This window comes from Halomonas sp. ISL-56, from assembly GCF_018612805.1.
Classification (GTDB): Bacteria; Pseudomonadota; Gammaproteobacteria; order Pseudomonadales; family Halomonadaceae; genus Vreelandella.
In genome coordinates this window covers 229,043-274,248 of sequence record NZ_JAGGRO010000012.1, presented here as the reverse complement: position 1 = coordinate 274,248, position 45,206 = coordinate 229,043, and the positions used below count along the sequence as shown (strand labels likewise).

Annotated in this window: 42 protein-coding genes and 1 pseudogene (1 of these 43 cut by a window edge); 24 read left to right on the top strand and 19 right to left on the bottom strand. The window is 56.7% G+C overall.

Annotation, left to right across the window (positions count from 1 at the left end; translation table 11 throughout):
* The 5 genes from tssI to J7J49_RS11955 form a co-directional block, all read right to left on the bottom strand.
* Positions 1–1,239 (bottom strand): type VI secretion system tip protein TssI/VgrG (gene tssI, locus J7J49_RS11975; protein WP_215092857.1); only part of this gene is annotated, 1,239 nt, incomplete at its 3' end.
* A gap of 207 nt (positions 1,240–1,446) precedes the next feature.
* Complete coding sequence (locus J7J49_RS11970; protein ID WP_215092855.1) at positions 1,447–2,190, bottom strand: sulfite exporter TauE/SafE family protein; 744 nt, start codon at positions 2,188–2,190, stop codon at positions 1,447–1,449.
* A gap of 98 nt (positions 2,191–2,288) precedes the next feature.
* Complete coding sequence (gene iolB / locus J7J49_RS11965; RefSeq protein ID WP_215092854.1) at positions 2,289–3,092, bottom strand: 5-deoxy-glucuronate isomerase; 804 nt, start codon at positions 3,090–3,092, stop codon at positions 2,289–2,291.
* A 74-nt stretch (positions 3,093–3,166) separates the two neighbouring features.
* Positions 3,167–4,162 carry an inositol 2-dehydrogenase gene (iolG, locus tag J7J49_RS11960; protein ID WP_215092852.1) on the bottom strand — a complete coding sequence of 332 codons (996 nt, stop codon included), beginning with the start codon at positions 4,160–4,162 and terminating at the stop codon, positions 3,167–3,169.
* 42 nt (positions 4,163–4,204) lie between these two features.
* The gene (locus J7J49_RS11955; protein ID WP_215092851.1) at positions 4,205–5,086 is read right to left on the bottom strand and encodes a MurR/RpiR family transcriptional regulator; all 882 of its coding nucleotides are present in this window, start codon (positions 5,084–5,086) and stop codon (positions 4,205–4,207) included.
* A 246-nt stretch (positions 5,087–5,332) separates the two neighbouring features.
* Between J7J49_RS11955 and J7J49_RS11950 the strand changes: the two genes are divergently transcribed.
* The 9 genes from J7J49_RS11950 to J7J49_RS11910 all read left to right on the top strand — a co-directional run bounded on the left by J7J49_RS11950 (position 5,333) and on the right by J7J49_RS11910 (position 16,721).
* Positions 5,333–6,283: a sugar ABC transporter substrate-binding protein gene (locus tag J7J49_RS11950; RefSeq protein WP_215092849.1), complete on the top strand. Its 951-nt coding sequence runs from the start codon at positions 5,333–5,335 to the stop codon at positions 6,281–6,283.
* 54 nt (positions 6,284–6,337) lie between these two features.
* Positions 6,338–7,468 (top strand): ABC transporter permease, encoded by a 1,131-nt coding sequence (locus J7J49_RS11945; RefSeq protein WP_064235443.1) that lies wholly within the window; start codon positions 6,338–6,340, stop codon positions 7,466–7,468.
* Between the two features lies 1 nt (position 7,469).
* The gene (locus J7J49_RS11940) at positions 7,470–8,357 is read left to right on the top strand and encodes an ATP-binding cassette domain-containing protein (RefSeq protein WP_251048268.1); all 888 of its coding nucleotides are present in this window, start codon (positions 7,470–7,472) and stop codon (positions 8,355–8,357) included.
* Positions 8,358–8,366: 9 nt separating this feature from the next.
* The gene (locus J7J49_RS11935; protein ID WP_215092847.1) at positions 8,367–9,164 is read left to right on the top strand and encodes a TIM barrel protein; all 798 of its coding nucleotides are present in this window, start codon (positions 8,367–8,369) and stop codon (positions 9,162–9,164) included.
* 80 nt (positions 9,165–9,244) lie between these two features.
* Positions 9,245–11,203: a bifunctional 5-dehydro-2-deoxygluconokinase/5-dehydro-2-deoxyphosphogluconate aldolase gene (locus tag J7J49_RS11930; RefSeq protein WP_215092845.1), complete on the top strand. Its 1,959-nt coding sequence runs from the start codon at positions 9,245–9,247 to the stop codon at positions 11,201–11,203.
* Between the two features lies 1 nt (position 11,204).
* A complete protein-coding gene (gene iolD / locus J7J49_RS11925) occupies positions 11,205–13,052 on the top strand; it encodes a 3D-(3,5/4)-trihydroxycyclohexane-1,2-dione acylhydrolase (decyclizing) (protein ID WP_215092843.1) in 1,848 nt (615 codons plus the stop codon).
* A 31-nt stretch (positions 13,053–13,083) separates the two neighbouring features.
* Positions 13,084–13,986, top strand: coding sequence for a myo-inosose-2 dehydratase (gene iolE, locus J7J49_RS11920; protein ID WP_215092841.1), 903 nt, complete (start codon positions 13,084–13,086; stop codon positions 13,984–13,986).
* A 36-nt stretch (positions 13,987–14,022) separates the two neighbouring features.
* Positions 14,023–15,525, top strand: a complete 1,503-nt coding sequence (locus tag J7J49_RS11915) for a CoA-acylating methylmalonate-semialdehyde dehydrogenase (protein WP_215092839.1) — start codon at positions 14,023–14,025, stop codon at positions 15,523–15,525.
* Between the two features lie 74 nt (positions 15,526–15,599).
* Positions 15,600–16,721 (top strand): Gfo/Idh/MocA family protein, encoded by a 1,122-nt coding sequence (locus J7J49_RS11910; RefSeq protein WP_215092837.1) that lies wholly within the window; start codon positions 15,600–15,602, stop codon positions 16,719–16,721.
* A gap of 68 nt (positions 16,722–16,789) precedes the next feature.
* Here the strand turns inward: J7J49_RS11910 and mgtE are convergent, their stop codons facing one another.
* From mgtE to J7J49_RS11895, 3 genes are all read right to left on the bottom strand, one after another.
* Positions 16,790–18,145 (bottom strand): magnesium transporter, encoded by a 1,356-nt coding sequence (mgtE, locus tag J7J49_RS11905; protein WP_215092835.1) that lies wholly within the window; start codon positions 18,143–18,145, stop codon positions 16,790–16,792.
* 74 nt (positions 18,146–18,219) lie between these two features.
* The gene (locus J7J49_RS11900; RefSeq protein WP_215092833.1) at positions 18,220–18,561 is read right to left on the bottom strand and encodes a DUF6482 family protein; all 342 of its coding nucleotides are present in this window, start codon (positions 18,559–18,561) and stop codon (positions 18,220–18,222) included.
* A 144-nt stretch (positions 18,562–18,705) separates the two neighbouring features.
* Positions 18,706–19,722: a 1-aminocyclopropane-1-carboxylate deaminase gene (locus J7J49_RS11895; protein ID WP_215092831.1), complete on the bottom strand. Its 1,017-nt coding sequence runs from the start codon at positions 19,720–19,722 to the stop codon at positions 18,706–18,708.
* A 251-nt stretch (positions 19,723–19,973) separates the two neighbouring features.
* Between J7J49_RS11895 and J7J49_RS22795 the strand changes: the two genes are divergently transcribed.
* Together J7J49_RS22795 and J7J49_RS11885 are read left to right on the top strand one after the other, a co-directional pair.
* The gene (locus J7J49_RS22795) at positions 19,974–20,480 is read left to right on the top strand and encodes an Lrp/AsnC family transcriptional regulator (protein ID WP_215092829.1); all 507 of its coding nucleotides are present in this window, start codon (positions 19,974–19,976) and stop codon (positions 20,478–20,480) included.
* A 240-nt stretch (positions 20,481–20,720) separates the two neighbouring features.
* Positions 20,721–21,524, top strand: coding sequence for a DUF8758 domain-containing protein (locus J7J49_RS11885; RefSeq protein ID WP_502793513.1), 804 nt, complete (start codon positions 20,721–20,723; stop codon positions 21,522–21,524).
* Here the strand turns inward: J7J49_RS11885 and J7J49_RS11880 are convergent.
* From J7J49_RS11880 to hemP, 8 genes and pseudogenes are all read right to left on the bottom strand, one after another.
* On the bottom strand, positions 21,496–21,957 hold the full coding sequence (locus tag J7J49_RS11880; protein WP_215092824.1) for a DUF488 domain-containing protein: 462 nt from the start codon (positions 21,955–21,957) through the stop codon (positions 21,496–21,498). The genes J7J49_RS11885 and J7J49_RS11880 overlap by 29 nt on opposite strands.
* 147 nt (positions 21,958–22,104) lie before the next feature.
* Positions 22,105–22,482, bottom strand: coding sequence for a YbaN family protein (locus tag J7J49_RS11875; protein ID WP_215092822.1), 378 nt, complete (start codon positions 22,480–22,482; stop codon positions 22,105–22,107).
* Positions 22,483–22,603: 121 nt separating this feature from the next.
* Positions 22,604–23,305: pseudogene (locus J7J49_RS11870) on the bottom strand (ATP-binding cassette domain-containing protein); the annotation flags it as partial.
* 53 nt (positions 23,306–23,358) lie between these two features.
* A complete protein-coding gene (locus J7J49_RS11865) occupies positions 23,359–24,399 on the bottom strand; it encodes a FecCD family ABC transporter permease (RefSeq protein WP_215092818.1) in 1,041 nt (346 codons plus the stop codon).
* A complete protein-coding gene (locus J7J49_RS11860; RefSeq protein WP_215092816.1) occupies positions 24,396–25,274 on the bottom strand; it encodes a heme/hemin ABC transporter substrate-binding protein in 879 nt (292 codons plus the stop codon). The genes J7J49_RS11865 and J7J49_RS11860 overlap by 4 nt, the downstream gene beginning before the upstream one ends.
* Positions 25,271–26,326 (bottom strand): ChuX/HutX family heme-like substrate-binding protein, encoded by a 1,056-nt coding sequence (locus J7J49_RS11855; protein ID WP_215092814.1) that lies wholly within the window; start codon positions 26,324–26,326, stop codon positions 25,271–25,273. The genes J7J49_RS11860 and J7J49_RS11855 overlap by 4 nt, the downstream gene beginning before the upstream one ends.
* A 31-nt stretch (positions 26,327–26,357) precedes the next feature.
* Positions 26,358–28,328, bottom strand: coding sequence for a TonB-dependent receptor domain-containing protein (locus tag J7J49_RS11850; protein ID WP_215092812.1), 1,971 nt, complete (start codon positions 28,326–28,328; stop codon positions 26,358–26,360).
* 119 nt (positions 28,329–28,447) lie between these two features.
* A complete protein-coding gene (hemP, locus tag J7J49_RS11845) occupies positions 28,448–28,618 on the bottom strand; it encodes a hemin uptake protein HemP (protein ID WP_215092810.1) in 171 nt (56 codons plus the stop codon).
* A gap of 210 nt (positions 28,619–28,828) precedes the next feature.
* Between hemP and J7J49_RS11840 the strand changes: the two genes are divergently transcribed.
* Entirely contained in the window at positions 28,829–30,964 is a 2,136-nt protein-coding gene (locus J7J49_RS11840) for a PhoX family protein (RefSeq protein ID WP_215092808.1), read from the top strand.
* 83 nt (positions 30,965–31,047) lie between these two features.
* Here J7J49_RS11840 and J7J49_RS11835 read toward each other — a convergent pair whose 3' ends face one another.
* Positions 31,048–31,383, bottom strand: coding sequence for a hypothetical protein (locus J7J49_RS11835; RefSeq protein WP_215092806.1), 336 nt, complete (start codon positions 31,381–31,383; stop codon positions 31,048–31,050).
* 185 nt (positions 31,384–31,568) lie between these two features.
* Between J7J49_RS11835 and J7J49_RS11830 the strand changes: the two genes are divergently transcribed.
* A complete protein-coding gene (locus J7J49_RS11830) occupies positions 31,569–32,462 on the top strand; it encodes a LysR substrate-binding domain-containing protein (RefSeq protein ID WP_215092804.1) in 894 nt (297 codons plus the stop codon).
* A 74-nt stretch (positions 32,463–32,536) separates the two neighbouring features.
* Here the strand turns inward: J7J49_RS11830 and J7J49_RS11825 are convergent, their stop codons facing one another.
* A complete protein-coding gene (locus J7J49_RS11825; protein WP_215092802.1) occupies positions 32,537–33,175 on the bottom strand; it encodes an NAD(P)-dependent oxidoreductase in 639 nt (212 codons plus the stop codon).
* A gap of 110 nt (positions 33,176–33,285) precedes the next feature.
* On the opposite strand from J7J49_RS11825, the gene J7J49_RS11820 reads away from it, so the two are divergent.
* Entirely contained in the window at positions 33,286–34,191 is a 906-nt protein-coding gene (locus J7J49_RS11820) for a LysR family transcriptional regulator (RefSeq protein ID WP_215092800.1), read from the top strand.
* Here the strand turns inward: J7J49_RS11820 and J7J49_RS11815 are convergent.
* Complete coding sequence (locus J7J49_RS11815) at positions 34,188–35,237, bottom strand: LacI family DNA-binding transcriptional regulator (RefSeq protein WP_215092798.1); 1,050 nt, start codon at positions 35,235–35,237, stop codon at positions 34,188–34,190. The two genes, J7J49_RS11820 and J7J49_RS11815, sit on opposite strands and share 4 nt — an antisense overlap.
* Before the next feature lie 166 nt (positions 35,238–35,403).
* Here J7J49_RS11815 and ltnD point away from each other — a divergent pair, with 166 nt between their 5' ends.
* The 10 genes from ltnD to J7J49_RS11765 form a co-directional block, all read left to right on the top strand.
* Positions 35,404–36,336 (top strand): L-threonate dehydrogenase, encoded by a 933-nt coding sequence (ltnD, locus tag J7J49_RS11810; protein ID WP_215092796.1) that lies wholly within the window; start codon positions 35,404–35,406, stop codon positions 36,334–36,336.
* 2 nt (positions 36,337–36,338) lie between these two features.
* Complete coding sequence (gene otnK / locus J7J49_RS11805) at positions 36,339–37,637, top strand: 3-oxo-tetronate kinase (RefSeq protein WP_215092794.1); 1,299 nt, start codon at positions 36,339–36,341, stop codon at positions 37,635–37,637.
* A complete protein-coding gene (gene otnC, locus J7J49_RS11800; protein WP_215092791.1) occupies positions 37,634–38,293 on the top strand; it encodes a 3-oxo-tetronate 4-phosphate decarboxylase in 660 nt (219 codons plus the stop codon). The genes otnK and otnC overlap by 4 nt, the downstream gene beginning before the upstream one ends.
* A gap of 47 nt (positions 38,294–38,340) precedes the next feature.
* Positions 38,341–39,138 carry a 2-oxo-tetronate isomerase gene (gene otnI, locus J7J49_RS11795; RefSeq protein WP_215092789.1) on the top strand — a complete coding sequence of 266 codons (798 nt, stop codon included), beginning with the start codon at positions 38,341–38,343 and terminating at the stop codon, positions 39,136–39,138.
* 46 nt (positions 39,139–39,184) lie between these two features.
* Positions 39,185–40,147, top strand: a complete 963-nt coding sequence (gene denD, locus J7J49_RS11790; RefSeq protein ID WP_215092787.1) for a D-erythronate dehydrogenase — start codon at positions 39,185–39,187, stop codon at positions 40,145–40,147.
* 104 nt (positions 40,148–40,251) lie between these two features.
* Positions 40,252–41,268: a TRAP transporter substrate-binding protein gene (locus J7J49_RS11785; RefSeq protein WP_215092785.1), complete on the top strand. Its 1,017-nt coding sequence runs from the start codon at positions 40,252–40,254 to the stop codon at positions 41,266–41,268.
* A gap of 69 nt (positions 41,269–41,337) precedes the next feature.
* Complete coding sequence (locus J7J49_RS11780; protein ID WP_215092783.1) at positions 41,338–41,892, top strand: TRAP transporter small permease; 555 nt, start codon at positions 41,338–41,340, stop codon at positions 41,890–41,892.
* Positions 41,889–43,166: a TRAP transporter large permease gene (locus J7J49_RS11775; RefSeq protein ID WP_215092781.1), complete on the top strand. Its 1,278-nt coding sequence runs from the start codon at positions 41,889–41,891 to the stop codon at positions 43,164–43,166. Before J7J49_RS11780 ends, J7J49_RS11775 begins: the two co-directional genes overlap by 4 nt.
* A 51-nt stretch (positions 43,167–43,217) precedes the next feature.
* Positions 43,218–44,675, top strand: coding sequence for an aldehyde dehydrogenase family protein (locus tag J7J49_RS11770; RefSeq protein WP_215092780.1), 1,458 nt, complete (start codon positions 43,218–43,220; stop codon positions 44,673–44,675).
* A gap of 28 nt (positions 44,676–44,703) precedes the next feature.
* Positions 44,704–45,206, top strand: the 5' portion of a protein-coding gene (locus J7J49_RS11765; RefSeq protein WP_215092778.1) for an NAD(P)-dependent oxidoreductase. It continues 370 nt past the right edge of the window; only the first 503 of its 873 coding nucleotides appear in the window; its start codon is at positions 44,704–44,706; its stop codon lies beyond the right edge, outside the window.

The window sequence follows — 45,206 nt, the reverse complement described above, 5'->3', positions numbered from 1 at the left end:
CCAGGGAAATTGCACCTTGACCCGGCCGTGTTCATCGCAGTAGATCTCTTCGCCTTCCGGCCCGACCACAAAGGCCACCTGGGGGCCGTCGACGCGCGGCTTAGGATTAGGCACCGGGCGAAAGGTCTGATCCCTGGGCATGATCACCAGTTCGTTATAGTAGCGGGTCATCTGCTCGCCCGATTGGGCCGACAGAGCACTGCTGCCGTTATTTCCCCGCGCCATACCGTCCTCTTCCAGGGCCTGGGGCTGTTCGCCGTGGTGCACCACGGCCACCACCTGCCACGCTTGGTTAAGGCTATCGATATCGTGGTCGGCGAGGGTAAAACAAATGCCAGGGGCAAGTTCAGGAAGGTCACTCTCCGCCTCGGCGGTGAGGGCGTCAGCGCGCAGGGACTCTAAGCGGTGGCGGGTAAAGGGCTTGCCGGAGGCATCCTTTTTATAACGCCCGGGGTAATCGAAGTGTTCGTAATCTTCCCGCTGGGCGTGCTCACCCAGGTTGGGGGCCAGGTGCTCATGAAGCTGCGCGTAGGGCGGGTTCTTAAAGGTATAGTCTTTGAGCATTGCCGAGGCAGGGCGCACCCGGCTGACCTGGCGGAGTTTACGGACATGACGTCGGGGCGGGGTGCCCCCGGCGCGGCCGTGGTAGGTGCGCTCACCTACGCTGGGCAATACCACCGTGGCGTCGGCAAACACTAACGAGTGTTTACCGCCCTCGGCATTTTCAAACTCATGGAAATAGAAACAGCCCTCTTCGGCGGCCACGCGCTCGATAAAGGCCAGGTCGGTCTCCCGGTACTGCACCAAATACTCCCGATCCAGGGGCGTGCGGGTGGTGGCAAAGCCGATATCGGTGAGGCTGCGCTCATTGGCTAAGGTAGTGATGGCATCGTACGGCGAGGTGTCTTGAAAGATGCGCGAGTTGTGGCGTAGCGATAGGCGCCACAGGGCGGGGCGGATCTCCACCCGATAAAAGCTGCGCCGGTGTCCGCGGTCACCTCGATGCAGCTCTGTTATCACCCCATGCACACGGCGTAGCGGCTCGCCGTCCTGCCAAATGGACAGGGTGGCTTCCTGATCCAAACAGTCGCTGGGCGACAGGGTATGGGTGCGGCTGGCAAAGTCCACGGAGAGGGTAAACGGCTCAGAGAGGGCTTCACGATGGGTAAAACGCACCACGGCAGTATCATTAGCCCCGGGAAGGGTCAGGGTAAACTGCAGGCCTGTTTTATCCGCCATCGCTCCGCTCCTTGAATCGTTATCTGCTAAATGAGAAACGATTAGGATAGCGAGCGGGGGCCAGAGAGCAAGGCCTAGGGGGCAAGTGACAGAGATCTCTTACACGCTTGTAAGAGATCTCTTACAAAATTTTAATCCATGGCTTACAGCATAAAAATGTAAGCTGTGCTTTATGAAGTGGAGAGCGACTAAGCACCTAAGTACATGCTAATTTAATGCCTGCCAAATCAGATTAAAGCCGACAAAGAACATGGCTAGAATCACCAAGCGATAAAACAGCGCTTCGTTAACACGGCTTTGCAGCCACAGGCCGTTGCGCACGCCAATCCAGGCCGCGGGCACTAACAAAAGCGACGCCCAGGCGCTGGTCATATTGACTTCGCCCAGCCACACATAAGGCCCTATTTTAATGGTGTTAACGACCGCATAGGTGATGGTGCAAGTGGCAATAAACGTCTCTTTAGTAAGCTTGCGCGGCATCAGGTACATGTTCATCGGCGGTGCGCCCGCATGGGCGATAAAACTGGTAAACCCGCAAACGCTGGCGGCAGGCAGCGCCCAGCGGCTGGAAATAGGTTTCTTAGCGACAGGCTTTAGTAGCATGTAGGCGGCAAACACCACGGAGAGAACGCCCAGTGCCATACGCACGCCTTCCTCACTAAGATTTCCAAACAGCAGCGTGCCCACAATGACGCCTATAAACAGCCCCGGCACAAAACGCCATACTTCGGCATTTGACTGCTTACCCCACCAGGCTTTTACCGCAAATACGTCCATCACTAGCAACAGCGGCAACAATAAGCCTGCTGCCTGGGTGGGGCTAATCGCCAGCGCCATTAGCGGTACCGAAAGCGTACCGAAGCCACCCGCAAAGCCGCCTTTTGAAACGCCGGTGAGGTAAACGGAAAAAATGATTAATAGCCAAGCGATGACAGAGTAGTCGGGGAGCATGGGGCTCTCTCGGAAATTAGCGCCAATAAAAAGCCCCGCGGATGCGGGGCTGCAAATCATAGCATTAGATAAAGGTTAGCGGGCGAAGCGTTGCCCCATCAAGCGTTCATTAACCATTCATGATCGGGGTCGTTGTGGAATTTCCACACCCGTTTGGGGCCGGCCATCACATTTAAGTAATAAAGCGAGTAGCCGTGGGCGGCGCCAACGGGGTGATAGCCCTTGGGCACCAGTACGCAGCAGCCATTTTCCACCGCCATGGTTTCATCAAGGCTGCGGTCATCGGTGTAGACGCGCTGAAAGGCAAAGCCCTGGGCGGGATTAATGCGGTGGTAGTAGGTCTCTTCCAACTGCGATTCGTGGGGTAAGTTATCCACATCGTGTTTATGAGGCGGGTAGCTCGACCAGTTGCCTGCAGGGGTGAATACTTCGACCACCAGCAGGCTATCGGCAGCCTCGGTTTCCGGCAAAATATCGTGCACATGGCGGGTATTGGTGCCCTGGCCGCGGGTGCTCTGCTTGATGTTGTCAGGCGCTATTAAGCGTGGCGCGTGATTGCCATGCCCTGGGGCCGCACACACGGCCAGCTCAAGATCGGTGGTTGCTTCCACCGCGTAGCTAACCCCATTGGGTAGGTAAACCGCGTAGGGCGGAATCTGTTCAAAGATATCCATGCGCTTGCCGATATCGTCAAAGCGGTGTTCACCGGAAGTCACATTGGCGCGACCAGTGAGCAGCACCAGGCAGACTTCCTGATCATTGCTGCTGGCCTCCAGGCGCTGGCCCTTGGCGAGTTTATGCACTCGAAAGCCGACATGCGTCCAGCCGGCGGAGGCGGGGGTAACGTCAATCACGGTGCCTTGCGCATCCGGGGCGGTGGGGTGTACCAGTAGTGAAGTCATTCTTCGCTTCTCCTAACGGTTCGGTGACGGTCTGGTCAGCCAAACGTCTTGAAAATAAAACCTTACGTGGCTGTTTAAACCGAAGCGTCGAGCAGGATTTTGCGGCCTTCGCGTAGTGAGCGCTCCGCAGCCTCGGCTAAGCGCAATGCTTCCAAGCCATCCTGGGCGCCTGCCAGAGGGGCACGCTTTTCGCGCCAAGCATCGACAAAGTCGCCAATCTCTAATCGATATGCTTCTGCATAACGCTCTAAAAAGAACCACTTGGGTTTGTCTTCCACTTGCCCAGCCTCGCCGGTAAAGCGTAGCCGGGTATCACTCTCGTTTTGAGCTTGGATCATGCCTTGGCTGCCAAACGCTTCGATACGCTGGTCGTAGCCGTAGCTGGCACGCCGTGAGTTGCTGATTTGGCAGAGCTTTCCACTGGCAGTGGTGAGGGTCACCATGGCGGTATCCACATCGCCCGCTTCGCCAATCGCTGGGTCGATAATGCTGCTGCCGACGGCATAAACACTTTCGATCGGTTCATCCAGCAGCCACCGGGCCATATCAAGGTCATGAATCATCATGTCGCGAAATAGCCCACCGGACTCAGCCACATACTCGGCTGGTGGAGGAGAAGGATCGCGACTGATGATCGTTAGGGTTTCCAAAGCGCCGATTCGGCCCTGGGTAATCGCCTGTTTAAGTGCAGAGAACTGGGGATCGTGGCGACGGTTAAAACCTAACGCGCAGGCCACCGGGTGTTCACTGAGTACCTGCAGAGCATCTCGCGTGCGGGCTAAATCCAGGGCGATGGGTTTTTCGCACAGAATTGCTTTGCCCGCGCGTGCGGCACGCTCCAGATACTCCGCATGGGTGGGCGTGCTTGAAGCTATCAGCACGGCGTCAATGGTGTCATCTGCAAAAATCTCATCAACTAAGGCCGCTTTGCTGCCGTACTGCTCGGCCAGGGCTTCTGCAGCAGGCTGATGAAAATCGGCCACGGCGGCCAGCGTAACGTTTGGGTGTGAATGAATGGCCTGGGCATGCACTTTGCCGATACGTCCAGCGCCGATAAGTGCGAGTTTCATAAGCTCTCCTGTCTTGTTGTTGGTGTTAGCTTGCATGGGCGTTTATGTCTTACGTTTTTTGCTTGGGGCTTTTGTCTGAGCTTTTTCCAGCGCTTTGTCCCGGGACTTGTCTTGCCGCACGCCCAGGGCAATCGCCAGGGCTTGGGTCAGGCAGAGCGATGCGGTCAAGCTGCGGAAACTTTTCACCTCGGCTTCGTTGACCACAAACACCACATCGGCGAAGCGGGCAAGTGGGCTGAGGGTCGAGTCGGTAATCACCACGATAGGTAGACCGCGCTGATGGGCGTCTTCGCAGGCTTTTTGGCTCTCTTCTGCATAGGGGGAAAAACTGATGGTTAAAAGGGCGTCGTGCTGGCTCATGGCACGCAGTTGCTCTCCGTACATCCCTCCCAATCCGCTGACCAATAAAGCGGGCTTGTCCACATGCGCTAGGGCGTAGGTCATATAGCTGGCCACCATAAAGCTACGCCGGGCGCCCATCACATGTATGGCGCGGGCCTGCTCAAAAATATCCAGCGCCTTCTCTAGACTCTCTGGATCGATACGGCTGGGAAGCTGCTCCAAAACAGCGCGATTGGCATCGGCGAATTCCCACAACAGCTGGGTGCTATCCGGGGTTTCCCCAGTAGCGCTGCGAACCGCACGAATACGCTCGGTGTAATTAGGTAGTTCGTCGACCAGGCGGCTGCGAAACAGCTGCTGCATTTCGGAAAAACCCTTAAAGCCCAAGCTATTGGCCAAGCGAATCAAGGCGGAGGGGGTGACATCCGCCTGCTCGGCAATTTTGGCCACGGTGGCCAAAGCGACTTCCTGAGGATGGTCAAGCATAAAACGCGCGGTTTGCTGCAAGCGTTTGCTTAGCGTGGCGTACTCGGCGCTGATCAGCGTTTCCAACTCACGGTAGCTTTGTGGGGGTTGTGACATACAAATTCCTTCGCGTTAGCCCATCTAGCACTCATTCACTTATTGACTACTAGGCATTTGCTACTGAGCAAAGTGGCTGGTTGTTGTGCAGTCTAGTTGATTGAAATAAATATTCCATTTATACCAAAGTATAGAATAAATAATTTGCTTGTGTTGCTATTTGGAATCTATATTTCATAGCGTCAAAGCAAAGCATTCGATGCTGCACTACCAACGAATAATGATAATACGAAGAGGAATTTACTTATGGCACGTCTATCTCATTGGCTTCTGGCCTCCGCCGCCACTACGGCGCTCATGGCCGGTGCCGCACAAGCACAAGAACCGGCACAAGAAAAGAACCGCTTTGTCATGGTGACCCATGGCGTTCCCTCAGATCCTTTCTGGTCTGTGGTCAAAAACGGCGCTGAGGCGGCGGCTGACCTCGTAGGCGCTGAACTTGAATACCGCGCACCTTCCACCTTTGATATGGCCAAAATGCAGCAACTCGTTCAGGCGGCGGTGGCGTCTCAACCAGACGGTTTGATCCTGTCGTTCACTGACGAAAATGCCTTGGGCAGTGTTGTGCAAGATGCGGTCGATAACGGCATTCCCGTGATCACGATCAATTCCGGTGGTGATGTGGCGCGGGATTATGGCGCCCGTTTGCACATTGGGCAGAGTGAGTACGAGGCGGGTAAGCAAGCTGCCGAGCGTATGCAAGAACTGGGCGTTGAGAAAGGCGTTTGTGTTAATCACGAACAGGGTAACCAGGGACTTGATCAGCGCTGTGATGGTTTTGTCGACGGCTTTGATGGCAACGCTGATCAGTTGGCGACCACCTACGACCCCACCAATATTCGCAACGCTATCGTGGCTTATCTCAACCAGAATAACGACGTTCGCGGTGTGTTAACGCTGGGGGCGCTGGCGGCGGATCCAATGATTCGTGCTATGCGTGAGCAAGGGGCTACCGATACCTTCACTCTGGGCACCTTTGATCTTTCGCCAGGCATTCTAGAAGCACTTGATGCGGGCGACCTGGATTTTGCGATCGACCAACAGCAGTACATGCAGGGCTACTTGCCCGTCATGTTCCTGGATCAGTTCGTCAAGAACGGGCTGTTACCCGCAGGGGATGTTGCCACCGGGCCAGGGTTTGTCACTCAAGAAAACGCTGCGCAGGTTATTGAGCTGAGTAGCCAGGGCATCCGTTGATAACGACCTAATCGGAAAAGGCTCGGCACCGCCGAGCCTTGGGAGTCGATCGCCATGAGTTCCAATGAAACTAACCAACCTGTTGCGCCAGCAGCGGTTGATCAAGATGAGCGGATTCAGAAAGTCTCATTTTGGAAAAAAGCGCTCAATCGCCCTGAACTGGGTGCGCTAGCGGGTGCCGTGTTGGTGCTTGCCTTTTTTATCGCCGCTTCCAGCGGCACCGGGATGTTTACCCCTGCGGGTATTATTAATTTTCTTGAAGTTGCCGCCCAGCTCGGCATTATCGCCACGGCGGCTGCGCTGCTGATGATCGGCGGTGAGTTTGATCTTTCGATCGGCTCAATGATCGGCTTGGCGGGCATTCTGATTGCTATTCCGGCAGTGGAGTATGGCTGGCCGCTATGGGCGGCTATTTTATTGGCCTTCGCCTGTGCAGGCTTGGTGGGCTGGATTAACGGTAATCTGGTCAATAAAACGGGGTTGCCTTCATTTATCGTTACCCTGGGCTTCCTGTTCATTCTGCGTGGCCTGGCTATCGGTACTAGTCGGTTGTTGACGGGGCGTACTCAGGTCGGGGGCGTGCAAGAGCATATTCCCGGCGATTGGTTCGCGGCGCTTTTTTCTGGAGAAGTTGCTACGGGACTATTCAGTTGGATGGCGGCAAATGGCTGGATGGCCACTAACTTTGCGGGCAATCCTGTCGTCTCGGGCATTCCGGTCTCTATCGTCTGGTGGCTCGGTTTAACTGCTGTGGCAACCTGGGTGTTGCTATGCACGCCTTACGGCAACTGGATCTTTGCCAGCGGTGGCGATGCTAACGCGGCACGCAACTCGGGCGTACCTGTCCACCGCGTTAAGATTTCGCTTTTCATGTTCACCGCTTTCTCCGCCACCATCTTTGCCTGCATACAGGTCATGGATACCGGTTCAGCGGACACCATTCGCGGCTTGTTAAAAGAGCTGGAGGCCATTATTGCGGTGGTCATTGGCGGCGCTTTGCTGACCGGCGGTTACGGGTCTGCCATTGGTGCAGCCCTAGGAGCGCTGATCTTCGGCATGGTGCAAATGGGCATCTTCTATACCGGTGTTAACACTGACTGGTTCCAGGTCTTCCTGGGCGTGATGCTGCTGGTGGCCGTGCTGTTTAACAATTACATGCGCAAAAAGGCGATGGAGGCCAAGTAACATGACAACTCAAACGCCAATGATCGAAATGCGCAGTGTCAGCAAGCACTTCGGCAGTGTCATCGCCATCAGTGATATCTCGATGCAGGTCTATTCCGGTGAGGTTATGTGCCTGCTGGGGGATAATGGTGCGGGCAAGTCGACGCTGATCAAAACCCTCTCTGGGGTTCATCAACCCACCCATGGCGAAATGCTGCTAGATGGTGAACCTGCCCGCTTCAAGTCACCGGCTTACGCGCTAGATGCGGGTATCGCCACGGTTTTCCAGGACTTGGCGATGGTGCCATTGATGTCTATTACCCGTAACTTCTTTATGGGTCGCGAACCGACGGTGGGCTGGGGGCCGTTTAAGCGCATCGATTGGAAGTATGCCGACCGGGTTGCCAAAGAGGAGATGGCCAAAATCGGTATTGATGTACGCGACCCAAGCCAGCCGGTGGGCACGCTTTCTGGCGGGGAACGCCAGTGTGTGGCGATTGCCCGTGCCGTCTATTTTGGCGCCAAAGTGCTGATTCTCGATGAGCCTACGTCAGCGCTTGGGGTTAAACAGGCCTCCGTGGTACTGCGCTACATTGCCAAAGCCCGCGCGGATGGCCTGGCGGTCATCTTTATTACCCACAACGTTCACCATGCCTACCCAGTGGCTGACGCGTTCACCCTATTGTCACGCGGTGGCAGCTTGGGCTCCTTCCGTAAAGAAGAGGTTAGCCGCGAAGAGGTGCTCAATATGATGGCGGGTGGCGCTGAGCTAGAAAGCCTGGACGCAGAGCTCGCGGAGTTCCAGCGGGACGATAAAGCCAAGAAGGCCAACTTAGCCGGTCAGGGCCCTCAGCCTGGAAGCGAAACAAGTCCCGGCCACTCTTCACCGCGTATTGCTGGCGGCTATTAAGGAGTCATGATGAATAACCCAACCTCATCCTCTCCGTTCACACTGGCCGTGTGTGCTGAAATGGTCTTCCGTGATTTGCCCATGCTGGAGCGCATTCAACATATTAACGAACGTGGGTTTCAGGTCGAAATTTGGGACTGGACTAAGCACGATATTGACGCACTGGCCAATAGCGGGGCGACATTTTCCTCCATGACCGGCTATGTCACCGGCACTCTGGCGGATGCCGCCGGAGCCGATGAACTGCTTCGCACCGCTACTAAGTCGGTTGAGGTAGCAAAGCGCCTTGGTATTCCGCGCCTTAACCTGCACGGCACCGGGCTAGATGGTGATGGGCTGCCCGTTCAACCTTGCCAGCAGATGACCGGTGCTATGTGGCTCAAAGCACGCGACACACTCAACCGGCTGGCGGATCTCGGCGAGCAGCATGGCGTCACCTTTGTGCTTGAAAACCTTAATACTGAGGTTGACCACCCCGGCGTGCCGTTTGCTCGCTTGGCAGATGTGTTGGCGCTTGTCGAAAGCGTTGATCGACCGGGCCTGCGCATCATGTTGGACGTTTATCACGTCCAAATTGGCGAAGGTAATCTGATCGAATTGATTCGCCGCTGCGGGCCGTACATAGGTGAAGTGCAGGTGGCTGATGTGCCTGGGCGCTGCGAACCGGGAACGGGCGAGATTAACTACCCGGCCATTGCCAAAACGCTGAACGACATGGGTTATCGCGGCACCGTAGGGCTGGAAGGCTGGGCCTCTGGCGACGATGACCTCGCTCTTGACCGGTTCCGTGCTGCCTTCTCATTTTAATCGATAGCCACCTAAGACGCTTATATGCCCAGTGTCATCTTTCGCCCGATACCACGAATTTGTGACGTGGGGAGACGTTTATGCTGAATAACAATAGTCAACACCGACCGCTTGACCTGATTTGTCTTGGACGCGTGGCGGTCGACCTTTACGCCGAACAGATTGGCAGCCGTTTAGAAGATGTGGCCAGCTTTGCCAAGTACCTGGGTGGTAGCTCGGGCAATATGGCCTACGGCACTGCGCGGCTTGGGCTGAAATCCGCCATGCTCTCGCGGGTCGGCGACGAGCAGATGGGCAGCTTCGTGCGCGAAGAGCTGGAGCGGGTAGGGGTAGATACTACTGCGCTACAAACCGACCCCGAGCGCCACACTGGCCTGGTGCTGTTGGCGCTGAAAGACCGCGAGAGCTTCCCGCTGCTGTTTTACCGTCGCGACTGCGCCGATATGGCCATCGATGCTGATGCCATCGATCCTGAATTTATTGCCCGGGCAAAAGCGCTGGCGATTACCGGTACGCACCTTTCTACCGATACCACTCGCCGGGCGTGTCGCAAGGCGCTGGACGCCGCTGCACATTATGGCGTGAAGCGGGTGCTGGATATCGACTACCGGCCGGTGCTGTGGGGGCTGACCAATCCCGGCGATGGCGAAACCCGCTTTATCGCCGATGACAAAGTGACTACCGACCTGCAGCGTTGGCTACCCGATTTTGACCTGATTGTGGGCACCGAAGAGGAGTTCCATATTGCCGGTGGCAGCACGGACACATTAGCGGCGCTGCTCGCGGTGCGGGAAGTTAGCGAAGCCACCTTGGTATGCAAACTGGGCCCCATGGGCTGTGTGGTGTTTGAAGGCGCCATTCCTGACCGCATTGAAGACGGCATTCTAGTCAAGGGCGTGCAGGTCGAAGTGCTTAATGTACTGGGCGCCGGGGATGCCTTTATGAGCGGGCTGCTACGGGGGTGGCTACGCAATGAGCCCTGGCAAACCAGCGCTGCCTATGCCAACGCCTGTGGCGCGCTAGTGGTCTCCCGTCACGGCTGTGCCCCCGCCATGCCCACTGAAGACGAGTTATTTGATTATCTGGCGCGCCGCGACGAAGTGCCCCGCCCGGATATCGATCAACGCCTGAATCATTTGCACCGGGTCACTACCCGAGTGCCTGCTCAGTGGCCTGAAGTACTCGGGTTGGCATTTGACCACCGCCGCCAGCTCACCGATATGGCCCGTGAAGCGCATGCCGATAGTGCGCGGCTACCCGCACTCAAAAAACTCCTGGTCACCGCCGCCGAAGAGGGCGCAAAGCTGGGTGGTATTCCCACGCCCGCGATTCTGGTAGATGACGTGCTGGGTCAGGACGCGCTCAATCACGCCAGCGGCAAAGGCTGGTGGATTGGCCGTCCTGTGGAACTGCCAGGGTCACGTCCGCTGCGCTTCCAGCATGGCGACGATTTAGGTGCCTGCCTGCGCAACTGGCCTAGAGAGCAGATCATTAAATGTCTGGTCTTCTACCATCCTGACGACGAAATTGCGCTGCGCCTGGAGCAGGAGGAGCGTCTGCGGCAACTCTATCAGGCGGCCTGTGCGTATGGGCTGGAGTTGCTGATTGAAATCATTCCCCCTGCAAACATGCCCAACGACGATAAGACGTTACCGCGAAGCCTGCAGCGGCTCTACAACCTGGGCATTCGCCCCGACTGGTGGAAACTGCCTGCTATGTCAGACGCCGCCTGGCAGGCGGTGGGCGAGACCATTGAGCGGGAAGATGCCTACTGTCGCGGTGTCGTACTGCTTGGGCTAGACGCGCCTATGGACGATATGAAGCGCGGCTTTCAAGCAGCAGCCAATCATGCCTGCTGCAAAGGTTTCACCGTTGGGCGAACGCTATTTGCCAGCGCCAGTCGCGACTGGCTGGCGGGGCGTATCGACGATGCAAGCTTGGTAGAGCGGGTCGCCCAAAACTATGCCGAACTGATAAAAGCGTGGCGGCAATTAAGGCAGGCGCAGCCGCAAACGCTGGCCCACACGGAGGAGGCGTAAGATGAGCACCATTCGACTCACCATGGCCCAGGCATTGGTCAAGTACCTTGCCGCGCAACGTATCGAGATTGATGGCCGAGAGGTGGCGCTGTTTGAAGGCGTGTTTGCGATTTTTGGTCATGGCAATGTGGCCGGGTTGGGCGAGGCGCTTTACCACGTGCAAGACCGCTTGCCGACCTTTCGTGCCCATAACGAACAGACCATGGCCCATGCGGCGATTGCCTTTGCAAAAGCCAACGGCCGTCAGCGCTTAATGGCCGCCACCAGCTCGATTGGCCCAGGGGCGACCAGTATGGTTACCGCTGCGGCGCTCGCTCACGCCAACCGTTTGCCGATCTTGCTGCTGCCGGGAGACAACTTTGCCACCCGCGACCCCGACCCGGTGTTGCAACAGATAGAGCATTTCGGCGACCCGACCATTAGCGTTAACGACTGCTTTCGCCCAGTATCGCGCTACTTCGACCGTATTAACCGCCCGGAGCAACTGCTGACCAGCTTGCCCCAGGCGATAGCCACCCTGCTTGATCCCGAACACTGCGGCCCGGCGACCCTGGCGCTGCCCCAGGATGTGCAAACCTTTGCCTACGATTACCCGGAAGCATTTTTTGCCCCCAAGATACATCGTATTCGCCGCCCGCCACCGGATCTTTATGAGCTTCGTCAAGCAATCGCTGCGCTGCAACAGGCCAAACGCCCGCTAATTATTGCCGGTGGCGGCGTGCATTACGCTGCTGCCTGCGACGTCCTGGCCGAGTTTGCCAAAGTACGCGGCATCCCGGTGGCTGAAACCCAGGCGGGCAAAGGCGCACTAGCCGACAGCCACCCCTGCGCGGTAGGGGCCATTGGGGTGACCGGCAGCGCAGCCGCTAATCAGTTGGCGGAACAGGCTGATGTCATCCTCGCCATAGGTACGCGGTTGCAGGACTTTACCACCGGCTCTAGGGCACTGTTTGAAGGCAGCGAAAAAACGCTGATCGCCCTCAACGTTGGCCGATTCGACAGCCTGAAACATCAAGCGCTGCCGCTAAGCTGCGATGCCTTGGTCGGGCTGGGTCAACTCGACGCAGCGCTAGGCGAGTGGCGGGGCAGCGATGAATGGCGCGAACAATCCGGAACGCTCAAGCGCGAATGGGCCGAAATAGTACACCGTGTAACCGCCGATCAAGGGCTGGCGCTGCCCACCGACGCCCAGGTGATTGGCGCCGTTAATCGCCAAGCAGGCAACGATACCACCGTGGTATGCGCCGCCGGTGGCTTGCCCGGCGAGCTGCATAAGCTCTGGCAGTGTTCGGGCCCCGGCAGCTACCACGTGGAGTACGGCTTCTCCTGTATGGGCTATGAAATTGCCGGTGGTCTAGGCGTCAAGATGGCCAAGCCCGAGCGGGAAGTGGTGGTGATGGTAGGCGACGGCAGCTACCTGATGCACAACTCCGAGCTGGCCACCTCGGTGATGCTGGGCCACAAGCTGATTGTGGTGGTGCTGGATAACCGCGGCTATGGCTGTATCAACCGTTTGCAGCAGGCCACCGGCGGCGCGGGCTTCAACAACCTGCTGCAGGATTGCCGCACGGTGGAGGCGGGCGCGCCGAAAACCGATTTTGCTGCCCACGCCAAATCCCTGGGCTGTGAGTCTGAATCGGTAACCGGTATTGCGGAGCTGGAGCAGGCGCTGGTGCGCGCTCGCGCCGCCCACTCTACCTACGTGATTGCTCTGGATACCGACCCGTTACCCAGCACCCAAGAAGGCGGTGCCTGGTGGGAAGTGGCCGTGCCCGAGGTTTCCGAGCGTGAGGCGGTCAATAACGCCTATCAAGGATACCGCGAAGCCAAGCAGCGCCAACGCCATTAATACCAACAAACATAAACACAAGGAATACGTTATGCCAACGGTCACTTTAGGCATCAACCCGCTCACTTGGACGAACGATGATTTGCCCAGCCTGGGCGGCGCAACGCCGCTGGAAACCTGCCTGCAAGAGGGGCGCGAAGCGGGCTTTAGCGGCTTTGAACTGGGCAATAAATTTCCCCGCACGCCGGACACCTTGAATGAGGTGCTTAGCGCTCACGATTTGGCGCTTGTTTCAGGCTGGTACTCCGCGCAGCTGTTGGAGCGCACTCCGGAAGAAGAGATTGAAGCCATTCAGGATCACATGAACCTGCTCAAACAGTGTGGCGCCAAGGTCATGGTGCTGTGTGAAGTCACTCACTGTGTTCACGGCGATCAGGAGCGCCCGCTCTCCCAGCGTCCGCATCTTGCTGAGGATGAGTGGCAGCGTTTGCTCAAAGGTCTGGACGTAGTGGGCGACTACCTGAAATCTCAAGGTATTCAGCTGGTGTATCACCACCACCTGGGCACGGTGATCGAAAGCCAGAACGACGTTGAGCGCTTAATGGATAACACCGGCGAAGGCGTAGGTCTACTACTCGACTTTGGTCATTTGCGCGGTGCTGGCGGTGACCCGCTCGCCATTGCCAAACGCTACAGCGGACGCATCCATCATGTGCACTGCAAAGACCTGCGCTTCCCGGTGCTGGACGCAGTGCGCAACCGCGACAAAAGCTTTTTAAACGGCGTGCTGGACGGCCTGTTTACCGTGCCGGGAGATGGCGATGTGGAGTTTCTGCCTGCCTTAACCCACCTGTGCGAACAGGGCTATCAGGGGTGGTTAGTAGTTGAAGCCGAGCAAGATCCCGAAGTCGCTCACCCGCTGACTTATGCCCGTCTGGGCTACCGCAATTTGCGTCAGCTTGCCGAGCAGGCAGGTTTTGACATTGCCGACTAAAACAGCACCCGCGACGCATTTTTATCAGGAGTCTTTATGAAGACGCTATCCCACTATCTCAACGGCCAACATATCGCAGGTCAGAACCAACGCACTTCGCCGGTTTATAATCCGGCCACCGGCGAGCAGAGCGCCCAGGTGGCGCTGGCCAGTGCCGACGAGACCCGTGACGCAGTGCGCATCGCCGATGAGGCCTTTACCACCTGGTCAAAAACCTCACCGCTAAAGCGCGCTCGAATTCTGTTTAAATTCAAGGAGCTGGTCGATGCGCACACCGATGAGTTGGCGCGACTGATCTCCAGCGAGCACGGCAAGGTGTTTTCCGATGCCAAAGGCGAAGTGACCCGCGGCCTGGAAGTGGTCGAGTTTGCCTGCGGCATTCCTCACCTGCAGAAAGGCGAGCACTCCATGAATGTTGGTACCGGCGTGGATAGTTACTCGATGATGCAGCCGCTGGGGGTGTGTGCGGGTATCTCACCGTTCAATTTCCCCGCCATGGTACCGATGTGGATGTTCCCCATCGCGCTGGCCTGCGGCAACACCTTCGTCATGAAACCGTCTGAAAAAGACCCTTCTACGCCGCTGCGATTAGCTGAGTTGTTAAGCGAAGCGGGCCTGCCGAATGGCGTCTTTAATGTCGTCAACGGCGATAAAGAAGCCGTGGATGTACTGCTCACCGATGAGCGTGTTCAGGCGGTAAGCTTTGTGGGTTCCACCCCGATTGCCGAGTATATTTACGCAACGGCATCAGCCCATGGCAAGCGTGTTCAGGCGCTGGGCGGGGCTAAAAACCATATGGTGATCATGCCCGATGCGGATCTGGATCAGGCGGTGGGTGCGCTGATGGGGGCCGCTTACGGCTCGGCAGGGGAACGCTGCATGGCGATTTCCGTGGCGGTGCCCGTGGGTGAAGAGACCGCTAATCGCCTGCGTGAAAAACTGGTGGTAGAACTGGATAAATTGACGGTTGGGCCAGGCCTGGTCGATGGCCCGGATAACGATATGGGCCCGCTGATCACCCGAGAGCACCGCGATAAAGTGGCGGGTTATATCCAAACCGGCGTCGATGAAGGCGCCGAGCTTGTTGTGGATGGCCGTCAGACAAGCATCGATGGCTCAGGTGATGGCTACTTTATTGGCGGGACACTATTTGATCATGTGACGCCTAAGATGCGCATTCACTCAGAGGAGATCTTCGGCCCGGTATTGGCAATTGCCCGTGTGGAGAGCTTTGACGAAGCGGTGAGCATGATCAATGCCCACGAGTACGGCAACGGCACGGCGATCTTTACCCGGGATGGCGATGCTGCACGCCAGTACTGCGAGCAAATCCAGGTCGGCATGGTGGGCGTTAATGTGCCGATTCCGGTGCCCATGGCGTTCCACAGCTTCGGCGGCTGGAAGCGCTCGTTGTTTGGCCCGCTGCATATGCACGGCCCGGATGGCGTGCGCTTCTACACCCGCATGAAAACCATCACCCAACGCTGGCCCAGCGGTATTCGTGAAGAGACCAATCACTTCACGATGCCGACGATGTAAACAGCCTGATAGTGGCTCACTAAACAACGCCGGGCCTAGCCCGGCGTCATTGTTTTGCAACAGGGATAATCACAATGAAAACTCTCAAAATTGGCTTAATCGGCACCGGCTTTATGGGTAAAGCCCATGCTATCGCCTTTAATGCAGCGTCCAGCGTTTTTGAACTGCCCGCTAAACCGGTGTGCGAACTCTTGGCAGATGTCGACCTCGCCACTGCAGAAAGCCGCGCGCGTGCCTGGGGCTTTTCCCGCGCCACCAATGACTGGCGGGCCCTGGTGGCAGACAGTGATGTGGATGTGGTGGATATCTGCGCACCTAATTTTCTGCATAAAGAGATGGCGCTGGCCGCCATTGCCGCGGGCAAGCATGTTTACGCTGAAAAGCCGCTGGCGCTCAATAGCGCCGATGCCAACGAGATGGTGGCTGCGGCAGAAAAGGCGGGTGTCAAAACCCTGGTGGGCTTTAACTACATTCGCAATTCCGCCACCCAGCTGGCCCGCCAAATTGTCGCCAGTGGTGAGATTGGCGAGCTGATTCATTTTCGTGGGAGACACAACGAGGATTACCTGCTCGACCCGCAAAAGCCCCACGACTGGCATACCCAGCGGGCAACAGCGGGTGCTGGCGCGTTAGGCGATGTAGGCTCGCATATTCTCAATATGGCCGAGTTTTTAACCGGGCAGCGTATTAACGAGGTATGCGGTCAGCTACAGACCGTCATCGCCTCTCGCCCCAAGGCTGACGGTAGCGGTATGGCCGCAGTGGAAAACGACGATCAAGCTCAAGCCATGCTGCATTTTGATCAGGGGTTAATCGGTAATATCGAGACGTCACGGGTAGCCGCTGGGCGCAAAATGGGGTTGGCCTATACGCTAACGGGCACCAAAGGGGCCATTGTGTTTGATCAGGAACGCATGAGCGAGCTGCAGCTATATCGCCATGGTGATGCTCCAGGGAGGCGAGGCTTTACCACCCTGTTAGCGGGCCCGGAGCACCCCGATTATGCCGCCTTCAGCCCCGCGCCGGGGCACGGTCTGGGCTATAACGATCAGAAGATTATCGAAGTGCGTGATCTTGTAGAAGGCATCATCAACAATCGCCCCCTCTACCCCGATTTTCGCGAAGCCGCTCGGGTTAATCGACTGATCGATGCCATCGAAATGTCGGATCAGACCGGCCGGTGGGTGACGGTATAGCCGCGGCTGCTAAACCAAGCGCTGGGGCTGTTTACCAAAGTTCCCAGCGCCTGCCGGGAATGAAGAGATCACAGGATAATCAGTGTCGCGAGCCCCAAAAAGGATAAAAACCCAACCACATCGGTAACGGTGGTTAAAATCACCGCACCAGACAGTGCCGGGTCAATCCGCAGCTTTTTCAGTACCAATGGAATCAGCACCCCAGAAACATTGGCCAGGCTCATATTGATAAAGATGGCCAGTGTGATTACCAGCGTAATCATGGCGTCGCCAAACCAAAGGTGTGCAATTAAGCCGACCACCAACGCCCACACTAGGCCGTTGCTCATGCCTACCCACATCTCTTTGTTATAAAGCCATTTAATATTGTTGCCCGCGAGCTGACCCAGCGCCAGGCCGCGAATAACCACGGTCAGGGTTTGACTGCCTGCTATCCCTCCCATGCTGGCAACGACGGGCATCAGGATGGCTAGTGCCACGATTTGGTCGAGTACCGCTTCAAACTGGCCAATGACAAAGGCGGCTAGAAAAGCTGTTAACAAATTAATACCCAGCCAAATGCCGCGGCTTTTGGCGCTGCGCAATATGGGGGTAAAAACTTCCTCTTCATCACTGACGCCTGACATATGTTTTAACGTCATGTCAGCATCGTCTTGGGTGATTTCTAATACGTCGGTTGAGTTGAGTTGCCCTACCAGTAAGCCATCGCTATCGCACACCGGCACAAAATGAAGTTCTTTAGAGCGCAATAATGCGGCGGCATCGCTGACCTTCATTTGATCATTCAGGGTGAAGAAGTCATCCATATAATCATCAACCACCGCGTCTTGGGGTTGTTTGATTAAATCGATCAGGGTCAGTGTGCCGAGTAGGCGCTTATCTTTATCAGTAATCATGATTTGCTGCGATTCATCGTCGAGCAGGCGATGAATTCGAATATAGCGTTGCACGGCCTCTAACGAGACGCCTTGTTTTACATTGACCGTTTCGGGATCCATGTAGCGCCCCACTACATCATCTTCATAGGCATGAAGATTTTCGACCTGGGCGCGTATTTCTTGGTCTAAGCTGGCGTAAACGCTGGTTTTGATGGCCTCGTCAGCAACATCCAGTACTTCAGCCACTTCCTGGGCATCCAGGCCTCTGACTATCTGCTCCACATCGCTGGCAGAAAGGTCTTCGATGTAGTCGGCACGAATATCTTCGTCAACTTCGGCGAGCACCTCGCCAATTAACTCGTCAGGCACATATTCCCAAAGGAAATCGCGTGTTTTGGCCGGGAAGGATTCAAGTGTTCGCGCAATGTCTAAAATATCGAGTTCAGTGAAAAACTCTTGTAGAGCCGCTGTGTCTGGGGTGTCTAAAAGCTTTTGAAGATAGAGCAGCAGCTCTTCGTTATTGGTATATTTTTCATCATCGCGCATAGCGTCCGTCCTTTTTGGAAACTAGGTATTAAGGCAATAAAATTGCAAACTCTCGGCGGCTCGCTTTGTTAAGTTTATAGACTGGTTTGGTTGAAAGCCACGCGTACACCGTAGGCTAAGCGTTGTTGTGCGGAAACGGACGGCACATCAGAGCCTATCATTTCATCGGCGGCGTCGGCCCAGGTCAGCGTGCCGTGGGTGAAGCCCAGCGGCGCCAGCGCACGGCCAATCCATTGCGTACCGGTAAAGCGTTGTGCCTCGCCACTCTGATCGGTGAGCAAGCTGACGGCGTTATCCTGATGCAAGCGAACAATGTACCAACCGCTATCGAGCCCGTGGACTTCTACGTCGGGCAACGGTGCTAAACGTTGTGCAAGCTCGTCAAGGGTAAGGTGAGCGGGAAGAGGTGAAGACATGGCGTATCCTCATAAGTGAATATCCTATACGCCAAGACTAAAGGGTGTACTTTATTTGTACAGCAGTAACCGCCTGATCGGCGCTATTTGGGCGCTTGATCAGACGGTTCGAGGTGGATGTCTTATTATTTAGCCATTAGGGGCTTATCCATTACGAAACAGAAAGCTGTAGGCATTTAATGCGGGTACGCCGCCCAGGTGGGCGTAAAGCACTTTAGAGCCCGCTGGGAATTCACCGTTGCGCACCCTATCGATCATGCCGTGCATGGATTTGCCTTCGTAAACCGGGTCGGTGAGTACGCCTTCCAGGCGGGCGCATAAGCGAATAGCTTCTAGCGTGCCTTCATTGGGCAGGCCGTATTCTGGGCCGCCATAGCGGGTATCCAAAATCACATCGTCATCGTTAATGCCGCCTTCCAGCTCCACCAACTCGGCCGTATTGCGCGCAATGCGTAGGATCTGCTCGCGGGTTTGTTCCGGCTTGGCGGAAGCGTCAATGCCGATCACTCGCTGGGCGCGGCCATCGGCGGCAAAGCCCACCACCATGCCTGCCTGAGTGCTGCCGGTGACCGAACAGACGACGATGTAGTCAAATGTGAAGCCTAATTCTTTCTCCTGCTGGCGCACCTCTTCGGCAAAGCCGACAAAACCTAAGCCGCCGTAGGGGTGTTCGGAACAACCTGCGGGAATTGGGAAGGGCTTACCACCTCGCTGGCGCACATCTTCCATCGCCTGTTCCCAGCTGGGGCGAATACCAATATCAAAGCCTGCTTCATCCAGACGTACATCGGCGCCCATGATGCGCGACATTTCGATATTACCCACCCGGTCATACACCGCATCGGAGTAGTTAACCCAATTCTCCTGCACCAGCACGCACTGCATGCCGAGATGCGCGGCAACCGCAGCGACCTGGCGGGTCTGGTTGGACTGAATGCCGCCAATCGATACCAGCGTATCGCAGCCCTGTTCCAGCGCTTCGGGAATCAAGTATTCCAGTTTGCGGGTCTTATTGCCGCCAAAGGCCAGGCCGCTGTTGCAGTCTTCGCGCTTGGCGTAGAGCTCCACTTCACCGCCGAGATGTTCGCTTAGACGTTTGAAGGGCGTGATAGGCGAGGGGCCAAAGGTGAGAGGGTAGCGTGGGAAACGTTCTAGGTTCATAACAGGCTCCAGCTTTTAAGCGTTTCAGTGCGAAATAGAAAGCTCGCGTGGCGAGTGGGGATGTGGAAGGTTTGTGTGAACAGCTTTGTGTGAAAAGCTCTGCGTGAACAGTGGGCGCGCTCTGCTATTTATACTAAGTGCTAGCTAAGATTTTTGTGTTGCAAAATTAGACGTGTTAAAGCAACAAGAGTTGATATTAAATGCATTATGTAGTTTTAAATGGTGTGTAAATATCAATAAGGTAAATAATAGTGCGTTCAAAAACTCCCCGTTCAGGCGCTGAGCCTGATAATCAGGCGGTTGAACTAGATCGAACAGACCGGCGTATTCTCAAACTGCTTCAGGACGACGCCACGCTCTCCAATGTGGCGCTGGCGGAGCAAGTGAGCCTGAGCCCTGCGGCCTGTTTGCGAAGAGTTGAAAAGCTTAAACGAGACGGGGTGATCAGCCGGGTGGTGGCGCATTTAGACCCGGAACAGCTCCAGGCGGGCATGGTGGTATTGATTGGCGTGGTGCTGGATCGCTCGACGCCGGAATCCTTCGCTGCCTTTGAAGAGGCCGCCCAGAAGGTATCCGGCTGTATGGAGTGTCATGTGGTCACCGGGGAGTTCGACTATTTTATGCTGGTGCGCACCCGGGATAGCCAAAGCTTCAACAGGCTACACGCAGAACAACTGCTCTACCTGCCCGGCGTACGCCAGATCCGCTCGTTTATGGGGCTACGTCAGGTGGTCTCGACCCATAAGGTGCTGGTTTAGTCGCTGGAAAATTCGCTTCCAACTTAGCGACCTGTTTCGGCGTTAACCCTTGCTAGCTCTAGCTACGAAGCAGGGGTTGGATTTTATTTATATCATTGATTTTAAATGAAAAAAATATAGATTAATTTTTTCTTAATTTGGACTGATTGCTTAAGAGCTTTTCTTCTTAAAGGGGTGGAGGAATGGAAGTATTTCTGATACTAAATAGACTGAGGCGACTTAGTCAAAAAAGGGGGGAGCATGTCTGATAGGGAAACCAAGATACTTATCTTATGCAAAACGTACCCAAGCCCTAGTGCCAGGTATCGAGAAACCTCATGTGTCGCAGGAATGGAAGAAGATGGCACTCTGATTCGTCTGTTTCCTGTTCCATTTCGTCTAATAACAGGGGATCAGCAATTCTCAAAATGGCAATGGATAACGGCAAAAATTGAAAAGAGTCGAGATGATCATAGACCTGAAAGCCATAAATTGAAGGTTGGCTCGATAAGGCTTGGTAATATCGTTTCACCGGATAGAAACTGGAAAAACCGTCGGCATTATCTTGAAAAGCTCAGAGTCTTTGATAGCCCTGATGATCTAGAATTGGCGCGTCAGAATGATGGTACGTCTATAGGGCTGGTTCGAGTCCAAAAAATACAGGATCTCACACTTACTGAGCATAAACATAAGGACTGGACTGACGAGGAACGATCTAAGCTCGAAAGCTCCCAGTTGTCGCTACTAGATGATGACATTGAGGAAGTGAAAATACTGGAAAAAATTCCGGTTGATTTTCACTACCACTACGAATGTTCGTTTACTACGGGTTCCGCATCTTTTAAACACAAGATAGTCGATTGGGAGATCGGCGCGCTATATAGAAAACTGATCAAATTTCATGGACTGGACGACTGGAAGCGGCCATTCAAACAAAAGTTACTGGAGGATCTGCCAGCCAAGGACTTGATGTTCCTGATGGGAACTGTGCATAGGTTCCCTGGGCAATGGCTTATTATTAGTCTGATTTATCCTCCTAAACAGCCACAGCAATCTCTTTTTTAATTGCTAGGTGCTTGACGGTCAATGCTGGGTTTAACTGTTTACTCGCTTCCGCCACAAATCGGCGATGACAGTACATCACGTCCGCTTCAAAACAGATGAGACAGGCGTTGAGCTCAACTGCTTCGGCTGCCACATCCCTGACAACGTCTGTCTGGGTGGCAATGTAGGCTCTAAAATGCTTCGTGTAGTTGGCCCAATCACCATCTTGCTTATATTGGTCTCTAATAGACTTAGGGCATCCAAGTGCTTTGATATGCTCATAATCTATGCCGGAAGACATGAGCTTCTCGGCAAAAGATGTTTTTGAGAACCCTTTTTTGCGAGAGACAGGCATTTGCCTAACGTCGATCACTTTATCGACACCAGCATTTTTCAGCCCAGTTAGGAACCTATCTATATCTAGCCCTTCATAGCCAGCGGTGAGGAGCGCCATATTTGCCTCGTTAATTTATATAGCTTTGAGTAAAGGTGTATCTTCCATACTTGAGTGCCTGACGTCCAATGAATCACATCAATGGCCCCTCGTGGCAAAAAACTAACGCGTTATGTGGGGAGTGTATGGTAGTGCTGCAATGTGCACTTACTCATTAGAAGCCGAAGGCTCTGGCCGGGTAGCCAGCCAAAGAGCAATCAGCATCAGTAGCGCCACCACCAACCAACGTTGCCAGCCGGGGCCGAGTGACCAGGCGGTGATCAGCGCACTCAACGCGATCATGCTAACGGCCGCCAGCTTGGCGCGGCGAGGGATGGCGCGCTCTTGTTCCCAGGTAACCAACAGCGGGCCGACATAGTGCCGGGAGCGAATCCAGGCCTCGAAGCGGGGCGACCCTTTGGAGGCGCAGTAAACCGCCATCAGCATAAACACGGTGGTAGGTAGCAGAGGCAGAAAAATACCCAGCACACCGATGCTAAAACTCACCCCTGCCAGCACCACCCACATGAGGCGGATCAATCTCATTGTTGCTCCTAAATTGGCACGCGGTGGCGCATCAATGGCCCGTTATGTATGGATAAGTATGGACTTATATGATGACTTTGCCATCCAGCAGGATAGACCTCGACGGCTGATAAAACCTGTTTTAAGGCGCCAGGGCAAGCAGGGGTTTGCCATGCGGGCCATCCTTTAGGTGTTGAAGCTCGGCCGAGTAAACCTTCGCAATGGTCGCGGGGTTGAGCACTTGGTTGGGTAGGCCATGGTCAATCCGCTTGCCTTGATGCAGCAGCCAGACACGGTCGGCGTAGGTGCTGGCGAGATTAAGGTCGTGGAGTACGCAGACCACCGCCATGCGGTGCTGCGCGGCCCAACCGCGCAGTTGGCGCATCAGGCGCTGCTGCTGGCCAATATCCAAGGCGCTGGTGGGCTCGTCCAGCAGTAGAATACCGCCATCCTTGGCGGTGGGAGAACACCTTGAGAGTAGCTGGCAGGCGCCTCGGGCAATCATCACCCGCTGGCGTTCGCCGCCGGAGAGCGAGAGTACGCTGCGCTTGGCGAGGTGGGTTAGATCCAGGTCATCCAGTAACGCCGCTACTAGTGATTTAGCTGGGTTACTGCCTAGACTCAACAGCTCGTCTGTTTGCCAGTCAAAGCCGGGTAACTCCTGCTGGGCGACCAACGCGCGGCGATTGGCAAGCTCGGCGATGGGCCACTCATTTAAGGATTTTCCATCTAAGCGTAGCTCGCCCTGTTCGGCAGGGCGAAACCCCGACAGCATGCTAAGTAGCGTGCTCTTGCCCGCGCCGTTGGGGCCGACAATGGCAAGCAACTCGCCGGGGCGAATTGTGCCGTCTAGTGTGGCAATAGCGGGGGTGGTGGTTAAACCCGCTTGATGGAGCGTTAGCATGCTCGGTTCCTGCGCATTAGTAGGTACAGGAAGTAAGGGCCGCCGAGCAGGCTAGTCAGCAGCCCGACGGGGATTTCCGCTGGGGCAGCGACGGTGCGGGCCAGGGTGTCAGCCACGACCAGCAGTAGCGCGCCGCCGAGCATCGAGGCGGGCAGCAGCAGTCGGTGGCCGGGGCCCAGCCAGAGTCGCAGGCAGTGGGGTACCAGCAGGCCTAGAAAGCCAATCACCCCGGTGAGTGCCACACACAGGCCTACGCCCAGTGAGGTCGCGACCACCACCCGGCGTTTTAGGCGGCTCGCATCCAGCCCCGCCGCGTGGGCGGTCGCTTCGCCTAGCTGGAGCAGGTCGAGTTCACTGGCGCTGCGCATTAACAGCCACAGGGCAACGGCAATCAGTACCAGGGCCAGCGCCGTGGTGCGCCACAGGGCATTCGTCAGCGTGCCCATGCCCCATAAACTAAGCTGGCGCAGTTGTTCATCGCTGGCGATAAAGGCTAAAACCCCACCGCCTGCCCCGGCCAGGGTATTGATTGCCAAGCCCGCTAATAGCAGCGTCATCACCGCGGCACTGCCGCCGCCCTGGCGCTTTGCTAAGCCAAACACCATCAAACAGACGCATAAGGCGCCTAGAAAGCCTGCCGCAAACTGGCCGTAGAGGCTGCCTGCGCCGCTGTCTTGAAACAGCACAATCCAAAGCGCTACAAACAGCCCCGCGCCGCTTGCAAGACCCAGCAGGGTCGGGTCGGCCAGCGGGTTACGAAACAGCCCCTGCATGGCGGCCCCGCTACCGGCGAGCATTGCCCCTACCGCCACGCCCAGCAGTAAGCGCGGTAGGCGCAGTTGCCACCACACCTGAACACTGAGCGGGTCGGCTTGGCCGCTGATAAGTTCCCAGGGGGAAATGCCCAGCGCCCCCGAGGCGGCCGCCCAAGCCAAGGCCAGCAGCAGCGCCGTGGTTAAACCGGCGAGCACGCGGCTGGTTCGGCTAAGCGGCAGTCGTAACCGGAAACGGTAGGCGTTGAGTATGGCAATCATTGGCTTACTTGTGCGGTGGTGGATACGCCCAATAGCGCTTCTACGTCCCGGCGCAAAGTGAGTAGCTGGTCGGGCGTGCGCGGGCCAAAGCCGAGCAGTGCTTGATCATCAATGGTAATCAATTGTCGATGACGTCCTGCGGGCGTTAATGCCATACCCGGCAGTTGCCATAGCGACGTTTCGCCGCCCATGGCCGCCAAGCCCCGTTCGGAGACAATTACAACGTCGGGCGCTTGCCGAGCCAGGGCCTCGGCACCCACGCTGTGGTAGCCCTGCATGGCGGCAAAGGCATTCTCCAGCCCCACCGCTTCAAGCGCCGTATGCGCCGCGGTATCGCTGCCCGCCGCCCGGGGGGTTAAGCCGCTATGCTGCATAATAAACATGGCGCGTGTGGTCGGCAGGTTAGGCAGGTTGGCCAGCCGCGCTAGCTTAGCGTTCAATGCGTCCGCTAATGTCTCTCCTTCCTCACGGCGATCGGTGAGCTGGCCAATGGCACGGACTTTGTCGCCAATGGCCGACAGGCTGGGCGGGGCGTTGATGCTCTCTATGCTGACGCCCACCGCCGCTAGCTGCTCAAACACTTCCTTGGGGCCTGCGTGCCCGGCGGCCAGCACTTGGTCAGGCTTAACCGATAGCACGCTTTCAGCGGAGAGCTGGCGCAGGTAACCCACCGAGGGCAGCTCGGCCATTGCGGGAGGATAGACCACCGTGTCATCTCGGGCGATAACGTTGATATCGGCATCCAGGGCGGCCAGGATTTCGGCAATATCGCCGCCCAGCACCACCCAGCGCTCGTTGGCCAACGCGGCCCCGGTGATCAGCCAGCCAATCAGCAGTGCTATCAGCGAGCGGCGTATAAGACGTGTTGCGCTCATGCCACCGCCTCTTGGCTGCCGAGCTCATCCAGCAGTTGTCGCCACTCGCGGCGCTCAGCGCAGCCTTCCTGGCGCTGTGCGTAAAGCTGCAGCACTAGCGAGCCTTCGGCATCGAAGGCCTCTAGGCTGGTGACGCCGCCGTCGCGGTTGGGTTTGCTGACTTGCCACACTTGGTCAATCGCGGTGTCGTCAAGGTGCAGGGTGAACTGCTCGCCAAATAGATTTAGCCAACCACGGGCGCGCTGCGGAGTGGGCAGTGTGCCGGTATGGATCTGCACGCAGCCGGGGCTAGCGACAAACAGCATCAACGGCAGCTCGCGTTGGCTGGCCTGCTGAAGCACCGTTTCCAGGGCATTCACGGGCAGCGCACGGGTATAGCGGCCTTCCATTAGCTGGTTGGCCTCAATACGCTCCAGGCGATGGCGCTGGAGGAGGGTAAAGAACTGGTGCACATCGCGCATCGCGCCCCACTCGCTGGCCAGGGTTGGCGCTTCGGGCAGGGGGCGCTTGAGACGAGGCATGCTTTGGGTAAACGCCGGCGTATCCCGCGTGCCCAGGGCCGCTAGTGCGCCCCAGGGGCGCGGCAGCGGGTTCTCCAGAGCAAAGCATTTATGCACGGCGGTGCCATGCTGGTTAAATACCTGCAGGCTCCAACGCCACTGCTCATCTTCCTCATGACTGGAAGGCATAGGATCACGAATTAAGCAGGCCCAGTGCCAATGGGTGTAGAGCAAACGTAGATCCAGGCCGCCGGGGTCAAGCAGCAGGCCTGTGTGTGGCCCGCCGCTGAGTTCAGGGTAGTCGCCGGTTTGCTCTAACACGGCCAGCCGAGAGCGGGTCAACGCCTTCACCCGCCCCAACTGGGGTAGGTAGGCGGCAAGCTCGTTGGGCGAGAGCGGCAGCGTCCATACATCTCGCCCTAACCGGGCGGCCTGGAGTTCGCCTTCGCTGATGGCTAAGCGTTCGGCAATCTCAATGGCGGGAAGGCGCGGCTGAGCGGCACGCGCCGCGTCAAGGGCTTCGAGAATGGCGATCTGTTGGGATGGAATCATGTCGCACCTCTATCGGGTTGACTGCATGGATTTACCATTGCCAGTTGAGGGTGGCGAACAGGCTGCGCCCATCGCCCAGGCTACCGTCGGGGCGGTACCACACCTTGTCGCCAAGGTTGGCGAGGCGCAGCGAGGTATCCACGGCCGGGGTGATTTGCCAGCCGAGATGAACGTCGTGCAGGCCATAGCCGGGCAGGCGTTCATCGTCGCCCTGTTTATCGAAAGACTGGGCAAAGCGCGCTTGCCAGCCCAGTCGCACATCGCTGCTGTACAGTGCTATCTCGCTACCTAGGGTCGCTTCTAGTGGTGTTTGGCTGCCCAGTGGTTCGCCAGAGTCGCGGTCTTTGCCGGAGACTTCTGACAGGCCCACAAAGCTGGTCAGTAACGGGAAGGCGCTGGGCTGCCAGGTCACCCGAGCGTCATAGCCCCACAGCTGGGCGCGCTGTACGTTCACCGCCTGGGTAGTGCCTGCCATGATGTCGACCTGGGTATCAATAAAGTCGTCTGCACGGGTGTCGAAGTAACTGGCGTGAACCTGCCAGTCGCCTTGATGCCAGACCACGCCGCTCTCCCAGGTATGGCTGGATTCAGGCGAAAGGTTGGGATTGGGAATCCAATAGTTATCCGGCGCGCAGAACGCTGGCCCGGCGCAGAAACCGGCAAAATGGCGCTCGTTGGCGTAAAGCTCGGAAAGACTGGGAGCGCGGAACGCTTCGGCGTAGCCCGAAAACAGCATCAAGGCGTCGTCGGGTCGCCAGGCAAGGCGGAAACGTGGCGATACCTGGTCGTGGACGCTATCAGCGTCGTTTTGACCACTGGCATCGTAGCGGTCATAGCGAGCGCCAAGACCCACGTCAAACTGCCCAGCGCCGCCATCGGCTAGATAGCGTCCAGCGGTAAGCGTGGTGTCGAGATAGGCTGCCTGGGTGTCGATATCGGCTTTAGGAAAGCCATTCGCTTCGCCATCTGGCCGTTGGCGTGCCTGCTCCAGTTCGGCGCCGAACACCAGCGTTTGCGAGAGCCAACCGTGATCCATGCTGTGGTAGCCGTCGCTCTGTAGCCCGACGCGCTCTAAGGTGCGGTTGGCCTGGGGTTCGTCAATCTCCTGCTGGCTAAAGCTAAGCCGCGAGGTGATCTCGGTAGAAGCACTAGGCTGCCAACGGTGGCCGAGCTGCACGTTATTACTTTCCACATCGCGATCGCGCAGCGCATCGGTGGTAGTAAGCTGCTGAGGATTTGCCGGTTGGGTGGCGCGTTCGTCGTAATGCTGCCAGCTTATAAACAGCCGCTGTTCGTCGTTGGGCTCCCAGCCGCCTTTGAGCAGTAGGCTATTGAGCGTTGCATCCTCTTCGGCTTCATCGCCCCCGGCGCGACGAATATCGCTCGATTCGCTGCGGCCGATTGAAAACAGGCCGTCCACTTGGCCGTTGGCGGTATCCCGGCGACCAAAGGCAGTCAGGCTCCCCCGCATTTCGTCGCTGGCCGTCGCCCCGCCGATGGAAAGGCGCACGCCGCTATCATCGCCGGGGGCGAGCAGGTCATCGGCATCGACGCTGGTGAAGCTGACTACCCCACCCATGGCATTGCTGCCGTAAAGGCTGGAGAGCGCACCTCGGGCGATCTGTACTTCTTGAATCAAGCCTGGGTCGAGGAAGAAGTTGCCGATATGCCCAGTGGAGATTTCCTGACGAACGCCATCCAGACGTACCAGCACGCCTTTGCTACCAAACCCGCGCATACTGAGTGTTTGACCATTGCGGCGGCCCTGCCCAGCGACATGCAGGCCGGGTTGGCGGCTAAGCACGTCTTCGACCCGGCTGGCAGTGGCCAGCACGGCGTCATCGCGATTGATGATATCGATAATCAGCGGTGCCTGGGAAAGGTCGGTAGGCGCTCGCGTGCCGGTGACCGTGACGGGGTTAAGTTCAGCGTCATTTGCTTGGGCGGCGAGCAGTGGGAACAGCGTTAACAAGAGGCCACCAAAAGCGCGTGTATGGTTCATAAGCCAGAGAATTCCAACAGGGGTAAGTGGAAGAGGTCGCTGGCTGGGTGCGATGGGCTACCTGGCTGGCTTTACTTGGTACATTTCTAAACGAATCAGAGGTTTAAAAGTTAAGGGCTTTAGGCGTTAAGAATTAACTTGCCGCTTTTAGTACGGCGCAACACGTAGCGGCGCTGTTCATGGTGAATCACCAGTTGGCCTGAGCTGCCCAGCAATTCAGTGCTATCCACTTCGCGGGGTGCAGATTCCGACGCATCCCCCCGGCGAGCGCCCTTGTCGGCTAGCTGCATGAGAGAATAACTCCTGTGTTAATGATAACTATTAGCGTTAATTTAGCAGAGTTGTCGGTATCTCTCAATAGGGTTTGGAGAGTAGAAGGAGAGGATAGCCACACGTTCTTCATCTAAACGCAGGCAGGCCGTCATCGTGCTGTCATTTAGCTTCTTTAGGGTCTCCTAACGTTCAATCGTTGACTTACAAACGATCAGGGGGAGACCACAATGAGTAAAGAGATCGAAGATCATCGCCTGTTTAACCACAGCAGCAATCAGCCGTTTGCTGAGGTATTGGCGCGCCATGTATCCCGTCGCGATGTGATGCGCGGTGGTTTGAGCATGGCGGCTGCCTCGATGCTTAGTTTTGGCGGTGCTGCTCAAGCGCTTGCTTCAAACGGGGCACAAAAAACACCTCTGACACTGGCGTTTGAAGCGGTTCACGGGTCACTCACCGATGCCGTGGTGGTGCCGGAAGGCTATGTTGCCCAGATCTTAGTGCCCTGGGGCACGCCGCTTAATCAAAGTGATTCGTGGCAATCTGACCAGCCAATGACCGCCGAGCGTCAGGCGGAAAGCGTGGGTATGCACCACGATGGCATGGATGCCTTCCCGCTGGATACCGACAGCGCCACGCGCCGTTTCATCCTGGCGCTGAACAATGAATATATCGACCAGGCGGCGCTCTGGGCGCCCCAAGGCGGCCCCACCAACGCGGATGAAGGTAAGCGCCCGGCGGAGGAGTCACGCACCGAGATCAATGCTCACGGTGTGACCCTTGTCGAGGTCGAAAAAGACGCCAACGGGCAGTGGTCGCATGTGCCGGGATCGCGCTATAACCGCCGCTTTACCAGCGCAACGGAAATGGATCTGGCTGGCCCCGTGGCGGGCAGTGACTATGTTAAAACGCGCTTTTCACCAGCGGGTACTCAAACCCGGGGCACCAACAATAACTGCGGACACGGCGTCACGCCCTGGGGTACCTACATTGCCTGCGAAGAGAACTGGCCCAACGTCTTTGTTCACACCGGCGAGCGCTTTCAGGACGACGCCCGTATCGGCATTCCCACTGAGCGTGGCCGCTACGCCTGGGAAACGTCGGCGGGTGATGCTTCCGAACAGAACGACGAGTTTGCCCGTTTTGATATCACTCCACGCGGTGCGCGCGCCGAGGATGACTACCGTAATGAAGCGCGCACCTTCGGCTACCAGGTCGAAATCGACCCTTATAGCGGTGCCCGGGCAGTTAAGCGCACGGCTCTGGGCCGTTTCCGCCATGAAGGCTGCTGGTTAGGCAAATTGGAAGCTGGCCAGCCAGTGGTCTTCTATTCCGGCCACGATGCCCGCAACGAGTACGTATATAAATACGTTTCTGATGCCGTCTGGGATCCCGCTGATGCCAACCGCCCGGGCGAGGCGTACGACCGCCTCGCCATTGGCAACAAATATATGGATAACGGCGCGCTCTATGTGGCCCGTTTTCACGCCGATGGCAGCGGTGAGTGGCTGCCGCTGACGCCTGACGTCGAGACCCAGGATGGCCGTACATTGGCAGCGGCGCTGGGCTTGGCAGAGAACGATTTAGCCGGTGTGATTATCAATACCTGCGATGCGGCAGACCTGATGGGGGCAACACCGATGGATCGGCCCGAATGGGCCGCCGTGGATACGGCCACTGGCGATGTTTATCTAACGCTGACTAACAATTCCCAGCGTAGTGAGGAGGCCGCAGCGCCGACCTTTACCAACGAAGGTGACGAGATTGATCAGTTGGGGGTTGGCTATGTCACTGCCCCGACTAACGCCGCCAACCCTCGGGAAAATAATGGCGCGGGTCACATTATTCGCTGGCGTGAAAGTCGCCTGCCGAATGCATTTCGCTGGGAAGTGTTTGTATTTGGTGCGGCGGCTGACGATGCTGATAACCTTTCGGGTCTAACCGAAATGAACCAGTTTGCCAGCCCTGATGGGCTCTGGTTTGATGAGCGCGATGATGGTCAAGGCATCCTGTGGATTCAGACCGATAACGGCTATGAAGGCATTACGGAGTACACCAACGACCAACTGCTCGCGGTGGTACCCAACGGGTTAGACGATATCCAGGGAACCGGCCCGGTCATTAACAGCAGTAACCAGCAACAGCTTAAGCGCTTTGCGGTAGGGCCTAACGGCTGCGAAGTCACCGGTATTTTTACCACGCCGGAGAAAACCGCGCTGTTTATCAATATTCAGCATCCGAGCAATTGGCCCGCGGATGCAAGCGCGCTGATCCAAGACGCCACTGTTGCCGCCAGCGGCCAGGTCCGCCCCCGGGCCTCGACCGTGGTGATTCAAAAGCGTGATGGTGGGCCTATAGGGGTTTAAAAATCAGGCACCAAGCGCTGGAGTGATAACAAGCGCGCTATTAAAAGCTTCGAACCTCTCTCTGGTTCGAAGCTTTTTTGATTTTAGGCTTGCTGAGCCTGTCGTTTTTTCTGCCGGGCTTCTAACGCCTGAATGGCATCGACCTTCAAGGGCAGTTGGCTAGCCCAGAGAATATCTTCGCGGCAATGACCAATATCGCACAGAACATGATCGTCGTAGTCCAGTAACGGCACTATATGGCGGCGGAAAAGCCAGCGCCGCCGGTAATGCCACCAGCCCATATCCAGCGCTCGAATCAGTCTCATTGACGGCATGGCAGGCATGTAAAAATGCAATTGTGGCGGCTTGGGCGGTGGCGCCAGTTGGCTGGCTTTCTCCCAGGCATGTTGGGCCTGTTGGGTAGGGTCTTCGCACTTCATCGCGCACCTCCATCGTCACCCCCGCTGCACAGTAAGCGGCGCCTATGCACCGACTGGGCAGGTGTGAGCTGTGATTAATAAGTAGGAGGGTCGCGACCTCTGGTTATTAGCTTGGTGCTTAGCCTTGGATCAATCAAACGAAAAGATCTACACTTAGCGTTAAGATTTTCTGAAAGGTGGGCGTGATGAACCAACTCTCTACCATAGCTCCCAGCCGAGCCGCCTTGCCGCTACTGGATAGCGAGGTGCTGCGAACGTTTGTAACGATAGCGGAGAGCGGCAGTTTTACTCGCGCCGCCCAGCAGCTATTTCGCACCCCTTCTGCCCTGAGCATGCAGATTAAACGCCTGGAAGAGATCCTCGGCCAGACGCTGTTTGTCCGCGAGGCGCGGCATGTACGCCTGACTGCCGAGGGGGAAGTGCTGCTGGGCTATGGTCGTCGGCTGCTTAAGCTCAACGCCGAAGCCGTGACCCAGTTTCTTGCGCCGACCATAGAGGGGCGCGTGGGGTTGGGGATAACGGATGACGTGGTAGGGCGTATTTTACCCACGGTACTCGCCCAGTTTGCCCGTTCGCACCCGGCGGTGCAGGTCGATGTCGAGGTGGGGCGCAGCAAAGATTTGCTTGCCAGGCTGGATGAGGGCGAGCTAGATCTCGCTCTGGTGATGGCTGGAGGGCCTGGTCAGGCAGCGCGGGGGGAGATTGTCCACAGCGAACCGTTAGTGTGGGCGGGACGTGAGGATGGCGTTGCGGTGCAGCGCACGCCACTACCGGTTACCCTGGCCCAACAGGGGTGTGCGTGGCGACGAATTACCCTCGATGCCCTTGATCAAGCGGGAATTGCTTACCGAATCGCCTACTCCTGTGACCACTGTGCCGGGCAGGAGGCGGCTATGCTGGCCGATTTGGCCGTGACGGCTTTTCCGAAAAGCTTGATTCGGCCACCGCTCAAACGTCTTCATAACGAGTCACTGCCCCCGCTAGGTGATTATCAAGTGGCGCTGGTGAAGCGTGCAGGCAGCGGTGATGCCAGCGAGGTGTTGGCCGAGAGGGTGGTTGAGGCGTTTCGGGAGGTTTGAGTTTATGTGAACGCGTTGTAGGCTTATAACAGTCGACCCGACACATCGTCGGATCGAGAAGGGTTACTGGTCGCTCAATAAGCGACGCAGAAACGCTGATTGAGATGGTGTGAGTTTTCCAACTCATCCATCATGGCGATGGCGTAATCCTGTACGGAAATACGGCTATTGCCTTCGCTGTCTGTGAGTAGTGTATCGCTACCAAGCCGGAAGTTGCCCGTGCGCTCGCTGGGGAAAATCTCCGCGGCGGGGGAGAGAAACGTCCACGCTTGAGCCGTTTGCCCGCGCAGTGTTTCAAGGGCTGTTTGCGCCCCTTCCGCTGTAGCCCGGTACTCTGCTGGGAACCCCGGTGCATCTAACAAAAGCTTACCCGGCGCTACTTCGAGTGTGGCTGCTCCACCCACTACCAGTAATCTAGGCACAGACGCGTGTTGGGTGGCGGCCAAAATCGAATGAAAGCCTTTGAGATAGTAGTCGTAAACATCCTCCTGGGCATGGCCGCTAAAGGCGCTGATAACAGCTTCAAAACCGCGGAGCTGCTCGGTAAGTGCATCGGTATTTAACACATCGCTTTTAACGGTAGTGACATTCTCCTGTGCTGCCACCCGTTCAGGGCGAGTGACTAACGCCGTCACGTGATGGCCGCGGGAGAGTGCCTCGGTTAACAGGGCGGAGCCAATAAATCCGCTAGCGCCAATCAGTGCAATCTTCATCGTAGTACTCCTTCAGTGGGTAGACGCTGCATTGTCGTACGCGTTATTGATTTGAAAAATAGCCATTAACGTAATTTACTGTTGTCGATTTCATAACAATCGGGCGCTATATGACCACCGCCAGCGAGTTCGATTTAAACGGTTTGCCGATCTTTGTCGCCCTGGTGGAAGCCGGCAGCTTTACCAAGGCAGCGGAGCGGCTAGGCTGCACGAAAACCCGGGTAAGCCTGCAAATTCGCCAGTTGGAAACGCGCCTGGGCGTAACCCTGTTCCTTCGCACCACGCGGCGGGTTCAGCTCACCCAGGCCGGAGAGGCGCTCTACCATCAATGCCACCCGCTATTAACCGATTTGCAGGGGGCACTTGCCAGTGCCGTGAGTGACACTCAACAGTTGCATGGCGAGCTGCGTATCACGGCCCCCGAAGATTACGCCGCCGGGGTGTTGAGCGAAGCAGTGGTGGCGTTTAGACGTTTGCACTCGGCGCTACACATACAACTACGTAGCGGCGACCAGATAAGCGATATGGTGCAGGATGGAATCGATTTGGCATTTCGGTTAGGTTGGCTAAAAGACTCCACCCTACGCGCCCGTCGGCTAGGCGTCTTTCAGCAGCATGTGGTGGCTGCGCCTGATTATCTGAAACGCCATGGTACGCCCGCGCACCCCGAGGCGCTGGAAGCGTACGATTGGATTGCCTTTACGCCGTTAAAAGCGCCGTTAACCTGGACTTTCCAGCGAAGAGATAAGCGGTATGAGGTGCAAATGAGCGCGGGGTTGGCAGCCAACTCAACGGTGAGTTTAGTTGCGCTGCTGGTCGCTGGCGGTGGTCTCTCAGTATTGCCGGATATTACCGCGGCGCCGGAGATAGCCGCCGGACGTTTAGTACGCGTGCTTGACGAATGGGCACTGCCAGAAGGCGGTGTTTATGCGGTCTATCCGCCAGGGCGACACGTAACCGCTAAAGCGCGTGCGTTTATGACCTTCTTTGACGCCTGGTTAGCAGGTAGAACTTAAGTGCTGCCGCCAGTTTGCAGCGTAAAACCTACATCGTGTTGGCGACGATAGACGTTTTTACCGCTTAATCGGCGGATGAGCTCTTTGGCAGCGAGGCGCCCCATCTCCTCTCTGGGGGAGAGAATAGTAGTGAGCTGCGGCGTCACATGTTGACCAAGGGGGAGTCCGTTAAACCCTGCAATGGCGATATCTTTCGGTACATTGAGCCCTTGGCGTTGAGCGGCCAGCAGGGCGCCTGCCGCCAAGTCGTCGTTGGCAAAGTGAATGGCTTGGGTGTGAGGGTATTGAGCTAATACTTGGGTAAGCCCTTCCGCGCCTGCCTGCAGGCTGCCCAGGGTATCCAGCTCAACTAAAGGGGCTTCTATCCCGTTGGCCTGCAGCACCTCTTTATGCCCTTCATAGCGCATGCCCGCGCGGTAATCGTGGGCAAGCCGCGCCCCCACGTAAACAATATGACGGTAGCCTTGGTCGATAAGGTGATTGGTCATGCAGCGGCCTGCAGCCACGTGATCCAGCCCAACGTTGAGATCCATGCCTTTGCCCAATTCCATCACCTCCATAATGGGGTGATCCCAGTTGGCCAGTAGCGTATGGCAGGCCTTGTTATGGCGCAGCCCAGCGGTGACCAGTGCAGAGCATGACCAGCCTAAAAACGTGCGCACCAACTGATACTCACGATCCAAGTCGTAGTCGGTATTGCCCAGCAGTATCTGATAGCCCTCAGCCTCCAGTGTCTCCTGTAGGCCTTTGATCACTTCCACAAACACACTGTTGATCAGCGACGGCACAATCACCGCAATCAGCCGCGAGCGAGAAGAGGCAAGGCTGCCGGCCACTAAGTTGGGTACGTAGCCCAATCTTTCCACTGCCTGTAGCACACTGTCGCGTGCTCTATCGCTGACTTTGTCGGGGTAGTTCAGTGCTCGCGAGGCGGTTATTGGTGAAACCCCTGCGGCCTCAGCGACTTGGCTGAGTGTGACTTGGTCTGAGCGTCGGCGCTGCTTAGCGTGTTTGGCTGAGGTAGCGATGGGCGAATCTTTAGACATTGGTCGCACGTCCCTGATATTCAGCTTGTCGTTAGGCAAACAATAATCTAAAACAAATGGTAGCGCTATCATGATAGCGCTACCATTTTCCTTGTGGCATCGGTCAAGAGAGCAGAACAGTTCCACGACGATAGCAGCCAAAACAACAACAGTGAGGTGTCGGCAGGTGAGTCAACACGACAAACAAACATTAAACGTGGGCGTCATTGGCCTGGGGGCCATGGGCATGGGCACTGCTACCGCCCTGCTCCGACAAGGGCTTAATGTCACCGGCTGCGATATCTCCACTGACGCGCGAGATGCCTTTGTGGCGGCTGGGGGTAAGAGCGTCGCAACGCCGGCGGAGCTTGCCCACTGCCAAGCTGTATTGGTGATTGTTGTTAATGGGTTGCAGGTAGAACAAGTACTGTTTGGTGAGCACGGCGTGGTGAGCCACTTGGCCCCAGGCAGCCTGATTATGCAGTGCGCAACAGTCGCACCCAGTCAGGCGAAGCAATTGGGCGAACGCTTAGCGGCGAAAGGTTTGATGATGCTGGATGCGCCGATTAGCGGCGGGGCGGCAAAAGCCAAAAGCGGCGAGCTATCGGTGATGGCATCCGGCGCAGCAGAGGCGTTCACCTATGCTAAGGAAGTGCTTGATGCCATGGCAGCTAAAGTTTACCAGCTTGGTGATGCACCCGGCGTGGGTTCTAGCATGAAGCTGGTCAATCAACTATTAGCCGGGGTGCATATTGCTACGGCTGCCGAAGCCATGGCGCTAGGCATTCGTATGGGGCTCGACCCCGAAGTTATTTACGAGGTGATTACTCACTCCGCGGGCAATTCGTGGATGTTTGAGAACCGCGTACCGCATATTCTGAGCGGCGACTACACGCCGCTTTCCGCAGTGGATATTTTCGTTAAAGATCTCAATATCGTTCATCAAACCGGACGCGAACTGGCGCTGGCAACACCTGTTGCTGCGAGTGCTTTACAGCAGTTTACCGCCGCGAGTGGCGCAGGCTTTGGTCGAGAAGATGACTCGGCGGTGATTAAGGTTTACCAGCGGCTATCAGGGATACCTCTGCCGGAAGCCGCTAACGATGACCAGGGAGCCTGAAAATGGGCATTGAGAAACGCATCGTGCTAGGTGCCATTGCCGACGATTTTACTGGCGCTACAGACCTTGCCAATAATCTGGTGCGTGGGGGTATGCGCTGCCTGCAGGTGATCGGCGTGCCCCAGCAAGCGATCGACCTCTCTGATATCGATGCGGTAGTGGTGGCACTTAAATCACGCTCCTGCCCGGTGGACGAAGCCGTGGCGGATTCCCTTGCGGCGCTCACGTGGCTGCGCGAACAGGGCGCTAGGCAGTTGTTCTTTAAATACTGCTCCACCTTTGATTCCACCGATCAGGGCAATATCGGCCCAGTGGCGGATGCGCTATTGGAAGCCCTTAACGCTCAACAAACCGTGATGGTGCCGGCCTTCCCGGTGAATGGCCGTACGGTCTATCAGGGCCATCTGTTTGTCGGTGACCGCTTGCTTAATGACAGTGGCATGCAGCACCACCCACTTAATCCCATGCAGGATGCGGATTTGGTACGCGTGCTTTCACGTCAAACGCCGTATTCAGTGGGTTTGGCCAACCGTGCGCTGCTCGCTCAAGGTGCAGACGCCACCCGTACGCATTTTTCAACGCTGGCTGGCCAGGGCGTTCGCCATGTGGTCTGCGACTCTTTGGATGAGCAGGACTTGGACGTACTGGCGGAAGCCACGGTGTTGATGCCTTTGGTCACTGGCGGTTCTGGCTTGGGGCAGGCGCTACCCGCCCAGTACCGTGCTCAGGGCTGGTTGGACGCGATCACTGAGCCGGGGCGTTTATCCCCCAGCTCGGGTGGTACGCTGGTGCTCTCCGGTAGCTGCTCACGGGCGACCCTCGCTCAAGTAGCGGACTTTTTGGCCAAGCATCCTGACGGTGGTTTTGCGCTTGAACCACTGTCGCTGGTGGAAGGCGAACAACAGCAACAACAGGCGTTGGCCTTTGCTCGGCAGCGGCTATCTGAACACGCGCCGGTATTGATTTATGCCTCAGCTGATCCAGAAAAGGTGAAAGCCGCGCAAGCCTCTCTCGGCGTAGAGCGTGCGGGATATCTTGTGGAAACGGCATTGAGCCAACTGGCAGTGACATTAGTGAAGGACGGCGTTGGCCGCTTACTGGTAGCCGGGGGCGAAACCTCCGGGGCGGTGGTGTCGGCGCTGGGTATTAGCACCCTGCGCATTGGTGAGCAGATCGACCCCGGTGTGCCCTGGACCCAAGCCCCGTTGGCTGGCTGTGAGACGCCGCTATCGCTGGCGCTAAAGTCCGGCAATTTTGGAGGTGTGGATTTCTTCACCCGCGCGTTTGAGGTGCTGGCATGAGTATCCACTTGCACCGCCACTCCCAGAACAGCTTGCGGGAACAGATCAGCGCTCTGGGCAAGTCGCTATTTGATCGTGGCCTGACTATGGGCTCCAGCGGCAATATCAGCGTGCGCTTGGAAGATGGCGGCTGGCTGATGACCCCTACCAATGCCTGTCTGGGCCGGCTGGATCCAGCGCGGATCTCCCATCTGGATCAACACGGCCAACTGCTGAGCGGCGATAAGCCCACCAAAGAGCAGTTTTTGCATATGGCCATGTACGCAGAGCGTCCACAGTCCGGGGCCATTGTGCACCTGCACTCCACCCACTCGGTAGCGGTGTCGTGTTTGCCAGGCGTTGATCCTTGCGACTGTATTCCGCCTCTGACCGCCTACTACGTGATGCGGGTGGGCAAGCTACCGCTGATTCCCTATCACATCCCCGGCGACCCCAAACTAGGCGATGCGGTACGTGGCCTAGCGGGCAAACACAGCGCGGTGCTGTTGGCCAACCACGGCCCCGTGGTGGCTGGTAAAAATCTTGAAGCGGCGGTGTATGCCACTGAAGAACTGGAAGAGACCGCAAAGCTCTACCTGTTGTTGCGTGGGGAAAATCCTCGTGGATTAACGCCAGAGCAAGTCTCTGAGCTGGAAGCGCGTTTTCCACGCGATTAATCACCTTTTCAATTAATAACATTGCCATCAATAACAAGAGCACCGCGATGATTAAATTAGCCGCCAACCTTAGCATGCTGTTTAACGAGCATGATTTTATCGACCGCTTTGCCGCTGCTGCTGATGCGGGCTTTAAAGGCGTTGAGTATCTGTTTCCCTATGCCTTTACGGCCGACGATTTACAGCATGCTTTGAAGGACGCCCAGTTGGAGCAGGTACTGTTTAATCTACCACCGGGGGATTGGGAGGCGGGTGAGCGAGGCTTAGCGAGCCTGCCAGGCCGAGAAGGGGAATTTCGTGACTCTGTGGTTGAAGCGCTGCGTTATGCCGAAGCTCTAAGCTGCCCACGCGTGCATGCCATGGCGGGGCTGCTCCCGGAAGGCGCTGATGCAGCGACCCAGGCTGAGCACCTTGCGACCTACATCCGCAATCTCCGGTTTGCGGCGAGCGAGGCGGCGAAAGTCGGCCGAGATATCTTGATTGAGCCGATCAATACCCGCGATATGCCCGGCTTTTTCCTTTCGCGCCAAGCGCAAGCCATGGCGGTGCTGGAAGAGGTCGGCGCAGAAAACCTGAAGCTCCAATTTGATCTCTACCACTGCCAAATTATGGACGGCGACTTGATTCGTCATCTGGAGCGCCAGTTCAGTGCCATCGGTCATATTCAAATCGCGGGCGTGCCTGAGCGCCACGAGCCCAATGTAGGCGAGGTGCATTACCCCGCCATTTTCGAGCGCTTAAGCGCACTGGGGTATAGCGGCTGGATCGGCTGTGAGTATCGTCCCAGGGCAGATACTCGAACCGGTTTGGGCTGGGGCACAGCCTGGGGGCTAACCACTCACTGATTGGCCACGAGAAAATGACAATAACAACACGCCATAGGAGCAAAAGATGCATATAGCGATTACCGGCGCGGCTGGATTTCTCGGTCAGCGGCTAGTCCAACAGCTACTCGCACGTGGCGAGCTCCGTCAGCAGCCGATTACACAGTTAACGCTGATTGACCAGGTGGAGGCGCCGTTACCAGAGGCTGGAAACGTCCTCGTATCAGCGCTGGCGCTAGATATTACCGCGCCAGGCGCACTTGATAGCGTGCTCGATCAACGGCCTGACGTTATTTATCACTTAGCTGCAGTGGTTAGCTCAGCAGCAGAAGCCGATTTGGATCTTGGCATGCGAGTTAACTTCGATGCCACTCGGGCGCTGCTGGAAGGCTGCCGGGAGCATGGGCTGGCCGATACCCGTTTGATTATGGCCAGCTCGGTGGCGGCTTACGGTGGCGAGTTGCCGGAGGTGCTGGATGATATGACGGCGCTTCATCCACAGAATTCTTATGGCGCCCAAAAGGCCATGTGCGAGCTGCTTATTAACGATTACAGCCGCCGCGGATTGGTAGACGGCCTGGTGCTGCGATTACCGACCATTGTTATTCGCCCTGGTCGACCTAACGCCGCTGCGTCCAGCTTTGCTTCCAGTATTTTGCGTGAACCGTTAAATGGCGAAGACGCGATTTGCCCGGTGCCGGTCGAGCTTCCGATGTTTGTGATGTCGCCGGGTAAAGTGGTGGATGCGCTGATCCATGGCGCGGAAGTGCCAAGTGAGGCATTGGCACCTTTTCGAGCCTTTATGCTGCCGGGGATTACCGTCACGGTAGCTGACATGCTAGAAGCGCTGCGCGAAGCTGCGGGAGAGAAAGCGCTTGCGCGGGTGCGCCATGAGTCCGATCCACGCATCGAAGCCATTGTGGCTAGCTGGCCTGCTCAATTTGAAACCGCAAAAGCCAAGCAGCTTGGCTTTGTGGGTGACGACAACTTTAAGCAGATTATCGATGCGTTCGTTTCTGAATCATCGTGACTTTCCGTCCTATCGTTCGCGCTAGGAAACTGCCTGGGCGACCTCTACAGATGGGTAAGTTGCCCCAACGACCACCCTCACAACAACACAAAGAGGGCACTACAATGACTAAGCAACACGTTACACCGACATTGACACGCCAGGCGCTGGTAGCGGCGATTAGCACTATCGCCACTGCCGGTATTGCACTGCAAGCCCACGCCGCTACGGAGGTGAACCTGGGCCACACGCTCTCTTCCACCTCTCACTACTCGGTAGGCGCAGATGCGTTTAAGGCAACGCTGGAACGCCTGTCCGACGGCGAGTTTACCGTGACGGAACACACCTCGGGTTCACTCGGTGGCGAGCGGGAAATGATCGAAGGTTTGCAAATAGGCACTGTCGACGTGGTGATTACCTCGACGGGCCCGCTGGGCAACTTCGTTCCTGAAACCTATGTACTCGACCTGCCTTTCCTGTTTGAAAACTACGATCAGGCCCGCTGCGTGCTCGACAGTGAACTTGGTGATGAGCTGCTGGAAAAAATGGGTGACCACGACCTAGTGGGCTTGGCATGGACAGAAAATGGCTTCCGTCACCTGACCAATAGCCAGCGAGAAATCGCCACGCCAGCCGATGCCGAAGGTTTACGCGTGCGTACCATGGAGAACGCGGTGCATCAGGAGGCATTCCGTCAGATGGGTGCCCGACCCACGCCGATGGCCTTCCCTGAACTGTTTACCGCGCTCCAACAGGGCACTGTTGATGGCCAGGAAAACCCGATCACCGTTATCGTCGCCACCAACTTTTGGGAAGTCCAGGACTACCTGTCACTCACTGGGCATGTCTACTCCCCGGCTATCGTGCTGGGCTCGCCCATTTTGCTGGACGGCTTGAGCGATGAAGAGCGAGGTTGGTTTATGGAAGCCGCTGCAGCGTCTGCAGAAGCGACCCGTGAAGAGGTATCGCGTTTGGAGCGAGAAGGCGTAGCACTGCTGGAAGAAAACGGCATGACGGTAAAAACCGATATTGATGTCGCACCTTTCCAGGCAGCGGTTCAGCCTGCCTACGAGATATTTACTTCAGAGTACGGCACGGAAATGCTCGAGCGCATTCAGGAAAAAGCCAGCAGCTGTAACTAACACTGTCGAGCGCTTCTCCCACCTCGGCCTCCGCAAGCGCCGGAGGCCGCTTTGGCATGGTGATCTCTTATGCTAGCGGTATTTCTTCGTTTTGAGCACCAGTTAACCCGGCTTGCGATGCTGATCGCCGTGGCGATGCTGGCGATATCGGTGACGCTCAGTTTTTATCAGGTGCTCACTCGCTTTGTGTTTAACGCCCCCTCAACCTGGACGGAAGTCGCTTCCCGTGCGGCGATGATCTGGTGTGTGTTTATGGCGGCGGCTGCCACCTTTCGAGGCGGCTATATGATGGCGGTAGAGGTCGTTTATAAAGTCGTTCCAGCACGTTTTATAACGCTACTCGAAATAGCGATTGTACTCTGCAGCCTGCTGGTTCTCGGCGTACTGATCCATTACGGCATTCAAATGACCCTGCGTGTGAGCAATCAAACCATGTCCGGGATGAATATTTCGATGGCATGGGCGTATGCGGCGATACCGACAGGGTCGTTTTTTGCCATTGTGGCGGTGATTGCGCGATTACTGGCGCAGCTTAGCGGTCGGGAGAAAGTGGGGCCGGAGAATAGTGAAATAGTGCCTGAAGCCCAGGATGGGCAGCTTTCTGAAGGAGGGGCGAAGCCATGAATATGGTTATTGGCCTGTCGCTGATCATTCTATTTACCTTCGGTGTGCCGATTGCGATCTCGATTATTCTCGCCTCGATTATCGGCATCGAATTCTTTACCCGCCTGCCGCTGCTGTTGGTGCCACAGCAGATGTTTATCGGTATCGATAAATTTCCGCTGATGGCGATTCCATTTTTTATTCTGGCCGGCAACCTGATGGCCGCCGGGGGAATCTCACAGCGATTGGTGGACTTGGCAAAATCCATCGTTGGGCGCGTGCAGGGCGGGCTGGCTATGTCCTGCGTGCTGACCTGCATGATGTTTGCGGCGGTGTCTGGTTCCAGCGTGGCGACTACCTTTGCGATTGGCGCCATTTTGATTCCGGCCATGGTGAAGCATGGTTATCCCAAACCCTTGGCGGCCTCCATTCAGGCCTCATCCGCTGAGCTTGGGGTGCTTATTCCACCGTCGATTCCACTGATCCTATATGGCGTGAGTACCGATACCTCCATCGGCCAGCTGTTCCTCGCCGGTATTGGCCCTGGCATATTGATTGGCAGCGCGCTGATTATCTTTCTCTATCTGTTCTGCAAAGTTCGTGGCTACGGCAAAGACGACTACAAAGACAGCACCGGCTTTATGGTCTCGGTAAAGCGTGCCTGGGTGGCGATGTTGATGCCTGTGGTGGTTATCGGCGGTATCTATGGCGGGATATTTACCCCCACCGAAGCTTCCGCTGTGGCGGTATTTTTTGCTCTGATTGTGGGCGGTTTCTACTATCGCGAGCTGAAGCTGGATGACATGTGGCCGATTTTGCGCCAGAGCGTGATTTCTACTGCCGCCGTTATGTTGATTATTGCTGCCGCCTCGCTGTTTAGCTTTCTGCTCAGCCGCACAGGGCTGCCTGCGCAAATCGCCATCTTGGTCACCAACACTATCAATGACCCCATGATGTTTTTGTTGGTGGTCAATGCGTTGCTGCTGATCGTCGGTATGTTTATAGAAACGTCTGCTGCTATTTTGGTACTGGCACCGATCCTAACGCCGATAGCCATTCAGTTTGGTATTCACCCCGTCCACTTCGGCTTGGTCATGGTGGTCAACTTGGCGCTTGGCATGATTACCCCGCCGCTGGGCGTGAATCTGTTTGCTGCCTGTGCCGTCGCCAAAATATCGATTGATCAAATGCTGCCATGGTTGGTGCGCTTTGTGCTGGTCGTACTCGCGTGTTTGATGGCGATTACCTATATGCCTTGGATCTCCATGGGACTGGTGAATACTTTCTACGGTTAGAAAAGTCGTTATGTTAAGTGAACCCAACAATGACAATAAAAGGAGCGTTAAATGTCGTATTCAATGGCCTTGCCACCGCAGCAAGCACTGATCGGTGGTGAGTGGCTAGAAACGGCCGCTACCCTACAGATAGAGGCGCCTGCCACGGGAGAACCCCTGGCGCGTATTGCGCGCAGCCAGACTGAAGACGTTGATGCCGCGGTAAAGGCAGCACGGCATGCATTTGCCGGTCAGTTAGGTGAATGGGCCCGATGGTCTGCCCGGCAGCGCAGCGAATGGCTGCTGCGCTTTGCCGATGTGATCGAAGCGCACCACGAACAGCTGGCACAGCTTGAGTGTGGTGATACCGGTAAGCCGATGACCCAGGCCAAGGGTGATATTGCCGCCTGCGCACGCTATTTTCGCTTTTATGGCGGGGCGGCGGATAAGCTCCACGGTGAGACCATTCCCTTCGAAAACGACTTCGCTGTGATGACACTGCGCGAACCCTACGGCGTATGCGCGCAAATTATTCCCTGGAATTATCCTTCCCAGATATTTGGCCGCTGTGTGGCAGCGGCATTAGCGGCAGGCAATACCATCGTGCTAAAACCCGCCGAAGATGCCTGTTTGAGCGTGCTGCGTTTGGCAGAGCTGGCCGTGGCTCATGGCCTGCCTGCCGGGGCACTTAATGTGGTGCCTGGGCTTGGCTATGAAGCAGGCGCCGCGCTTGCTGCCCATCCCAACATTGACCATCTCTCGTTTACCGGCTCGCCAGAAACGGGCACCCATGTTGCCCAAGCCGCCGCGCAGCACCATGTGCCGGTGACGTTGGAGTTGGGAGGCAAATCGCCTCAGCTTGTATTTGCCGATGCGGATCTCGACGCTGCGCTGCCAGCGGTGGTGCGTGGGATTATTCAGAACGCCGGGCAGACCTGTTCAGCGGGCAGCCGCCTGCTGGTTCAGCGTGACATCGCCGATAGCGTGGTAGCGAATCTTTGCGAGCGCTTCGCCGCTCTGCGCTGTGATGCGGGGGAAGCGGATGCGGACTGTGGCCCGCTGATCAATGCGCGTCAAAAAGCCAAGCTGGAAGCGCGCCTGACGGCCGCCGAAGCCGATGGTATCCGCGTGGCGGCAAAAGGCCAGTTAGCGCCAAGCGCACCGGCGGGCGGTCATTTTGTGTTGCCCCAGCTGTTGATCGATATTCCTGAAGGCCATGAAGTGCTGCGCGAAGAGCTATTTGGTCCGGTGCTAGTAGTGCAGGTGTTTGATGATGAGGCCGAAGCGCTTGCCCTCGCCAATGCCACTGATTTTGGTCTATGTGCAGGTGTCTGGACGCGGGATGGCGGGCGTCAGCTACGCCTAGCCAAAGGTATTCGCAGTGGCCAGGTATTTATTAACAACTACGGCGCCGCCGGTGGTGTTGAGTTACCTTTCGGTGGCGTTGGCCGCTCCGGTCATGGTCGTGAGAAGGGCTTTGAAGGGCTGCGTAGCTACACACGGATTAAAACTGTAGCGATTAAACATTAACGAGTGCTTCACTTGTAAGGAGATAACAATGACAACATCACGCCAGGTAGGCATCGTCGGTGTGGGCCTAATGGGCCATGGGATTGCCAGCAGTCTGCTCCGCGCAGGCCATCAGATCAGCTTTCTTGAGCACCCAGGCAATCAGCCGGTGGATGACTTGCTGGAAGCCGGTGCCACCATGCTAAGTTCGGGGCGAGAAGTAGCGCAAAACGCTGAGGTGGTGATTCTGTGCGTCACCGGCTCACCCCAGGTAGAGGCCGTGCTGTTTGAACCCAACGGCGTATTGGAAGGGTTAAAGGCAGGTGGTGTGGTAGTGGACTGCTCTACAGCATTGCCCAGCTCAACTGAAAAAGTGGCTACCAGAGTCACCGTAGCGGGCGGGCGCTTTATGGACGCGGCCATGACGCGCACGCCCAAAGAAGCGGCGGAAGGGCGGCTCAACTTGATCGTCGGCGCACCGAAGGCGCTGTTTAATGAAACGCTGCCGCTACTACAAGGCTTTGCCGAAAATATTGCCCATGCGGGCGATGT

Excerpts from the sequence above, each read along its gene's own strand:
- J7J49_RS11970 (WP_215092855.1), bottom strand. The coding sequence starts at position 2,190 with ATGCTCCCCGACTACTCTGTCATCGCTTGGCTATTAATCATTTTTTCC.
- iolB (WP_215092854.1), bottom strand. The coding sequence starts at position 3,092 with ATGACTTCACTACTGGTACACCCCACCGCCCCGGATGCGCAAGGCACC.
- iolG (WP_215092852.1), bottom strand. The coding sequence starts at position 4,162 with ATGAAACTCGCACTTATCGGCGCTGGACGTATCGGCAAAGTGCATGCC.
- J7J49_RS11955 (WP_215092851.1), bottom strand. The coding sequence starts at position 5,086 with ATGTCACAACCCCCACAAAGCTACCGTGAGTTGGAAACGCTGATCAGC.
- J7J49_RS11950 (WP_215092849.1), top strand. The coding sequence starts at position 5,333 with ATGGCACGTCTATCTCATTGGCTTCTGGCCTCCGCCGCCACTACGGCG.
- J7J49_RS11945 (WP_064235443.1), top strand. The coding sequence starts at position 6,338 with ATGAGTTCCAATGAAACTAACCAACCTGTTGCGCCAGCAGCGGTTGAT.
- J7J49_RS11940 (WP_251048268.1), top strand. The coding sequence starts at position 7,470 with ATGACAACTCAAACGCCAATGATCGAAATGCGCAGTGTCAGCAAGCAC.
- J7J49_RS11935 (WP_215092847.1), top strand. The coding sequence starts at position 8,367 with ATGAATAACCCAACCTCATCCTCTCCGTTCACACTGGCCGTGTGTGCT.
- J7J49_RS11930 (WP_215092845.1), top strand. The coding sequence starts at position 9,245 with ATGCTGAATAACAATAGTCAACACCGACCGCTTGACCTGATTTGTCTT.
- iolD (WP_215092843.1), top strand. The coding sequence starts at position 11,205 with ATGAGCACCATTCGACTCACCATGGCCCAGGCATTGGTCAAGTACCTT.
- iolE (WP_215092841.1), top strand. The coding sequence starts at position 13,084 with ATGCCAACGGTCACTTTAGGCATCAACCCGCTCACTTGGACGAACGAT.
- J7J49_RS11915 (WP_215092839.1), top strand. The coding sequence starts at position 14,023 with ATGAAGACGCTATCCCACTATCTCAACGGCCAACATATCGCAGGTCAG.
- J7J49_RS11910 (WP_215092837.1), top strand. The coding sequence starts at position 15,600 with ATGAAAACTCTCAAAATTGGCTTAATCGGCACCGGCTTTATGGGTAAA.
- mgtE (WP_215092835.1), bottom strand. The coding sequence starts at position 18,145 with ATGCGCGATGATGAAAAATATACCAATAACGAAGAGCTGCTGCTCTAT.
- J7J49_RS11900 (WP_215092833.1), bottom strand. The coding sequence starts at position 18,561 with ATGTCTTCACCTCTTCCCGCTCACCTTACCCTTGACGAGCTTGCACAA.
- J7J49_RS11895 (WP_215092831.1), bottom strand. The coding sequence starts at position 19,722 with ATGAACCTAGAACGTTTCCCACGCTACCCTCTCACCTTTGGCCCCTCG.
- J7J49_RS11885 (WP_502793513.1), top strand. The coding sequence starts at position 20,721 with ATGTCTGATAGGGAAACCAAGATACTTATCTTATGCAAAACGTACCCA.
- J7J49_RS11880 (WP_215092824.1), bottom strand. The coding sequence starts at position 21,957 with ATGGCGCTCCTCACCGCTGGCTATGAAGGGCTAGATATAGATAGGTTC.
- J7J49_RS11875 (WP_215092822.1), bottom strand. The coding sequence starts at position 22,482 with ATGAGATTGATCCGCCTCATGTGGGTGGTGCTGGCAGGGGTGAGTTTT.
- J7J49_RS11865 (WP_215092818.1), bottom strand. The coding sequence starts at position 24,399 with ATGATTGCCATACTCAACGCCTACCGTTTCCGGTTACGACTGCCGCTT.
- J7J49_RS11860 (WP_215092816.1), bottom strand. The coding sequence starts at position 25,274 with ATGAGCGCAACACGTCTTATACGCCGCTCGCTGATAGCACTGCTGATT.
- J7J49_RS11855 (WP_215092814.1), bottom strand. The coding sequence starts at position 26,326 with ATGATTCCATCCCAACAGATCGCCATTCTCGAAGCCCTTGACGCGGCG.
- J7J49_RS11850 (WP_215092812.1), bottom strand. The coding sequence starts at position 28,328 with ATGAACCATACACGCGCTTTTGGTGGCCTCTTGTTAACGCTGTTCCCA.
- hemP (WP_215092810.1), bottom strand. The coding sequence starts at position 28,618 with ATGCAGCTAGCCGACAAGGGCGCTCGCCGGGGGGATGCGTCGGAATCT.
- J7J49_RS11840 (WP_215092808.1), top strand. The coding sequence starts at position 28,829 with ATGAGTAAAGAGATCGAAGATCATCGCCTGTTTAACCACAGCAGCAAT.
- J7J49_RS11835 (WP_215092806.1), bottom strand. The coding sequence starts at position 31,383 with ATGAAGTGCGAAGACCCTACCCAACAGGCCCAACATGCCTGGGAGAAA.
- J7J49_RS11830 (WP_215092804.1), top strand. The coding sequence starts at position 31,569 with ATGAACCAACTCTCTACCATAGCTCCCAGCCGAGCCGCCTTGCCGCTA.
- J7J49_RS11825 (WP_215092802.1), bottom strand. The coding sequence starts at position 33,175 with ATGAAGATTGCACTGATTGGCGCTAGCGGATTTATTGGCTCCGCCCTG.
- J7J49_RS11820 (WP_215092800.1), top strand. The coding sequence starts at position 33,286 with ATGACCACCGCCAGCGAGTTCGATTTAAACGGTTTGCCGATCTTTGTC.
- J7J49_RS11815 (WP_215092798.1), bottom strand. The coding sequence starts at position 35,237 with ATGTCTAAAGATTCGCCCATCGCTACCTCAGCCAAACACGCTAAGCAG.
- otnK (WP_215092794.1), top strand. The coding sequence starts at position 36,339 with ATGGGCATTGAGAAACGCATCGTGCTAGGTGCCATTGCCGACGATTTT.
- otnC (WP_215092791.1), top strand. The coding sequence starts at position 37,634 with ATGAGTATCCACTTGCACCGCCACTCCCAGAACAGCTTGCGGGAACAG.
- otnI (WP_215092789.1), top strand. The coding sequence starts at position 38,341 with ATGATTAAATTAGCCGCCAACCTTAGCATGCTGTTTAACGAGCATGAT.
- denD (WP_215092787.1), top strand. The coding sequence starts at position 39,185 with ATGCATATAGCGATTACCGGCGCGGCTGGATTTCTCGGTCAGCGGCTA.
- J7J49_RS11785 (WP_215092785.1), top strand. The coding sequence starts at position 40,252 with ATGACTAAGCAACACGTTACACCGACATTGACACGCCAGGCGCTGGTA.
- J7J49_RS11780 (WP_215092783.1), top strand. The coding sequence starts at position 41,338 with ATGCTAGCGGTATTTCTTCGTTTTGAGCACCAGTTAACCCGGCTTGCG.
- J7J49_RS11775 (WP_215092781.1), top strand. The coding sequence starts at position 41,889 with ATGAATATGGTTATTGGCCTGTCGCTGATCATTCTATTTACCTTCGGT.
- J7J49_RS11770 (WP_215092780.1), top strand. The coding sequence starts at position 43,218 with ATGTCGTATTCAATGGCCTTGCCACCGCAGCAAGCACTGATCGGTGGT.